General features: G+C 35.2%; 52 protein-coding genes and 1 tRNA gene (2 of these 53 cut by a window edge). 22 read left to right on the top strand and 31 right to left on the bottom strand.

Translation table 11 applies throughout. The features are described from left to right. The 8 genes from DR871_RS14945 to DR871_RS14910 form a co-directional block, all read right to left on the bottom strand. Nucleotides 1-1,012, bottom strand: the 5' portion of a protein-coding gene (locus DR871_RS14945; protein WP_113666960.1) for a UDP-N-acetylmuramate--L-alanine ligase. 344 nt of this gene lie to the left of the window's left edge; 1,012 of the gene's 1,356 nt are visible here — the first part of the coding sequence; the start codon lies at nucleotides 1,010-1,012; its stop codon lies beyond the left edge, outside the window. Between the two features lie 43 nt (nucleotides 1,013-1,055). Next, nucleotides 1,056-1,715, bottom strand: coding sequence for a tetratricopeptide repeat protein (locus DR871_RS14940; RefSeq protein WP_242497131.1), 660 nt, complete (start codon nucleotides 1,713-1,715; stop codon nucleotides 1,056-1,058). A 165-nt stretch (nucleotides 1,716-1,880) separates the two neighbouring features. After that, nucleotides 1,881-2,882, bottom strand: a complete 1,002-nt coding sequence (obgE, locus tag DR871_RS14935; RefSeq protein WP_113666958.1) for a GTPase ObgE — start codon at nucleotides 2,880-2,882, stop codon at nucleotides 1,881-1,883. A gap of 65 nt (nucleotides 2,883-2,947) precedes the next feature. Then, nucleotides 2,948-4,222, bottom strand: coding sequence for a hemolysin family protein (locus DR871_RS14930; RefSeq protein ID WP_113666957.1), 1,275 nt, complete (start codon nucleotides 4,220-4,222; stop codon nucleotides 2,948-2,950). Nucleotides 4,223-4,383: 161 nt separating this feature from the next. Further along, nucleotides 4,384-4,956, bottom strand: a complete 573-nt coding sequence (locus DR871_RS14925) for an adenylate kinase (RefSeq protein ID WP_113666956.1) — start codon at nucleotides 4,954-4,956, stop codon at nucleotides 4,384-4,386. A 12-nt stretch (nucleotides 4,957-4,968) separates the two neighbouring features. After that, nucleotides 4,969-5,499, bottom strand: a complete 531-nt coding sequence (gene hpt / locus DR871_RS14920) for a hypoxanthine phosphoribosyltransferase (RefSeq protein WP_113667043.1) — start codon at nucleotides 5,497-5,499, stop codon at nucleotides 4,969-4,971. A 404-nt stretch (nucleotides 5,500-5,903) separates the two neighbouring features. After that, nucleotides 5,904-6,734, bottom strand: a complete 831-nt coding sequence (locus DR871_RS14915) for a hypothetical protein (protein WP_113666955.1) — start codon at nucleotides 6,732-6,734, stop codon at nucleotides 5,904-5,906. 81 nt (nucleotides 6,735-6,815) lie between these two features. Beyond that, the gene (locus tag DR871_RS14910) at nucleotides 6,816-12,221 is read right to left on the bottom strand and encodes a hypothetical protein (protein WP_129752552.1); all 5,406 of its coding nucleotides are present in this window, start codon (nucleotides 12,219-12,221) and stop codon (nucleotides 6,816-6,818) included. A 397-nt stretch (nucleotides 12,222-12,618) separates the two neighbouring features. Here DR871_RS14910 and DR871_RS14905 point away from each other — a divergent pair, with 397 nt between their 5' ends. Continuing rightward, a complete protein-coding gene (locus DR871_RS14905; protein ID WP_113666953.1) occupies nucleotides 12,619-13,770 on the top strand; it encodes a 5-(carboxyamino)imidazole ribonucleotide synthase in 1,152 nt (383 codons plus the stop codon). 115 nt (nucleotides 13,771-13,885) lie between these two features. Continuing rightward, nucleotides 13,886-14,368 carry a 5-(carboxyamino)imidazole ribonucleotide mutase gene (gene purE, locus DR871_RS14900; protein WP_113666952.1) on the top strand — a complete coding sequence of 161 codons (483 nt, stop codon included), beginning with the start codon at nucleotides 13,886-13,888 and terminating at the stop codon, nucleotides 14,366-14,368. Between the two features lie 50 nt (nucleotides 14,369-14,418). Here purE and DR871_RS14895 read toward each other — a convergent pair whose 3' ends face one another. Beyond that, nucleotides 14,419-15,090, bottom strand: a complete 672-nt coding sequence (locus tag DR871_RS14895) for a hypothetical protein (protein WP_113666951.1) — start codon at nucleotides 15,088-15,090, stop codon at nucleotides 14,419-14,421. A gap of 227 nt (nucleotides 15,091-15,317) precedes the next feature. Between DR871_RS14895 and DR871_RS14890 the strand changes: the two genes are divergently transcribed. The 3 genes from DR871_RS14890 to DR871_RS14880 all read left to right on the top strand — a co-directional run bounded on the left by DR871_RS14890 (nucleotide 15,318) and on the right by DR871_RS14880 (nucleotide 18,603). Continuing rightward, the gene (locus DR871_RS14890; protein WP_113666950.1) at nucleotides 15,318-17,345 is read left to right on the top strand and encodes a M3 family metallopeptidase; all 2,028 of its coding nucleotides are present in this window, start codon (nucleotides 15,318-15,320) and stop codon (nucleotides 17,343-17,345) included. Between the two features lie 86 nt (nucleotides 17,346-17,431). Continuing rightward, complete coding sequence (locus tag DR871_RS14885) at nucleotides 17,432-18,145, top strand: YqjF family protein (protein WP_113666949.1); 714 nt, start codon at nucleotides 17,432-17,434, stop codon at nucleotides 18,143-18,145. Further along, nucleotides 18,145-18,603: an SRPBCC family protein gene (locus DR871_RS14880; RefSeq protein WP_113666948.1), complete on the top strand. Its 459-nt coding sequence runs from the start codon at nucleotides 18,145-18,147 to the stop codon at nucleotides 18,601-18,603. Before DR871_RS14885 ends, DR871_RS14880 begins: the two co-directional genes overlap by 1 nt. On the opposite strand, the gene DR871_RS14875 is transcribed toward DR871_RS14880, so the two are convergent. Then, complete coding sequence (locus DR871_RS14875) at nucleotides 18,583-19,395, bottom strand: UbiA prenyltransferase family protein (protein ID WP_113666947.1); 813 nt, start codon at nucleotides 19,393-19,395, stop codon at nucleotides 18,583-18,585. The two genes, DR871_RS14880 and DR871_RS14875, sit on opposite strands and share 21 nt — an antisense overlap. A 147-nt stretch (nucleotides 19,396-19,542) precedes the next feature. Here DR871_RS14875 and gcvP point away from each other — a divergent pair, with 147 nt between their 5' ends. The 6 genes from gcvP to DR871_RS14845 all read left to right on the top strand — a co-directional run bounded on the left by gcvP (nucleotide 19,543) and on the right by DR871_RS14845 (nucleotide 26,920). After that, on the top strand, nucleotides 19,543-22,392 hold the full coding sequence (gene gcvP, locus DR871_RS14870; RefSeq protein ID WP_113666946.1) for an aminomethyl-transferring glycine dehydrogenase: 2,850 nt from the start codon (nucleotides 19,543-19,545) through the stop codon (nucleotides 22,390-22,392). 274 nt (nucleotides 22,393-22,666) lie between these two features. Continuing rightward, the gene (locus DR871_RS14865; RefSeq protein WP_113666945.1) at nucleotides 22,667-23,725 is read left to right on the top strand and encodes a 3-oxoacyl-ACP synthase III family protein; all 1,059 of its coding nucleotides are present in this window, start codon (nucleotides 22,667-22,669) and stop codon (nucleotides 23,723-23,725) included. A 234-nt stretch (nucleotides 23,726-23,959) separates the two neighbouring features. Then, nucleotides 23,960-24,484 carry a methyltransferase gene (locus DR871_RS14860; protein ID WP_113666944.1) on the top strand — a complete coding sequence of 175 codons (525 nt, stop codon included), beginning with the start codon at nucleotides 23,960-23,962 and terminating at the stop codon, nucleotides 24,482-24,484. Next, nucleotides 24,484-25,332: a glycosyltransferase family 2 protein gene (locus tag DR871_RS14855; protein ID WP_113666943.1), complete on the top strand. Its 849-nt coding sequence runs from the start codon at nucleotides 24,484-24,486 to the stop codon at nucleotides 25,330-25,332. Before DR871_RS14860 ends, DR871_RS14855 begins: the two co-directional genes overlap by 1 nt. A gap of 80 nt (nucleotides 25,333-25,412) precedes the next feature. Beyond that, nucleotides 25,413-26,162: an MlaE family ABC transporter permease gene (locus DR871_RS14850; protein ID WP_113666942.1), complete on the top strand. Its 750-nt coding sequence runs from the start codon at nucleotides 25,413-25,415 to the stop codon at nucleotides 26,160-26,162. Continuing rightward, a complete protein-coding gene (locus tag DR871_RS14845) occupies nucleotides 26,159-26,920 on the top strand; it encodes an ABC transporter ATP-binding protein (protein WP_113666941.1) in 762 nt (253 codons plus the stop codon). Before DR871_RS14850 ends, DR871_RS14845 begins: the two co-directional genes overlap by 4 nt. Nucleotides 26,921-26,924: 4 nt before the next feature. On the opposite strand, the gene DR871_RS14840 is transcribed toward DR871_RS14845, so the two are convergent. Beyond that, nucleotides 26,925-27,527 carry a SprT-like domain-containing protein gene (locus tag DR871_RS14840; RefSeq protein WP_113666940.1) on the bottom strand — a complete coding sequence of 201 codons (603 nt, stop codon included), beginning with the start codon at nucleotides 27,525-27,527 and terminating at the stop codon, nucleotides 26,925-26,927. Between the two features lie 12 nt (nucleotides 27,528-27,539). Beyond that, on the bottom strand, nucleotides 27,540-28,217 hold the full coding sequence (locus DR871_RS14835) for an SDR family NAD(P)-dependent oxidoreductase (protein WP_113666939.1): 678 nt from the start codon (nucleotides 28,215-28,217) through the stop codon (nucleotides 27,540-27,542). Between the two features lie 131 nt (nucleotides 28,218-28,348). On the opposite strand from DR871_RS14835, the gene DR871_RS14830 reads away from it, so the two are divergent. After that, a complete protein-coding gene (locus DR871_RS14830; protein ID WP_113666938.1) occupies nucleotides 28,349-28,927 on the top strand; it encodes a GNAT family N-acetyltransferase in 579 nt (192 codons plus the stop codon). Here DR871_RS14830 and DR871_RS14825 read toward each other — a convergent pair. From DR871_RS14825 to DR871_RS14780, 10 genes are all read right to left on the bottom strand, one after another. Then, complete coding sequence (locus tag DR871_RS14825) at nucleotides 28,920-29,891, bottom strand: M20/M25/M40 family metallo-hydrolase (protein ID WP_113666937.1); 972 nt, start codon at nucleotides 29,889-29,891, stop codon at nucleotides 28,920-28,922. The genes DR871_RS14830 and DR871_RS14825 overlap by 8 nt on opposite strands. A gap of 56 nt (nucleotides 29,892-29,947) precedes the next feature. Further along, a complete protein-coding gene (locus tag DR871_RS14820; RefSeq protein ID WP_113666936.1) occupies nucleotides 29,948-30,595 on the bottom strand; it encodes a hypothetical protein in 648 nt (215 codons plus the stop codon). Nucleotides 30,596-30,599: 4 nt separating this feature from the next. Continuing rightward, nucleotides 30,600-31,649: an ATP-grasp domain-containing protein gene (locus DR871_RS14815; RefSeq protein WP_113666935.1), complete on the bottom strand. Its 1,050-nt coding sequence runs from the start codon at nucleotides 31,647-31,649 to the stop codon at nucleotides 30,600-30,602. A 22-nt stretch (nucleotides 31,650-31,671) separates the two neighbouring features. After that, entirely contained in the window at nucleotides 31,672-32,382 is a 711-nt protein-coding gene (locus DR871_RS14810; protein ID WP_113666934.1) for an NRDE family protein, read from the bottom strand. Further along, nucleotides 32,370-32,858 carry a DinB family protein gene (locus tag DR871_RS14805; protein WP_113666933.1) on the bottom strand — a complete coding sequence of 163 codons (489 nt, stop codon included), beginning with the start codon at nucleotides 32,856-32,858 and terminating at the stop codon, nucleotides 32,370-32,372. The genes DR871_RS14810 and DR871_RS14805 overlap by 13 nt, the downstream gene beginning before the upstream one ends. 9 nt (nucleotides 32,859-32,867) lie before the next feature. Continuing rightward, entirely contained in the window at nucleotides 32,868-33,248 is a 381-nt protein-coding gene (locus DR871_RS14800; protein WP_113666932.1) for a DoxX family protein, read from the bottom strand. 13 nt (nucleotides 33,249-33,261) lie between these two features. Next, a complete protein-coding gene (locus DR871_RS14795) occupies nucleotides 33,262-33,720 on the bottom strand; it encodes a YHS domain-containing (seleno)protein (protein WP_113666931.1) in 459 nt (152 codons plus the stop codon). A 2-nt stretch (nucleotides 33,721-33,722) separates the two neighbouring features. After that, nucleotides 33,723-34,322 carry a peroxiredoxin-like family protein gene (locus DR871_RS14790; RefSeq protein WP_113666930.1) on the bottom strand — a complete coding sequence of 200 codons (600 nt, stop codon included), beginning with the start codon at nucleotides 34,320-34,322 and terminating at the stop codon, nucleotides 33,723-33,725. 81 nt (nucleotides 34,323-34,403) lie between these two features. Next, nucleotides 34,404-35,081, bottom strand: a complete 678-nt coding sequence (locus tag DR871_RS14785; protein ID WP_113666929.1) for a Crp/Fnr family transcriptional regulator — start codon at nucleotides 35,079-35,081, stop codon at nucleotides 34,404-34,406. 86 nt (nucleotides 35,082-35,167) lie between these two features. Beyond that, entirely contained in the window at nucleotides 35,168-36,307 is a 1,140-nt protein-coding gene (locus DR871_RS14780) for an acyl-CoA dehydrogenase family protein (protein ID WP_113666928.1), read from the bottom strand. 505 nt (nucleotides 36,308-36,812) lie between these two features. On the opposite strand from DR871_RS14780, the gene DR871_RS14775 reads away from it, so the two are divergent. The 4 genes from DR871_RS14775 (at nucleotide 36,813) to DR871_RS16465 (ending at nucleotide 40,087) form a co-directional block, all read left to right on the top strand. Next, a complete protein-coding gene (locus DR871_RS14775) occupies nucleotides 36,813-37,451 on the top strand; it encodes a chalcone isomerase family protein (protein ID WP_317125694.1) in 639 nt (212 codons plus the stop codon). Nucleotides 37,452-37,554: 103 nt separating this feature from the next. Continuing rightward, nucleotides 37,555-38,781 (top strand): Glu/Leu/Phe/Val dehydrogenase dimerization domain-containing protein, encoded by a 1,227-nt coding sequence (locus DR871_RS14770; protein ID WP_113666926.1) that lies wholly within the window; start codon nucleotides 37,555-37,557, stop codon nucleotides 38,779-38,781. A gap of 194 nt (nucleotides 38,782-38,975) precedes the next feature. Beyond that, complete coding sequence (locus tag DR871_RS14765; protein ID WP_113666925.1) at nucleotides 38,976-39,875, top strand: energy transducer TonB; 900 nt, start codon at nucleotides 38,976-38,978, stop codon at nucleotides 39,873-39,875. A 44-nt stretch (nucleotides 39,876-39,919) separates the two neighbouring features. After that, the gene (locus tag DR871_RS16465; RefSeq protein ID WP_165355348.1) at nucleotides 39,920-40,087 is read left to right on the top strand and encodes a hypothetical protein; all 168 of its coding nucleotides are present in this window, start codon (nucleotides 39,920-39,922) and stop codon (nucleotides 40,085-40,087) included. Nucleotides 40,088-40,103: 16 nt separating this feature from the next. On the opposite strand, the gene DR871_RS14760 is transcribed toward DR871_RS16465, so the two are convergent. After that, entirely contained in the window at nucleotides 40,104-40,499 is a 396-nt protein-coding gene (locus DR871_RS14760; RefSeq protein ID WP_091173492.1) for an ExbD/TolR family protein, read from the bottom strand. A 1-nt stretch (nucleotide 40,500) separates the two neighbouring features. Continuing rightward, complete coding sequence (locus DR871_RS14755) at nucleotides 40,501-41,196, bottom strand: MotA/TolQ/ExbB proton channel family protein (protein ID WP_091173488.1); 696 nt, start codon at nucleotides 41,194-41,196, stop codon at nucleotides 40,501-40,503. A gap of 129 nt (nucleotides 41,197-41,325) precedes the next feature. Between DR871_RS14755 and DR871_RS14750 the strand changes: the two genes are divergently transcribed. After that, nucleotides 41,326-42,546 (top strand): bifunctional folylpolyglutamate synthase/dihydrofolate synthase, encoded by a 1,221-nt coding sequence (locus tag DR871_RS14750; RefSeq protein ID WP_113666924.1) that lies wholly within the window; start codon nucleotides 41,326-41,328, stop codon nucleotides 42,544-42,546. Between the two features lie 86 nt (nucleotides 42,547-42,632). Then, a tRNA-Val gene (locus DR871_RS14745) sits at nucleotides 42,633-42,707 on the top strand. Here DR871_RS14745 and DR871_RS14740 read toward each other — a convergent pair. The 4 genes from DR871_RS14740 to mobA form a co-directional block, all read right to left on the bottom strand. Next, nucleotides 42,698-44,221, bottom strand: a complete 1,524-nt coding sequence (locus DR871_RS14740; RefSeq protein WP_113666923.1) for a recombinase family protein — start codon at nucleotides 44,219-44,221, stop codon at nucleotides 42,698-42,700. The genes DR871_RS14745 and DR871_RS14740 overlap by 10 nt on opposite strands. Further along, a complete protein-coding gene (locus DR871_RS16460) occupies nucleotides 44,205-44,360 on the bottom strand; it encodes a hypothetical protein (protein ID WP_165355347.1) in 156 nt (51 codons plus the stop codon). Before DR871_RS16460 ends, DR871_RS14740 begins: the two co-directional genes overlap by 17 nt. A 279-nt stretch (nucleotides 44,361-44,639) precedes the next feature. Then, nucleotides 44,640-45,929, bottom strand: a complete 1,290-nt coding sequence (gene mobB / locus DR871_RS14735) for a conjugal transfer protein MobB (RefSeq protein ID WP_113666922.1) — start codon at nucleotides 45,927-45,929, stop codon at nucleotides 44,640-44,642. Continuing rightward, nucleotides 45,926-46,357, bottom strand: a complete 432-nt coding sequence (gene mobA, locus DR871_RS14730; RefSeq protein ID WP_113666921.1) for a conjugal transfer protein MobA — start codon at nucleotides 46,355-46,357, stop codon at nucleotides 45,926-45,928. The genes mobB and mobA overlap by 4 nt, the downstream gene beginning before the upstream one ends. A 216-nt stretch (nucleotides 46,358-46,573) precedes the next feature. On the opposite strand from mobA, the gene DR871_RS14725 reads away from it, so the two are divergent. Together DR871_RS14725 and DR871_RS14720 are read left to right on the top strand one after the other, a co-directional pair. Further along, entirely contained in the window at nucleotides 46,574-47,263 is a 690-nt protein-coding gene (locus DR871_RS14725; protein ID WP_113666920.1) for a nucleotidyl transferase AbiEii/AbiGii toxin family protein, read from the top strand. 47 nt (nucleotides 47,264-47,310) lie between these two features. Continuing rightward, on the top strand, nucleotides 47,311-47,622 hold the full coding sequence (locus DR871_RS14720; protein ID WP_099713498.1) for a DUF6922 domain-containing protein: 312 nt from the start codon (nucleotides 47,311-47,313) through the stop codon (nucleotides 47,620-47,622). A gap of 993 nt (nucleotides 47,623-48,615) precedes the next feature. Here the strand turns inward: DR871_RS14720 and DR871_RS14715 are convergent. From DR871_RS14715 to DR871_RS14705, 3 genes are all read right to left on the bottom strand, one after another. Continuing rightward, nucleotides 48,616-51,138, bottom strand: coding sequence for a S9 family peptidase (locus tag DR871_RS14715; RefSeq protein ID WP_165355346.1), 2,523 nt, complete (start codon nucleotides 51,136-51,138; stop codon nucleotides 48,616-48,618). A 64-nt stretch (nucleotides 51,139-51,202) separates the two neighbouring features. Further along, nucleotides 51,203-52,612 carry a RagB/SusD family nutrient uptake outer membrane protein gene (locus DR871_RS14710; protein ID WP_113666918.1) on the bottom strand — a complete coding sequence of 470 codons (1,410 nt, stop codon included), beginning with the start codon at nucleotides 52,610-52,612 and terminating at the stop codon, nucleotides 51,203-51,205. Nucleotides 52,613-52,631: 19 nt separating this feature from the next. Continuing rightward, complete coding sequence (locus DR871_RS14705) at nucleotides 52,632-55,625, bottom strand: SusC/RagA family TonB-linked outer membrane protein (protein WP_129752551.1); 2,994 nt, start codon at nucleotides 55,623-55,625, stop codon at nucleotides 52,632-52,634. A gap of 849 nt (nucleotides 55,626-56,474) precedes the next feature. Between DR871_RS14705 and DR871_RS14700 the strand changes: the two genes are divergently transcribed. Continuing rightward, the gene (locus tag DR871_RS14700) at nucleotides 56,475-56,702 is read left to right on the top strand and encodes a helix-turn-helix domain-containing protein (RefSeq protein ID WP_113667189.1); all 228 of its coding nucleotides are present in this window, start codon (nucleotides 56,475-56,477) and stop codon (nucleotides 56,700-56,702) included. A gap of 381 nt (nucleotides 56,703-57,083) precedes the next feature. Then, a protein-coding gene (locus DR871_RS14695) for a DUF6119 family protein (RefSeq protein ID WP_113667188.1) crosses the window boundary here: on the top strand, nucleotides 57,084-57,671 show its 5' portion. It continues 1,206 nt past the right edge of the window; 588 of the gene's 1,794 nt are visible here — the first part of the coding sequence; it begins with the start codon at nucleotides 57,084-57,086; its stop codon lies off the right edge, out of view.

Genomic DNA, 57,671 nt, shown 5'->3' with positions numbered 1-57,671 from the left:
TCACCGCTTTCGTAGTTGCAGCCACTTTGCTTGGTGAATGCGCAAAATCTTTATAGGCAACTTTTGTTTTGCTTTCTGCGATTTTTTCCAATCGTTTTGAAGCACCTTTAAAACTAGCAATGGCTTCATAAAAATCAGCTTCATCAACACCCATGTTTTGGCAAATCCATTTGGCTCCAGCCAAATTATTAAGGTTATGCGCTCCGAAAACTTCAATTGGCATGTCGCCTTCCGGAGTTTCGAGCAGTGTCACGCCATCACTTACAGAATATTTTGGGGTATGATACGCTAATTTTCGAATTGGGTTTGTTGCGGCTTCTGAAACACGTTTTACTTCAGCATTATCTTCATTGTAAACGAGAATCCCACCGTTTGTAATTTTGCCAATAAAAATTTCAAACTGTTCAACGTAATTCTCATACGTAGGAAAAACATTAATATGGTCCCAAGCAATTCCTGAAATTAGAGCAATATTTGGTTGGTACAAATGAAATTTAGGTCGGCGATCAATTGGCGAAGACAAGTATTCATCTCCTTCCAAAACGATAAAATCATTCTCCTCCGTAAGATGAACCATCGTATCAAAACCTTCCAGTTGTGCGCCAACCATGTAATCTACAGCAATGTCATGATAGTGCATTACATGTAAAATCATTGAAGTTATCGTTGTTTTTCCATGAGAACCGCCTATAACAACACGTGTTTTATTTTTGGATTGTTCGTAAAGAAATTCCGGATAAGAGTATATTTTCAGTCCTAATTCCTGAGCTTTTAATAATTCAGGATTATCCGCTTTTGCATGCATTCCAAGAATAACTGCTTCAATCTCTCGAGTTATTTTTTCAGGAAACCAACCTAATTCTGGAGGCAAAATTCCCTTTTTATCTAATCTTGATTTTGAAGGTTCAAAAATCGCATCGTCACTTCCCGTAACTTGATATCCTTTGTTATGAAGTGCTAAGGCCAGATTGTGCATAGCGCTTCCGCCGATAGCTATAAAATGTGTACGCATTCTAATTTTGGTTTATAGATTTTGGATTCAGGAGCAATTATAATCAATCCTGATTTTTTTTATTATACGTTTCTAGTATTATTTTTGCCTTTTCAGGATCACGCATTTTGTTCTTGTACAAGCTGGCTAACTTTTGGTAACTTGTTTTGGAACCTCCTACAAGAATAGCTTTTTTATATTGTTGTTCTGCAGCTGCATATCTTTTAAAATATTCGTCAATATGACCTCTTGACAAATAACCATCAACTAGTGACAGACGCAATAATTCATTGGAATATTTTATAGCTTTAGATTCGCTTCCGCCAACAATTCCGGGTAATTGAATGTATATTTCTATCAAAGCCCATCGTGATTCAATGTGTTTTGGGTTCAAACTAATCGCTTTTTCAAAAGAAGCTTTCACTTCATCTATCATTCCAAGCGCCTTGAATTTATTTGATTCTTTGGCTTTCATCCCTAAAGCTCCGCCATATTTATAATGATAATTAGCCTCTGAAGGTTTTAGTTGCTTGAGTTTCTTATAATATCCAATCGCTTTATCCCAAGATTTACCGTGACCTGCAATATCTCCCAAATACTCAATCGTTTTTAAATCCGATGGATTGGATCTTAAAACAGAATCAAAAACCAACTCGGCTTGATCCATTTTATTCGCCCTATATAGTTTTTCTGCTTTATCAAAATCAGATTGACCCCATATCATAATTGGTAGAAATACAAATAAATAAAAAATATGTTTCATTCTTCAAAAATAGCGAAATTTATAATTGTAACTCTCCAAGTATGTGAAAGGTTTAACTATTTTTTACAAAAAAACCGTCTCGCATTGTATACGAGACGGTTTAAATTATGTAAATAAAATCAAGAATTAGTCATTCAACATTTTCCATAATTTATCTTTCAACTCTGTTAAACCTTGTTGAGCTACAGAAGAAATAAACATATAAGGAACATCCTTAAAAGCTACATCTAGTTCGGTTTTCAATTCTGCTTTTAACTCATCATCAAGCATATCACATTTTGAAATCACCAACAAACGTTCTTTGTCCAGCATTTCAGGATTGTATTTCGTCAATTCGTTTACCAAAATATCGTATTCCGCTTTGATATCCGGAGTATCAACTGGAACTAAAAATAATAAAGTCGAATTACGTTCAATGTGACGCAAGAAATAATGTCCAAGACCTTTCCCTTCGGCAGCACCTTCAATAATTCCAGGAATATCAGCAATTACAAAAGATTGAAAATCTCTGTAAGCTACAATTCCAAGATTTGGTTTTAAAGTTGTAAACGGATAATCAGCAATTTTTGGTTTGGCAGATGTTAAAACCGATAATAGTGTTGATTTTCCTGCGTTAGGAAAACCTACCAAACCTACATCAGCCAATACTTTTAATTCTAGAATTACATCCTTTTCTGCTCCAGGCAATCCCGGTTGAGAATATCTTGGCGTTTGATTCGTTGAGCTTCTAAAATGCCAATTACCTAAACCACCTTTTCCACCGCGAGAAAGAATTTGTTTTTCACCATCATCGGTAATTTCAAATAATATTTCTCCTGTTTCTTTGTCTTTTACAACGGTTCCTAATGGCACTTCGATGAATTTATCATCACCATCAGCACCTGTACTTCTGTCACCACTACCATCACCGCCATTTCCTGCTTTGATATGTCTGGCGAATTTCAAGTGAAATAATGTCCAAAGACCTTTATTCCCAACTAAATATACATGTCCTCCACGACCTCCATCACCACCATCAGGTCCACCTTTTTCAATAAATTTTTCTCTGTGCAAGTGCGTAGATCCTTTTCCACCTTTACCGGATGAAACATATATTTTAACATAATCTACAAAATTCCCTTCTGTCATTTTTTTTAATTTCAGATTTCAACTTTCAGCTTGAATACTTTCAAACTTCCAACGTACATCTATTTTTATAATTTAATCGCCTTCACCATCACTTTATCAATCTTCACGCCATCCATATCGATAACTTCTAGCTCAAATTTTTGCCAGACTAATTTCTCCCCTTGTTTTGGAATATGAGAGAGTTCAGTCATTATTAATCCGCTTACTGTTGTTACTTCATAATCATTGATTAATTCATCTAATTCAAAGTAGGTCAAGAAATCATGTAATGAATAATGTCCGTCAACCAGCCATGTTCCATCTTCTCTTTCTATCAACTGAAAATCATCTTTATAAAAATCAGAAGCATCACCTACCAGAGCTTCAAGAATATCATTCAGTGTAATAACTCCCTGAAAAACACCATATTCATCCGATACAAAAGCGTAATGTATCCCTGACTTTTTAAAATTCTCTAAAGCGATATAAGCCGTAGTTTGCTCCATCATGAAAGGAGCTTCAGTCATTATTGAAGATAAATTGAAATTTTCATTTTCAAAATGAGCAAAAATATTTTTCAGGTTTACAACCCCAACGATATCATCATAATTTTCACCGTAAACCGGATAAATAGAATGTAATTCTTTGAGCATAAACTCCCTAACTTGTTCTTTATCAGAATGCAAAGGTAAAAAAACCACTGACTTCCTGTGTGTCATCAATGAATTTATTTTTCTGTCTCCAATGTGGAAAACGCGCTCTACAATATCTTGTTCTATTTCCTGAACTTCACCGCCTTCAGTTCCTTCTTTGATAATTGCCTTTATTTCCTCTTCGGTTACTTTCCCGTCAGCGGTTGGTTTTATCTGTAAAACATCCAGTAAAAAATCAGTAGAATGTGTTAACAACCAAATAAATGGCGCAGTAACTATTGAAACTATTTTCATCGGAAGAGCCACTGCTTTTGCGATTGCTTCAGGATGGTTTAGTCCAATTCTTTTTGGTAATAATTCCCCTAAAACAAGAGAGAAAAAAGTCAAAGTAACAACTACTAAACCTACAGCAACAGGATGCGCGTAAGGTACCAAAGTTTCAAATCCTTTTATAAAAGTTTCAACATCTTTTGTTATTTTGTCTCCACTATAAATACCGGTAAGAATTCCTATCAAGGTAATTCCTATTTGCACGGTTGATAAAAACTTATTGGGCGAATTTGCCAAATCCAAAGCAATTTTGGCACTTTTATTTCCTTTTTTCGCTGCGGTTTCTAGTCTATTTTTTCGTGCTGAAATCAATGCAATTTCCGACATCGAGAAAACCCCATTTAGCAGTATCAGAAAAAATATTATTACTATTTCCAATTTCTTAATTGATTCGTTTATATCTTAAAATGTGATTTCTAATTCTTTGAAATCGGTTTTTTGTATGCGTAATAGTATAGCCCAGATGGTGGTGAAAAGCCCGGAGGTAAAAAAAAATGTTGTTTTTGTCGAGGATTTGTAACGTACAGCTGGAATTGCTCCTATAAATTATCAATCACGTTACTTACTCTTTCTGTAATTTCTGCAATGGAACCAATTCCATTTACGGAATGAAACTTTCCTTGCTCCTCGTAATAATTCATCAAAGGCGCAGTTTTCTCATTGTATTCTTGGTAGCGATTTCTGATTTTTTCTTCATCTTGATCATCAATTCTACCACTTGTTTTTCCTCTTTCTAATAATCGTTGCACTAAAATCTCATCATCGGCTTCAAGCGCAATTGTTGCAGCAACATTTGAACCAATTGAAGTAAGAAATGCATCTAAAGCTTCGGCTTGCGAGATTGTTCTTGGATATCCGTCAAACAAAATTCCGTTTGTATCCGGATGTTTATTTACCTCATCAATCAGCATTTTTGTAGTCAATTCATCCGGCACTAAATCGCCGGCATCCATATATACTCTTGCTTGTTTGCCAAGGTCTGTATCGTTTTTTAGATTAAAACGAAATACATCACCTGTGGAAATATGCGTTAATTTGTATTTTTCTTTCAAAAATTCTGCTTGAGTTCCTTTACCAGCTCCTGGTTTTCCAAATAAAACAATGTTAGTCATGTTGTTGTGTAGTTATTCTTTTAGTTTATATACTTCGGGTAAATTTCTCCCTAATCCATTGTAGTCTAATCCATAACCAACGATAAATTTATTTGGAATTCTAATTCCAATATAATCTATTTTGATATCTTTTGTATACGCTTCCGGTTTGAAAAAAAGTGTTGCAATTTTAAAATGTTTTACATTTTGTTGCTTGAATAACTGTTTTAATTCCACCAAAGTATTTCCAGTATCAACAATATCTTCAATTATAACGACAGTGCGTCCCGTTAAATCCTGGTTCAATCCTATTAATTGTTTCACTTCATTTGTTGAAGAAATCCCTTCGTAAGAAGCCATTTTGATAAAAGACACTTCGCACGGTTTTTTGTAAAGCTTCATAAAATCAGAAACTACCATAAAAGCACCGTTCAAAACACCAACAAATACTGGAGTTTCATCCGCAAAATCGTCTTCGATCTGAGCTACCATTTTTGTTAAGGCAAATTCTATTTCTTTGGCAGAAATAAACGGAACAAATTGTTTATCGTGAAGTTGTATCATTATTTTCGTATTTAAAATAATGCGCAAAGATACAGAATTCGGATTTGTGAATTGACAAATGGACATTAATTTCTGTTATTAAGTGAAATCTACAAAAAACAACTCAAAAATGAATTACAACAAATCTTGTACTATAAATTCCGAAAAAATAAAATAGCATTTTCAACATTAAAGGATTTAGAGGTAATTCATAAATATTCGACCTACTGTTTTACTTTCTCTTTATTGTCGACTTGAATCATAAGAGAAACAAAAAAAGGCCGCCTTTATAAAAAAGAAAGCCTTTGATTATTTTTAAATTAAAATACTTTTGAAATCAGAGCAAAAAACCCTTCGTTCATTTGTGTTTTTTTTTACTGCTTGGTCTACTATAGCATCTAAATCTTAAACCATAACGAAATTTATTAAAAATTCAATCCTACTGTTAATCCGAATGCAACCGGTTTGATAGTCGCGTCTTTGTCGGTACTATACAAGCCGTTTGCTTTTCTGTCAGTACTTGATGTTGGATTATAGCTTAAATAAGACTCGTTTTGTTTTTGATCAAGGATTGTTCCATAACCGCTGTCAAGAAACATAGCGGCATACAAAGCGTTCTTTTCTCCAGTTTTAAAAGTAAACCCTAGCTCAAACGTACTCATCAAAATACCTTTTGTGTTGTACTCGCCTGATGCAGCGTAATTGGTTTGATTCCCAAAACCATATTCTGGCAAATTATCAATGTATAAATTAACATCCGGGTAGTAAGCAATCCCATTTACAGATGACGCTGAACACTCAATTTTGTAATTTACAGGTAAGAAGTATTTAACACCAGCCCTAAAATTGAAATCAATTCCTTTGTTAATATTCTTTTTATACTGCACAAAAAGCGGAATCTGAATAGCCTGCAAGGTTTGAGATTCTTTATAATTTCCTGTAGTCACACTATAAGAAAATGCCGAGCCAGTTTGATCAACCTCAAAATTAGTCAGCGTTGCTGAGGGTTGTTCTAAAAACACCTTTTGCTTATATTGGGCAAACTCAACTCCAGACCCGATACCTATGTGATCCGTCAATGAGTATATGTAACCTGCCTTTAATGCTCCGCCAATATCAGTGGCTGACCTCACCCCTTTTACATCACTTTGAATATTCCCTATTCCTGTTTGTACGCCTACATAAAACTGCGCTTTAATTCCTTGAGAGAATAAAATTAGTGCAAATCCTACTATATATTTAACATCAAATTTCATATTTATTTGTTTTTATTGCATTTGAGTAATCCATCCTCGTCTCTAATAAACGAGGATTTCATACTCTTAATAATTTGATTTCTAATTTTTAACCAAAAGGTTTTTTGTAAAGTATTTGCCATTTGTTAAGGTCATTCTTACCACATAAATCCCTTCCGTATTTGGCGCAATCATATCCGTTGTTATGCCATCAACTATTTTATCGTTCACTAGTACTCCCAGTATATTAAAAACTGTAATACGAGCATTTTGCAACTTAACTGAATCTACATTAGTAAGGATTTGGTAGCTTGCATTACTCTTAACCGGATTAGGTGCAATCTTTAAATATTCATCTACTATTGATGCAGAAAACGTCAAAGGACATGTTGTAACAACAGTTCCGTCTATTTTTGTAGCTTTAGCATAATAGGTGCCATTAAGAACTCCACTATCTTTAAAATATTGAGCTGTTTGACTAGATACTAAAACTCCATTTTTATACCAACTGTAAGCAACGAAGGCTTTAGAACTATTATCAAAGAAAATAACATCGTCAAAATGTTTTCTAATTAAATTAGGCTGACTATTAACAATTGTTACAATAGCTGTTCTAGTAGTAACATTTCCACTATTATCTGTTACTTTTAGAGTAACGACATTCTCACCTACATTGGCACAACTGAATAATGCTTTATTGAGTTCTAATAAACTGATTCCACAATTATCAGTTGAACCATTATTTACATCGGCAGCAGCTATCAATATATTTGAAGATGCATCAAGTTGAACAGTGATGTTTTTTGTAATTACCACTGGTGCAATTTTATCTTCAACAGTTATAACAGCTGTTTGAGTAGCAACATTTCCGTTATTATCTGTAACTTTCAATGTTACTGTGTTTGCTCCAACATTAGCACATGTGAATGCCATTTTATCCAACTCTACTAAACTGATTCCGCAATTATCTGTTGAACCATTGTTTACATCTGCAACAACTATCGAAGCTGTTCCTGCTGCATTCAATTGAATAGTCTTATTTTTAGCAACTACAACTGGAGCCATTTTATCTTCAACTGCAACTACTGCTGTTTTTGAAGTAACATTTCCATTAACATCAGTAACTTTTAATGTTACTGTATTTAGTCCAATATTAGCGCAAGTAAATGTACTTTTATCTAATTCTAATAAGCTGATTCCACAAGCATCCGTTGAACCATTATTGATATCAGCAGCTACTACCGAAGCAGTTCCTGTAGCATTCAATTGAATCGTAATGTTTTTAGTAACTACAACTGGAGCAGTCTTATCTTCAACAATTATAATAGCTGTTTGAGTAGCGATATTTCCGTTGTTATCTGTAACTTTCAATGTTACTGTGTTTGCTCCAACATTATCACATGTGAATGCCATTTTATCCAACTCTACTAAACTAATTCCGCAATTATCTGTTGAACCATTGTTCACATCTGCAACAACTATCGAAGCAGTTCCTGCAGCATTCAATTGAATCGTAGTGTTTTTAGTAACTACAACTGGAGCAATCTTATCTTCAACAGTTATAATAGCTGTTTGAGTAGCGATATTTCCGTTGTTATCTGTAACTTTCAATGTTACTGTGTTTGCCCCAACATTAGCACATGTGAATGCCATTTTATCCAACTCTACTAAACTGATTCCGCAATTATCTGTTGAACCATTGTTCACATCTGCAACAACTATCGAAGCAGTTCCTGCAGCATTCAATTGAATCGTAGTGTTTTTAGTAACTACAACTGGAGCAATCTTATCTTCAACTGTAATTACTGCTGTTTTTGAAGTAACATTTCCATTAACGTCCGTAACTTTTAATGTTACTGTATTTAGACCAATATTGGCGCAAGTAAATGAAGTTATGTCTAATTCTAATAAATCTATTCCACAAGCATCCATTGAACCATCGTTTACGTCAGCAGCAGCAATTGTAGCATTCCCTAAAGCATCTAGTTGAACTGTGATATTTTTAGTAACAACAACTGGAGCTTCATTATCAACCACGGTTACTGTTTGAATTATTGCTACCGCGTCATTTCCATTACTATCACTTACATTCCAAGTAATCGCTGTGATCCCTACCGGATAAACTGCCGAAAGTAATTCTCCGTCACTTCTTAACCCAGTTGGCGATACAACTGTACAATTATCTGTCGCTGTTGCAGAAACAACTACTGCCGCTCCACAAACATTTACATCTGTATTAACGTTTTTATCTCCATTGGAAACAATAACTGGAACTTGATTGTCCGTTACAACTATTGTTTGAATAACTTCAACTGCTGCATTGCTGTTAGCATCTGAAACATTCCATTTAATAGTTGTTGTTCCAACTGGATAAATTGCATTCAATGCCAAAGCATCACTACGAACTCCTGCTGGCGCTCCAACTGTACAATTATCTGTCGCTGTTGCAGAAACAGCTATTGCCGCTCCACAAACATTTACATCTGTATTAACATTTTTATCTCCATTGGAAACAATAACTGGAACTTGATTATCCGTTACAACTACGGTTTGAATAACTTCAACTGCTGCATTACTGTTAGCATCTGAAACATTCCATTTAATAGTTGTTGTTCCCACTGGATAAATTGCATTCAATGCCAAAGCATCGCTACGAACTCCTGCTGGCGCTCCAACTGTACAATTATCTGTCGCTGTTGCAGAAACAACTACTGCCGCTCCACAAACATTTACATCTGTATTAACATTTTTATCTCCATTGGAAACAATAACTGGAACTTGATTATCCGTTACAACTACGGTTTGAATAACCTCCACTGCTGCATTGCTGTTAGCATCTGAAACATTCCATTTAATAGTGGTTGTACCTACTGGATAAAGTGCATCTAGCGATAAACCGTCACTACGAACTCCCGTTGGTAATCCAACAGTACAATTATCTGTTGCTGTTGCCGAAACAACAACTGTAGCGCCACAAGTATCTAAATCTGTGTTTACATTTATATCCCCATTTGAAGCTATAATAGGAAGTTGATTATCTGTTACAACCACATCAAAACTTGTTGTTGACATATTGCCACTTCCATCTGTAGCTGTAAATGTATTTGTTGTTGTGCCCACAGGAAAAAGAGAACCTGATACTAAACCTGCTGTTTGAGTCAATTGTACAATTGCACCATAACTAACTGCATTACTGTACAATTTTTGAATGTTCACATCTGACAAGACTGTTGAACCATCGTAATTTCCTGCGTTTTGAAAACCAATCGCCTTTCCTCCATTTGAAAACTCCCTAACAGCAACAGCATCTCCTTGAGATGAAGTCATCAATACTATAGGTTGATTGCTAGAATACACTCTTGCAAATCCAATATTTCCATCTGCTACAGGCAAATTAAATGAAGTAGGAACGCCAGCAAGAATAGGATGTGATGCTTGAGAAGAAACCTGCGTATAAGTAGTTGAAGCTGTAAAACCACTATTTCTTTGCAAAACAATTATCTCTTTCATCGCTGCCATTGTACCAGCATCATCGGCCTCATAAGCGGACCATTCATCTGTAACATATGTTTTACCTTGATTTAAAACAAAATCAAGTATTGCGTTTTGACCTCCTATTGGCATGGCAGTTCCAAAAGTTGTCCCATTTAAATGAACAACAGCATCAAAACCTGTTAAAGCAGGATTCGTACCATTGTATGCAGTCTCTGAGGTAGCACTAAGTGTTACTGTATTTCCTGCTGCAATCAATGCGTTCTGTAAACTTGTTGTATTTGAGTTTATTTCATCCCAAATCAACAATACATTAGAATTACCCGCACAATTGTCATTAACTAAAGGCTTTGTGTAAGTAACTACAACACCACATGTGTTCAAATCAGTATTCACATTTATTTCTGGAATACTTGTAAATATCGGAGCAATCTTGTCTTCAACTGTAACTGTCGCAGATTGATTAGCAACGTTTCCATTAACATCAGTAACTTTTAAGATTACTGTATTTACACCAACATCAGTACAAGAGAAAGTTGTTTTATCTAAACTCATGCTTGCAATTCCACATGCATAAGTCGAGCCATTGTCCACGTCAGATGCAACAATTGTGGCATTTCCTGCAGCATCCAGTTGAACTATAATGTCTTTTGTAATGGCAACAGGAGTGGCACAAGTGGTGACAGTAAGCACACTAGTTATTGTTCCTTGTGTATAATTTCCAGATGCAGCCTGAGTTGCCGTTATTGTTGTTGTCCCAGCCGCAACAGGCGTTACCGTATTACCACTTATTGTTGCGGTAGAGGGATTTGAACTGGTATAGGTAAAAGCACCTGCACTGTTAGAAGTAGGATCTGTAAGTGTCAAGTTTGTACCTACTGCTCCATTTAAATCTGGAAAACCACTTAGTGTTGGTGGACCTTGCACCGTAACAACAAAACTCTGATCAACAGTCTCAGTTGCACTAGTTGCTCTTATCGTTACATTATGAGTACCAATATCTGACAGTGCAGGCGTACCCGAAATCACCGCTCCAGTTCCTAAACGAGCACATTTATTTTGATTATAAATACCAAACACCAATGACCCTGTAGGAGTCAAATTCATTCCCAATATCTGATTTATACCGTCCGTAGGCACTAAGATAATTTCCGTTGTTAGTCCTGCATTATACTTTATTATACCTCCATTCGAATAAAAAGAAACATAGACATTTCCGTTTGCATCAATTTTCACATCCGTTGGACTTGCCAAACCAGATTTCACAACGCTCAAAGTAGCACCGTCATAAGTGGAAATGGTGCCTGATCCAAAGCTTGCAATAAATAATTTACCACTAGTATCAAAACCCAATCCCCAAGGATTTGGTACGGAAACATACTCCGTTGCAGTTGCTGTGACAGGGTCAATTTTTAAAATTTGGCCTTGGTTATAAGCAGCACAATAAATATATCCCCCTCTAAAAACAAGCGATAGCAAACCAGAAGTAGTATTAAGAGCATAAACCAGCGTTTGTCCGGCACCCGGATCAGCCAAACTAATTTTCTTTATACAGGAAGTACCCGTTACATCATTATAATAATACGAAACATAAAGATACCCACCATCCACATTCATTCCATAAATGAGTCCATTATCTGCATCTGCCCAGCTTGTATTAGTAGTTCCGTCAGGCGCTATTTTATAGATAAACCTCCCAGTTCCGTCACTACTAACTACATAGGTATTGCCATCAGCATCTCCAGCAATACCCCCAGGAGCTGAAATAGTTGGACCAAAAGTTTGCATTGATGTAGAACCAGTCGCGGCAAAACTCATCCAAGCTGGCTTTGTAGAACAAGTCATTGCTGGTCCATTACTAGTTCCGTCTGAAGCAAATGAGGAATAAGTGTAAGGTGCTCCCACCGTAGCAGTAGTCACAGGTGTTGAGTCAAAACTCAATTGCCCATACGATTTTTGTGTCACACTAAAAAGACAATAAAACGCCATAATTAGGAGAAAGTAGTTTTTTTTCATAAGTTTGTGTTCATTAATTTGAGTGCGAAATAACAACTTTTTTTTAAAATATTAACAAAATATTATAATAAAAAATCTGTATAAAGTATTGTGAAATAATAATATAACAAATTCATAAAAAACTTAGTACATCACTTTGCATTATTGCTTGTACTAGTTTTTTTTAACAGATTTCAACAACATAAAGATGTTTACAATACATGATTACTATAAGATATGCTGCAAATAAACAATTTTAATTTTACGCAAAACCACGTAAAAATACCTGATTGCAAATGCCAGTAAAACATTTTATTTTTTACCTTCTAATGACTACTCAAGAGTAAATCAAGAATATAAATTGAATTTTCGGATTCAATCATTATAAAGTATCTTTGCGTAAACATACAACTACACCATGAATTATTTTTCTTCTGATTTCAAATTAGGAATTCTCGGTGGCGGACAACTGGGCAAAATGCTATTGTTTGACACCCGAAAATTCGACATACAAACTTATGTTTTGGACCCAAGTGATGAAGCGCCTTGTAAAATTGCCTGTGACCAATTCTTCAATGGGGATTTAATGGACTTTGAAACCGTTTATAACTTTGGTAAAAAAGTAGACGTTTTGACTTTCGAAATTGAGTTGGTTAATCTGGAAGCTTTGGTAAAACTCGAAGAAGAAGGATTAAAAGTATTTCCTTCGCCAAAAACATTGAAACTCATTCAAAACAAAGGAATTCAGAAAGATTTTTATATTCAACATGCCATCCCGACAGCAAATTATAAACGATTTGACAATCTAAAAAGTCTAATTGTTGACATTCTGGATTCGAAAACAAAACTTCCGTTTGTTTGGAAATGCACGGAATTTGGATATGATGGAAATGGCGTAAAAGTGATTCGACACATTTCGGATTTGGATAATTTAGCCAACGTAGAGTGCATTGCCGAAGAAATGGTTCCGTTCAAAAATGAATTGGCCGTTATCGTTTGCCGCAATCCTTCTGGTGAAATAAAAACTTATCCTGTGGTAGAAATGGAATTTCATCCCGAAGCCAACCAAGTGGAATATGTGATTTGTCCTGCTCGAATTGATGATAAAGTTGCCGAAAAAGCAAGAGCAATCGCATTGAATGTTTCCGAAAAATTCAATCATGTCGGATTATTAGCAGTTGAAATGTTTCAAACCGAAGATGATGAAATCCTTGTAAACGAAGTGGCTCCGCGCCCGCACAATTCCGGACATTATTCCATTGAAGCTAGTTATACGTCCCAATTTGAAAACCATTTGCGTGCTATTCTTGATTTGCCTCTGGGAAATACAGACAGTAAAGTAGCCGGAATTATGGTGAATTTAGTTGGTGCCGAAGGTTTTTCTGGAAATGTAGTCTACGAAAACATCGAAAAAATATTAGGCTGGAATGGTGTTACACCTCACATTTACGGAAAGAAACAAACACGCCCTTTCAGAAAAATGGGACATGTAACCATAGTAAACGAAGACATCAATGAAGCCCGAAGAATTGCTGAAGAGGTGAAGAATACGATTAGAGTAATAAGTTAATTGAAAGATTGAAAAATTTAAAGATTGAAAAATTCAGAACTTCTACTAAATTGAATTTTTCAAAAATCTTTAAATACTTAAATCTTTAAATCTTTAAATCTTTAAATAAGAAAAAATGAAAGTAGCCGTAATAATGGGAAGTATATCCGATATGCCCATCATGCAAGAAGCCATCGATATCCTAAAAGCATTCGAAATAGAAATTGAAGTCGATATAGTTTCGGCACACAGAACACCGGAAAAATTATTTGATTTTAGTCAGAACGCACACACTCGTGGCATTTCGGTAGTAATAGCTGGTGCCGGAGGCGCTGCACATTTACCAGGAATGGTCGCTTCAATGTCGCCACTTCCAGTAATTGGAGTTCCTATAAAATCCAGTAATTCAATCGATGGTTGGGATAGTGTTTTATCCATTCTGCAAATGCCCGGTGGTGTTCCCGTAGCAACCGTTGCCTTAAACGGATCAAAAAACGCAGGAATCCTTGCCGCTCAAATCATAGGAAGTCACAATAAAAGTATACTAGAGAAAGTAATTAAATACAAAACCGGATTGAAAGAAGCGGTTATCATCGCTTCCGAAAGTCTACAGAAATAGAAAAAGCTCCATAACGGAGCTTTTTTTCATTTATTTAAACCTTGAAACGGTTATTCAGCATCAACTACAATTTCAAGAACTCCTTCAAATTCTGATGCAATGATATCGTCCTTGCTCAACCAATATTCAGAAGTCATAATCGTATAATTCACATTATCCGTTATCTTAACATCCCATAAAATGTCTTCGGCTTCTGGGAAAGGCGCGTTTTCCGACATTTGGCTGTCAAATAATCTTTTGATCAAATTACTACCTGACAATCCGTTATTTAATAATTTTAAAATACTTTCTTTAGTCAATTCATTTTCATTTTCACCTTCTGCTGGCGCAAAACTACATTCGATAATCGTCGCTTTTGCATTAGGAAAAGTACCGTTATAGGCTTTAAAAAGCAGTTGATTAATATGAAACAAAGTCGAATGCAATCCTATTTCGGGATATTCCTCACATACTTTATCCAAGAACATATCATTTGAAATTTGCTGAATCTGACCTTCATTCAAAGCTTCTGATAATTTATATTCCAATACAATTGCAGCAGCATCTCTGGCTTCAAAATCAGAAATTGCCATAAATAACAATTCTCTTAAACTGGCAGGATCCGCCTCCGCAGCATCCGGATAATCAAATTTTTCAAGTAGTTTTATATAATCTTCATTTGTCCAATATTCTTCAACCTCATCAACAGTATTCGCGCTATTTATTGTAATTTGATAATTCATCTTTTCTTTAAATTTATTATATTTTTTCTGATTCGTCTTTTATAAAACGAATCATTTTTTCACAATTTAGGGCTTTATTACTGCCAAACGAAATAAATAACATTTAAATAACACTTTAGAATCCACTATTTTGGTTCAAATCAATCCCCTCGACAACACCATTTTTTTTATTAAATCCGTACCTTTGATTTCTTTAAACATCGAATTATTTTTATTACAAAATACAAATGAGCATCCTAACACACCATTTCAATACAAAATATAATACTGCACCTTTTTCGAAAATTAAAAATGAAGATTTTCTTCCTGCTTTTCAAAAAGGAATCGAATTGGCAAAAGCCGAAATCGATGCAATTGTACGAAATCCGATAAAACCAACTTTCGAAAATACGATTGAAGCATTAGCATTCAGCGGCGATGTTTTGGACAGAATTTCAAGTATCTTTTTCAATTTGAATTCCGCAGAAACTAATGATGAAATTCAGAAAATCGCTCAGGAAGTTTCACCTTTATTGTCTGAATTCGGAAACGATGTTCGTCTAAACCCGGATTTATTCGCCAGAGTAAAAGCGGTTTATGAGCAACGAGAAAAACTACATCTCAATCCGGAACAAACCACACTTTTGGACAAAAAATACAAAAGCTTTTCCAGAAACGGGGCCAATTTATCGGAAGACAAAAAGAATCAATTGCGAGAAATCGACAAAGAATTATCAAAATTAAGTTTGCAGTTTGGCGAAAATGTTTTGGCCGAAACACAAGCGTATCAATTGCATATTACAAATGAATCCGATTTAGCCGGTTTACCCGAAGGAACAATCGAAGCCGCTCATTCTTTAGCTAAAAGCCTAGAAAAAGAAGGTTGGATTTTCACGTTGGATTACCCAAGTTATGTTCCATTTGTGACGTATGCTGATAATCGAGAATTGCGCAAGAAAATGGCAATTGCTTTTGGTGCCAAAGGTTTTCAAAACAACGAATTTGATAACCAAGAAATCGTGCTAAAAATTGCAAAATTACGTTTTGACAGAGCACAGGTTTTAGGTTATGCCACTCACGCTCATTTTGTGCTTGAAGAACGCATGGCAGAAAGTCCGGAGAAAGTAAAAACATTCTCGAATGATTTACTAGAAAAAGCCAAACCGGCCGCTTTGAAAGAATTTGCACAATTGACTGCTTTCGCAAAAGAGCTTCACGGAATCGAGCAACTCGAAAAATGGGATGGCGCGTATTATTCGGAGAAATTGAAGCAGCAATTATTCAATTTGGACGATGAAATATTAAAACCGTATTTTCAATTAGAAAAAGTTCTGGACGGTGCTTTTGCAGTAGCGCAAAAATTATTCGGAATCACTTTCGAAGAAATTTTTGAAGTGGATAAATATCACGAAGAAGTAAAAACATACGCAGTAAAAGATGAAGATGACCAACTTGTTGCTGTTTTTTATGCTGATTTCTTTCCAAGAAAAGGCAAACGAAACGGTGCTTGGATGACGTCTTTTAAATCCCAATACATCAAAAAAGGAAGTAACGAAAGACCACACATTTCTATTGTGTGTAATTTCACAAAACCTACTGAGACCAAACCATCGTTGTTAACTTTCAATGAAGTAACGACTTTGTTTCATGAATTTGGTCATGCTTTACACGGCATTTTAGCCAACACCACTTATCCAAGTTTATCAGGAACTTCAGTATATTGGGATTTTGTGGAATTACCAAGTCAGATTTTAGAAAATTGGTGCTACGAACCAGAAGCATTGGCTTTATTCGCATACCATTATGAAACCGGCGAAATGATTCCGATGGAATTAGTGCATAAAATCAAAGAAAGCGCGAGTTTCCAAGAAGGAATGGCAACCATGCGCCAATTGAGTTTTGGATTATTAGATATGGGATGGCATGCGCAAGATCCTTCCAATATCAAAGACATCAAGGTTTTTGAAACCGAACAGTTCGCAGCCACACAATTGTATCCTGATGTAAAGGAGAATGCAATGAGTACTTCGTTTTCACACATATTTCAAGGCGGGTATTCATCTGGGTATTACAGCTACAAATGGGCCGAAGTGCTAGATGCTGATGCTTTTGAATATTTTCAGGAAAAAGGTATTTTCAATAAAGAAGTGGCAACTAAATTCAAGGAAAATGTACTTTCGAAAGGCGGAACAGAACATCCGATGATTTTGTACAAACGTTTTAGAGGACAAGAACCAAAGCCAGAAGCCCTATTAAGAAGAGCAGGATTGCTTTAGAAACATAATTATTGAAAACCCGAAGTCTGTTACTTCGGGTTTTTTAATAGCATTCCAACACACCCAAAAATTAAAACCAACAAAAGATGAGTTTTTTAAAAGCCGAATGGAACAATTTAGCCATGATTAATTATGAAGTCAATCCCGAAATCCTGCAAAAGTATGTTCCTGCAGGAACGGAAATAGATTTCTGGAACGGCAAATGTTATGTTAGTTTTATTGGATTCCTATTTGAAAATGTTCGTGTTTTGGGAATGAAAATACCGTTTCATTCTGATTTTGAAGAGGTAAATCTTCGGTTTTATGTGAGACGTTTTGAAAACGGTGTGTGGAAAAGAGGTGCGGTTTTTATCAGTGAAATTGTTCCAAAATATGCGATTTCATTTGTTGCCAATACCTTTTACAATGAGCATTACCGAACTTTGCCCATGAAACATATGCTGAAAGTAAATGAAAACTCCCGAGAATTTATATACCAATGGAAAGTGAATAATAATTGGAATACCATCCAGGTAGCAACACAAAAAAATCCCATTGCAATTGAACCCGATTCTGAAGCTGAGTTTATCACGGAGCATTATTTTGGCTATACCAAAATCAATGAAAATGAAACTTTTGAATACCAAGTCACCCATCCCAGATGGCAGCAATATGAAGTAACCAGAAACGAATCCGTTATTGATTTTGAAAGTGTTTATGGAAAAGAATTTGCTTTTATTAAAGATTTAAAACCCACTTCTGTATTTCTGGCCATAGGCTCGAAAATCACTATTGAAGACAAACGAAAAATAAAACTTTAATGACCAGAATAAAAATTCGGACCAAAATAAATGCACCCATACAAACTGTTTTTGACATTTCCAGAGACATTGACGTTCATCAAAAATCTGCCAGTCCCACAAAAGAAACCGCTATTGACGGCGTTACTTCTGGATTGATAAATTACAACGAAACGGTAACTTGGCGTGGGAAGCATTTTGGTTTTTACCTGACACATAAAAGTAGAATAACAGCGATGAATCTCTATGATTATTTTGTGGATGAAATGGAGGAAGGGAAATTCAAATCCTTTCGTCATGAACATATTTTTTTTGAAAAAGGCGGATTAACCGTTATGAAAGACAAAATATATTACGAAGTACCCTATGGTTTTTTTGGAGAATTATTTGATTTCTTGTTTTTGAAAAATCACATGATTAATTTCATTCTCGAAAGAAATAAAACACTGAAAGCTTTATCAGAAAATGAGAAGCAATAACCACCAAAAAATCGGCACACTCTCTACCCAAAAAGAAGTGTAATATTTTGTCCGTTTTTCATTAGCAAAAAGGATAAAACACGAAATGACAATCACTAAAATCAAGTTGATTATTAACTGATTTTTATCCAAAACACTTTTGAAAAACTCCAGAAAATAAAATGGAATCAAAAGTAAAATCCCCAATATTTTGGTTCGGTTTACTCCTATTTGCTGCGGTACGGTTTTAAGATGTGGACCATCATTAGCCAAATCAATGACTTCAAAAACAAGGACCAATACAAAAATCAATACAAAGCGTTGCATACATTTTAGATAGAAATCCAGGTTTATTGATATGCCCGCATCTAAAATTGGCAATCCCAGCGTCACACCAACCCAACACAACGCCACGATATAAATTTTGACACCAGCCCAATTCCTTGCATTTTTTTTATTTGGAAAAAAGGGAAGCGTATACAGCAATGTGACACTCAAAAAAGCAATAGCAACAATCTGGGTAACGCGTTCCAACTGAAAAAAATAAAAGCCAACCAAAATAAACGAACAAAAACTGAACAAAGTAATTGCTTTAAGTTCCTTCCGCATTTGTATTTTTTTGGCTCGAGCCAAAGCATCGTATTTCACAAAATTATAGCCGACAATCGTTCCGAAAAAAGCAAACTGAGCAACTGCATCGCCTTCCGGAATGTGGAACATGTGTTGCGTCATTCTGACCAAGGCATAACACGAAAAAGCCACGTGAATACTACTATTAATATAGAAATCAAAAATTAATTTAAAAAACCTCATTAGACAAAATTAATCAAAGTGTTAATAAGAACGGCTTTTAGTTGAAAAATTCACAGAAAATCAAGTAAAAAAAGGCAATTAATAGCATATTAATATTTAATTTTACAGCCTTTTAAAACAAGAAACACACAACCCATTTTATATACAATGAAAACAGACGCTTTTGCATTAAGACACATTGGCCCAAGAGAAAATGATTTAGAACACATGTTGAAGACGATTGGGGCAGAAACACTGGAACAATTGATTCAAGAAACGATTCCAAGTGACATTCGTTTAAAATCTGATTTAGACTTAGAACCTGCAATGACCGAATATGAGTTTGCAAATCACATTCAGAAATTAGGGAATAAGAATAAAGTTTTTCAATCGTACATAGGTTTAGGGTACAATGCAGCAATTATTCCTGCAGTAATCCAACGAAATGTATTTGAGAATCCAGGATGGTACACTGCTTACACACCGTATCAAGCTGAAATTGCTCAAGGTCGTCTGGAAGCAATTTTGAATTTCCAAACTATGGTTATCGAATTAACCGGAATGGAAATCGCTAATGCTTCTTTATTAGACGAAGGAACTGCTGCTGCAGAAGCAATGGCATTACTTTTTGACGTTCGTTCTCGTGACCAAAAGAAAAACAACATTAATAAATTCTTCGTTTCTGAAGAAATATTACCACAAACTTTATCTGTTTTACAAACACGTTCGACACCAATCGGAGTTGAATTAGTAGTTGGAAACCATGAAACATTCGATTTTTCATCGGAATATTTTGGAGCAATCCTGCAATATCCGGGGAAATTTGGACAAGTTTATGATTATGCCGCATTTATCGCTAAAGCTGCTGAAAACGAAATAAAAGTAGCTGTTGCTGCTGATATTTTAAGTTTAGTAAAACTGACTCCTCCAGGAGAAATGGGCGCTGCTGTAGTCCTTGGAACTACACAACGTTTCGGAATTCCTTTAGGTTACGGTGGTCCACACGCTGCTTACTTCGCTACAAAAGACGAATACAAAAGAAGTATGCCAGGAAGAATCATCGGTGTAACTGTTGATACCGACGGAAATCGTGCCTTGCGTATGGCGTTGCAAACACGTGAGCAACACATCAAGCGCGATAAAGCAACTTCAAACATTTGCACTGCGCAAGTTCTATTATCAGTTATGGCAGGAATGTATGCCGTTTATCATGGTCCAAAAGGATTACAATACATCGCTGACAAAGTTCACGCTTCTGCAGCGACGTTGGCAAACGCACTAGAAAAATCAGGTTATCAACAAACCAATACCGCTTTCTTTGACACTATCGTTATTAAGGCTGATGCCAAAAAAGTAAAATCGATTGCTGAAGAAAACGAAATTAACTTCTATTACGTAGACGACAATACGATTTCAATTTCCTTAAACGAAACAACAAGTATTACCGATTTAAATAAAATTATTGCTGTTTTCGCTTCTGCAAATGGAACTCCGGTAAACACTATTGAAAGTTTATCAGAAACCAATCATTTCCCAGAAAACGTAAACAGGACATCAACGTTCTTGCAGCACGATGTTTTCAATAAACACCATTCAGAAACCGCTTTGATGCGTTACATCAAAATGCTGGAAAGAAAAGATTTAGCGTTAAATCACTCGATGATTTCACTAGGTTCTTGCACCATGAAACTGAATGCTGCTTCAGAAATGTTACCTCTAAGTATGGCACAATGGAATAACATTCACCCGTTTGCACCATTAGACCAAGCACAAGGATATCAAGAAATGTTGGCTAAACTAGAACAACAATTAAATGTCATTACTGGTTTTGCCGGAACTACTTTACAACCTAATTCAGGAGCTCAAGGTGAATATGCCGGATTAATGGTTATTCGTGCGTACCACCAATCCAGAGGAGATCACCATAGAAATATTGCTTTAATTCCATCATCGGCTCACGGAACAAATCCAGCTTCAGCAGCGATGGCAGGAATGAAAGTTGTGGTTACTAAAACATTAGAAAACGGAAATATCGACGTAGAAGATTTACGTGAAAAAGCACTTTTACACAAAGACAATCTTTCTTGTTTGATGGTTACATACCCATCGACTCACGGTGTTTTTGAAAGCGCAATTAAAGAAATCACACAATTGATTCACGATAACGGCGGACAAGTATATATGGATGGTGCGAATATGAATGCACAAGTTGGATTAACAAATCCTGCAACTATTGGTGCTGATGTTTGTCACTTGAACTTACACAAAACATTCGCTATTCCTCATGGAGGTGGTGGACCTGGTGTAGGACCAATATGTGTAGCGCCACAATTAGTTCCATTTTTACCAACAAATCCTGTAATTCCAACTGGTGGAGAAAACGCTATTACGGCAATTTCTGCTGCGCCATGGGGTTCCGCTTTGGTTTGTTTAATATCATATGGTTATATCTGTATGCTTGGTGCTGAAGGTTTGAAACAATCTACTGAATATGCAATTTTAAATGCGAACTATATTAAAGAGAAATTAAACGGTCACTATGATACGTTGTATTCTGGAGAAATGGGTCGTGCGGCACACGAAATGATTTTGGAATGCCGTCCATTTAAAGAAAAAGGAATTGAAGTAACTGATATTGCAAAACGTTTGATGGATTATGGTTTTCATGCTCCAACCGTTTCGTTCCCTGTTGCCGGAACTTTAATGATTGAACCTACCGAAAGTGAAAATTTAGAGGAATTAGACCGTTTTTGTGATGCGATGATTGCTATCCGAAAAGAAATTGAAGCCGCTACTTTAGAAAACCCAAATAATGTATTAAAAAATGCACCACATACTTTGATGATGGTTACCACTGATAACTGGAGCTTCCCATACACTCGTGAAGCAGCAGCATTTCCACTGGAATACATTGCCTTAAATAAATTCTGGCCTACCGTTCGTAGAGCAGATGAAGCATACGGCGATAGAAATTTAGTTTGTTCTTGTGCACCGATTGAAGCATACATGGAAAGCTAAATAATAACTTAAAATGTCTCGAGAAATCGGGACATTTTTTTTTATAAAAATTACTTATCGAAAATTATCATTAAATTGCAACAATAACAACTGTATTTTCACTTACGAGATTAAAGAAATAAAATTCACACCAAAACTTATAATTCGTAATGAAATAATCAATATTTTTGCCAATAAATTATTATTTCACAATTATATGCACGCATAGTAAATTTTGTGAGTGTAGTAAAATTTTAATGATTAAATTAGCATCAAATTTTGGAAATTTAACGCAATGAAAATAAAAATAGCTGGAATAGGAAGCTATATTCCTGAGAAAAAAGTAAGTAATACTGACTTTGGCGAACATGTTTTTTTGAATGAAGATGGAACCGCATTTGGTTATCCTAACGAAGTCGTAATTAAAAAATTCAAGGGCATCACCGGAATCGAACATAGGCGATATGCTGAAGACCATTTAAATTCATCTGATTTAGCTTTTTTTGCTTCTCAAAAAGCAATTGAAAATGCTGGGATCGATCCGGAAACAATTGACTACATTATATTTGCACATAACTTTGGAGATGTAAAACACGGGACAATTCAATCTGATATGCTTCCAAGTTTGGCCACTCGCGTCAAAAATAAATTACAGATAAAAAATCCAAAATGTGTCGCTTACGACATTCTTTTTGGATGTCCAGGCTGGATTGAAGGTGTACTTCAAGCCAACGCATTCATCAAATCAGGAATGGCGAAACGCTGTTTGGTTATTGGTTCCGAAACGCTATCTAGAGTGGTAGATGCGCACGATAGAGATTCTATGATCTATTCTGATGGAGCTGGCGCTTCTATTATTGAGGCTTCCGATGATGAAACTGGAATGCTGTCTTATGAAAGTGCAACGTATGCTAACGACGAAGCTAATTATTTATATTTCGGAAATTCATACAATTCGGATTTAGACCCAGACACCCGTTACATCAAAATGTACGGACGTAAAATTTATGAATTTGCATTAAACAATGTTCCTACAGCAATGAAAAGTTGTTTAGACAAAAGCGGACTTGGAATTGACGATGTAAAAAAGATTCTCATTCATCAGGCCAACGAGAAGATGGATGAAGCAATAATTCAACGTTTTTACAAATTATACGATAGGCCTGTTCCTAAAGACATTATGCCTATGAGCATCCATGAACTTGGAAACAGCAGTGTGGCTACAGTTCCTACCCTTTTTGACTTGCTAGTTCGTGGTGAAATCGAAAACCAAGAAATCCATAAAGGCGATGTTATGATTTTTGCTTCTGTTGGAGCCGGAATGAACATTAATGCCTTTGTTTACCGATATTAGTCCATTCAGGAATATGTCATTCAGGAGCTAATCCGGCTGTACATTACAATTCCTCACTACAAATCTTGTTTTTATAAGGTGCAAGAAAGCTTCTTTCAGTCGCTTTTTGCACCTTGAAAAACTACATTTTGAAGCTCCGGGATTTTCTTTCCATCCGGGCTAAAAAACAATGCCAAAAAACACATTTATTACTATATTTGTGCCTTCGTGCCCTAGCGGCAAAATCAAAAAAACATGTACGAAAAAACGTTTCCCAATAAAAGATTCAAACATACTTTAGAATTTTTAAAAAAACACGTCTCCACTTCAGAGACAATATTAGATTTAGGTGTTGAGAATCCTTTTTCTAAAATCATGAAATCCGAAGGGTTTTCAGTTACAAATACAACAGGAGAAGACTTAGACAAAGACCAATCAGTATTTTCAATTGAAAAACAGGAAGTAGTAACCGCTTTCGAAATCTTTGAGCATTTACTAAATCCTTACACGATTTTAAGTGAAATAAAATCAGATAAACTTATTATTTCCATTCCATTGCGTTTGTGGTTTTCACCAGCTTACCGCAGTAAAACTGATATGTGGGACAGACATTACCATGAATTTGAAGATTGGCAACTGGACTGGCTTTTGGAAAAAACAGGTTGGAAAATAATAGATAGAGAAAAATGGACCAATCCCGTTAAGAAATTTGGAATTCGACCATTGCTAAGAAAGTTCACGCCAAGATATTACATCGTTTACGCCGAAAAAATAAAATAATGAATTACTACATTGTCATTCCGGCGCATAACGAAGAAGCTTTTATAGCTTTAACATTAGATTCTTTGATTTCACAAACCGTTTTGCCAAAAAAAATTGTCGTTGTCAATGATAATTCAACGGATAAAACTGCCGAAATAGTAACAGCGTTCGCTAATAATAATCCTTTTATTACTTTAGTAAATAAAACATCTGAAGCGATACATTTGCCAGGAAGCAAAGTTATTCAGGCTTTTCACAAAGGTTTTGAAACACTAGACGAAAATTATGAAGTGATTGTAAAACTGGATGCCGATTTAATTCTACCCAACAATTATTTTGAAACTATTTTAAACATTTTCAAAAACGATGCTACGATAGGAATGGCTGGCGGATTCGCTTACATCGAAAAAAATGGCGAATGGATTCTGGAAAATCTTACTGATAAAGACCATATTCGTGGTGCATTCAAAGCGTATAGAAAACAATGTTTCCAACAAATAGGAAATTTAAAACCTGCTATGGGTTGGGACACGGTTGATGAATTGCTATCAAAATTCTATGGTTGGAAAGTGGTTACTGATGCTTCATTAATTGTAAAACATTTAAAACCAACCGGCGCAAACTACAACAAAACAGCCCGATACAAACAAGGAGAAGCATTTTATACTTTAGGTTACGGGTTCCTTATCACTTCTATCGCTTCTGCAAAACTGGCGATGATGAAGAAGAAACCGCTGCTCTTTATAGATTATATTAAAGGGTATTGGAAAGCTAAAGCGGCCAAAACGCCTTTATTGGTAACAGAAGAACAAGCAAAATTCATTCGGAAATATCGTTTGAAAAAAATGAAAGAAAAGCTTTTTTAGCCAACAAAATCAAAAAACTGCTGAACCAAAAGGGATAACTCCTGACATTTTTTGTAATTTAGCCCATATTCGCAAAACTTATGATGCTCATTCGCTATATAACGCAAATAGGAAGATACTTCTTAATGCTGAAAGAAATTTTCAATAAACAGACAAAATGGTCTGTGATGAAAAATCTAATTTTTAAAGAAATTGATGATTTAGTTATCGGATCATTAGGTATTGTTGCCTTCATTTCCTTCTTCGTTGGAGGGGTTGTTGCTATTCAAACAGCCTTAAATCTTACAAACCCTTTAATTCCAAAATACCTTATCGGTTTCGCAACACGACAATCTGTAATATTAGAATTCGCGCCTACTTTTATCTCGGTGATTATGGCTGGAAAAATGGGTTCATTTATTACCTCTAGTATTGGAACAATGAGGGTTACAGAACAAATTGACGCACTGGAAGTGATGGGAGTAAATTCATTGAATTACCTTGTTTTCCCTAAAATAATTGCTTTACTATTGTACCCGTTTCTAATAGGAATTGCTATGTTTCTGGGTGTTCTCGGTGGATGGATGGCTGGTGTTTATGGTGGATTTATTTCAAGCGCTGAGTTTATAAATGGAACTCAAATGGATTTTATTCCGTTTCATATTGTTTACGCTTTCATTAAAACATTGATTTTTGCGATGTTATTAGCAACTATTCCTTCTTTTCACGGTTATTATATGAAAGGCGGTGCTCTAGAAGTTGGTAAAGCCAGTACCGTTTCCTTTGTTTGGACATCGGTTTCCATAATACTTTTCAATTATATATTAACGCAGTTGTTACTAGGATCATGATAGAAGTAAAAAACATAGAAAAATCATTTAACGGAAATAAAATTCTTAAAGGTATTTCGACGATTTTTGAAACCGGAAAAACAAATTTAATTATTGGACAAAGTGGATCCGGAAAAACGGTCTTACTTAAAAGTCTGTTAGGCATTCATACGCCAGAATCTGGGACTATTTCATTTGATGGCCGAATTTACTCCGAATTAAATCCGGATGAAAAACGAGAATTGCGAACTGAAATCGGAATGGTTTTTCAAGGAAGTGCCTTGTTTGACTCGATGACTGTGGCTGAAAATGTTGGTTTTCCGTTGCGAATGTTCACTAAAGACAATAATAAAAAAATTCAAGAGCGTGTAGACTTTGTATTAAAAAGAGTCGCTCTAACGGATGCGCACAAAAAATTACCATCTGAAATTTCAGGAGGAATGCAAAAAAGGGTGGCGATTGCTCGCGCGATTGTAAACAATCCAAAATACCTCTTTTGTGATGAGCCAAACTCTGGTTTAGATCCAAATACAGCAATCTTGATTGATAATCTTATCAAAGAAATTACCGAAGAATACAACATCACAACGGTTATAAATACCCATGATATGAATTCTGTGATGGAAATTGGAGAAAAAATTCTATTCCTTAAAGATGGTTTAAAAGCTTGGGAAGGAACTAAAGAAGAAATTTTTAGAACCGATAACGAAGCTGTTGTTGCCTTTGTTTATTCTTCTAATTTGTTCAAAAAAGTAAGAGAAGCATATTTGAAAGAATAGAAGGCTAACTTGATTTCAACAATTCTACCTCAGCATTAGGATTGAATAAATAAGTCTTTCCAGAACTCATTTCGAGACATTCAAAACGCTTGGTTCTTATCGCTATTTTTTTGAAAATCTTTCCGTTTTGGATTCTGAAAATACTTCCGTACGGAATTTCAAACACATAATTTTTATCATTTTGTTGGTCAAATTGTTTCAATGCCAAAGCTAATGTGGCATCAGTATCGCTGCTGGCTGTTGGATTTTTGAAATGCCTCGCTAATAAAGGCAACAAATGATTCGGAAAAATCTCTGGCCGAATATAGGGAATCATCAACCGCTGAAAAGAATATTTCCACTCGTTTCCATGAGGTTTAATGTTTCTTCCAAATTTTTCAAACGCAACCAAATGAGAAATTTCATGAATCAATGTAATCAAGAACTTGTATTTATTCAGATTTGAATTTACCGTGATTTCATGCTTTCCGTTCAACCCTTTTCGATAATCACCGTGACGCGTCTGACGCTCGTTCACAATCTTAAGATGCACCTGATTGGCAACAATAAGTTCGAAAACGGGTTTTACCGCATGCTCTGGAATGTATCTGGTTAAGGTTTCGCTCAAAGTAATTATGAATTAAGGATTCGTAGAAGAAACTTGCAATACTTTACCGTTGAAATATTTATTTCCAGTCAAAGTAAAATCATAAATATAATTGGCCATTTCGCCCGCTGATATTGGTGCTTGATAGCCTGGAAAAGCTTCAGCCAGCATTTCTGTTTGAACGGAACCCAAAGCCAAAACATTGAAAGAAATCCCACGCTCTTTGTATTCTTCTGCCAATAATTCTGATAGTGTAATAACAGCTCCTTTACTCGAACTATACGCTGCTAATCCGGCAAATTTTAAACTTCCCTGAATTCCGCCCATAGAACTTATTGTTACCACATGGCCTCCTTTTTGTAAATAAGGCAGGCAAATTCGAGTCAGATTAGCAACTCCAAAAACATTTACTCTATAGATATTTTCAAAATCTTCCTGAGTCGTTTCTGAAAAGGGCTTCAGCAATAAACTTCCCGCATTATGAATGACTGCGTCTATTTGTTTCCAAGACTTGGAAAGGAAATCGCTTACTTTCACTACTTCAGATTCTGTGGATAAATCAACTGAAAGACAGGTAATATTTTCATTACCCAATAAAGCTTGAGGAATTTTTCTGGAAATGGCTAACACTTGGTGTCCCGCATTAGCAAATTGCAATGCCAACTCAAATCCTATTCCCCTACTCGTTCCTGTGATGATGATATTTTTCATAGAGCAAAAATAAACAAAAACGATAAAAAACTAATGCTTTACGCAAAGGATTCTTGCTGCAATAAAAATTAAAGATTCCTATAATTTTACTTATTTTTGACAAAGTAAATTATCACCTGAATTTTCATAAAATGACAGAAAGCATACAATTCGAAACTGCAAAAATAATTGATATTGATGGCGTATTGGCACTACAGGAATTGTACCTTGTAGCTAATCTATCCGAAGAAGAAAAAGCTTCGGGCTTTGTTACTACACCATTTACCGTCGCGCAACTAACAGAAGTTATCCATGAAAACAACTTATTTATTGCCAAAGACAACAACAAAGTCATTGCTTACATTTTTGCCGGAAGTTGGGATTTTTTCAAACAATGGCCGATTTTCAATTACATGAGTTCGTTGTTCCCAGAACTTACTTTTTTAGATTTTGACATCACCACGACCAATAGTTTTCAATATGGACCTATATGCATTCACAAAGATTATAGAGGAAAGGGGTTGATCACACCGCTGTTTGAGTTCATGAGAAAACACGTTGTTAAAAAATACCCATTGGCTTTGACCTTTATCAACAAAGTAAATATCCCGTCTACAAAAGCGCATACCGAAAAACTAAAATGGACCATTATTGGGGATTTTCAATTCAATAATAATGAATACTTCATTTTGGCGTATGATATGAAAAAGGCAGTTTCTTCAACTATTTGAGCATTATGATTTCTTGTGTTGGCGAATTTGCCATTTGCGATACAGCCGGTAGTAACTCCTGAATAAACGAAGTTATGTGCGCAATATCCATCGCTTTGAAATCATCAGAAACATGATGGTAAAATTCAAAGTTTTCAAAATCAAACGTACTCACAGACTGACAAGGCACTTTAAAAAGTTCGTAAAAAGAATAGTTATCGGATCTGTAAAATAATTTATATTCGGCTTCTTTTGGAAGAAAACCAATCGTATTTTTCCCAGTATATCCATTGATTTTATCTGCCATATTAGATTTGTCAAAACCCGTTATATAAGCCAGATAATCTCTTTTCATTGGCACACCAATCATTTCAATATTGAACTGCGCATACAATTTAAAATCTTGTGCTTTCAATTTTTTGGCCAAATGTTTAGAGCCTAACAGCCCTTTTTCTTCTCCAGCAAAAAATACAAAAAGAATACTTCGTTTATTATTTTTAGCGGTACTGAAATATTTTGCCATTTCAGCAACTGCAGTTGTTCCTGAAGCATCATCATTGGCTCCGTTATTTATAAAATCACCGTTTACCCCATTTTTATCCAAACCAATATGATCGTAATGTGCGCTTAAAATTATAAATTCATTCTTTAGAACCGGATCATTTCCTTCAACAACACCTACAACATTGAAGGCAGTTTCCTTAAAAGTTGTCAACGTATCGCGATACGATTTGAAATAAGGCTTTACATTGTTATCCTTGAAAAACTGCTCTAAATAATCCGCCGCTTTTACCATTCCTGCTTTTCCGGTTTCTCTTCCCTCTAATTCATCTGAAGCTAAATATTTTAATGTTTTAGCGACATCATTTTCTTTTACTTTATACTCGATTGACAGCGGTTCACTTGTTGTGGTCTCAGTCACAACCGAAGAAATTGGTTTGCAGCACAAGAAAAGAAATGGAAGTAACAGAAAAACTTTTTTCATAATTAAAGCGGATTTTTGGTTAGTAAAATGATATAATTTAGCATTAACTTTTATATTCAGACTCTTTCTCGATAATATTTTTTGCACACTTTAACTATTTGAAAAAAAGCTAAAACCACAAAAAATGATGGAATTACAATTGGAATTATATATTTAAAAAAACTTGCTGTGTTTTTAGCTAAAACATTCAATATCAGAACCAAACTCAACATTCCGACAAATGTACCTATTAAAGTCCCCGCAATATAATACAGTTTGAGTGTATTTACAATGGATATATAATTACCATTGATCAGATACAGATTCCAACCGGTCCAAAATGGCACTTGAAGAAAATTGATTGCACTCAAAAAAACACCTATTAACAAGGGCGAATACATCGCATATTTTTCTAAAACACCTTGCTGATCCATTGTTTGATTAGCACTTGCATAGAAAGAATAGCCTATTATCAACAGGAAGAAAATAGCGAAAAAATCAATAATCTTCATTAATTTTTTATTGTTAACTAATTGCTTTGCGAAAATTAAAGTAAAATAAATTACAAACATCTCCACAAAAATAACTCCTAACAAAAACAAAATCAAACTATTCATACCTAGTTTTGAATAGATTTCAAAACCTATAACATTCAAATATCCTAATGGTATCGAACCGATAAAGCTCACTAAAAAACCAACAAAAATGTTCTTTAATGCTTTCATGATTTTAGAAATTTACAATTTTATTGCTTTGTTCCAAATGCATTCTATATTCCTTCATACCCTCTTTATGCAGTAAATATGGAGCCCCATTTTTATGGTTTGCGACACTTATTTCATACATATACGTAATGTGACGCGCAAGTTCTTTCCATGCAAAAAACAAAGAATGTTTTGGGTCATAAATATGGGTAGGCTCGCTTGCAGCGCCATTAAGTTCGACCACTGAAAAATTTAATCCTTGTTCCAATTCTTCAATTGTAGTATACATTACATCCAATCTGCCAAAGTAGAAACCTGGGATTTGGAGACACATTTCGTTGATAGTTTGTGTCAATTTTGGTGTTATCCAATGACTTCCATCAATGAATTTTGCACCTCGTGCATGATTCCCATAAGGTACCAAATTCAATTTTTCCCCTTTTGGAAGAATATCGAGTAGTTTTTTTCCGTATTCCTGTTTCAAAACCTTTAATTGCAATTCGTATCGCGGATTTTCTTTGATTAATTCTTCTACCGTAGAGAATCCGTTTCCAGTAATAATCAAAAATTCTTTCGAAACTATCCCTGTTATTCTGCCGGTTTTTTGATGAGGATAACGCACATAAAAAATCCCAACTTCATTCTCGTACGGAATTAAATCCTGCACTACATAATCGAAATTAGCTTTTTCAGCATATTCTTTTAAATCCTGAACGGTGTTAATTTTTTTGACCCCAGATCCTCGCAGTCCAATATCTGGTTTTGCAATTAAAGGATATTTTATTTTCACTGCTTCAATCACATTTAAAACATCTTCAAGAGCAGTTCCTTCTTTTATTAATTCCGTTTTTGGGTAATACTGTTGTGGAATCAAATTGTAGATTTCTTTTTTGGACTCCATCATAAAACCACCATTTTTTATGGTTGGATTAGAGGCATTGAAGAAAAAAATAGATTTTGCCTTGATCGAATAATAAGACCATAAAAAATAAATAGGAATGTAAACAATCTGGAAAGGCCAATATTCCCAATGCGTAATTTTATGAAAAAATAGTTTACTTCGCCTGTTCGTCATAACTCGGGTCAATGTTTGTTTTTTAAACGGTGATAAATGAGGTCGAAAAATCCTGTTGCGCAATCAAATCGTAATGCAATATAACTACTTTATTTTTTTCAATAACCGCTTGCGTAATACTTAACGTTTTCATCTCCTCATTTCTATTGATGACCAAACCATTTTCATCATTTTCTTCTTCGGTGTAGCGATGAAAATCGTGCATTTTTGATTCGGAAATTTCAGAATTTCCATCCATAAAAGTATGAAACCAGTCGGCGCGTTTTTCACGAATCGATGAGGAATACAAAGTCGATGAAGACCAAATGTGATTTTGATGAATATCCAAAGGAGTTGTTCGTTTTTCTTTTCCGTTCCAGCGCAATTGAAAAAGATCGTTGTTTTGGAATAAGACTAACGTAAAAGGTTCTATGTTGTCCAAATCAATTGCGTTCCAGAAATCCTTTGGCGATAAGCTGCTGATCATGTCTAAAACAATCAAGCCTCGGCTTTTTCGATACGGAAGCTGTACTTCATGCTTTTCATCGGCACCATTTAAAAGCACCAAAATTACTCCATCAGCATTAGCTACAAACCACGTTCCTCCTGCTTTGGGATCCTTTGGAAAAATAAGATTTTTTCCATTTACGGTATAACTTCTTGGTGGTATTGCACTCGGTCTTACTATTTTTTCATCCCGATTGGAGGTAATGATAATTTTATCATTCGTTGCTACAAAACTTACTGTGCACATTGATTTCTGTATTCTATGGTAGAGCGAGCAACGCCAAAATTAGGGTCAATTGTTACTGTTTCACATTGTAAAATAGCCACTTTTATAAGCGCCTGATGATGAATACAATGTTCTAAATTATACAATAATTCTCTGAAATAGTTACTTTCTATTCGGATTTCCTCTCCATCAATAACCTGCAACAACTCGATATTTTTATTTTGTTTATCTAAATTTTGTTGAATCAATAGGATGTTTTTAATAGCAAAAGCAGTATCCGTTTGAATTCGAATATTTCGTTCTCTTTTATCATAATTCACAACACCTAAACCATATTGATTTTCTAAACACTGAAACATTTCAATAATATGTCTTGTATGCTCCCCAATAGTCGCATTGCTTAATTCCATACAAGAATTTGAATATTCTGTTTGAGACAATTGATTCAGCAAATCAATTAGTTCGTTCAAACTATTATTTATAGAAGGTATTAACATATTAAAGTTTTAATTCAACAAATTCATCAATCTAGTCCTCTCCTTAAAAACTAAAATAACACAGCAAAGAAAGGTAATTAGTGCCAAAATAAAAAGTGTGCCACCATCATTTTTAACCTCAATGCCAAGCAGAAACAGATGAGCAAAAACTGCACCAACCATAACGCCGCAACCCATCATAGCACCAAATAACGAAGTCCTTGGTATTAAAATCAAAATAACCGCAATCAACTCGGCAATTCCAGTACCAATTCTTCCATAAGGTTCGATTCCCAAAGCAGAAAAAATATAAACCGATTCTTCACTAGAAGTAAATTTAAAGTATAGTGTTTGCAATAAAATTACTGCTACCGCAAGTCTCAGCAACCAGAAAAACAGAGATACTTTCATGATTTCTATTTTTTTATTTAACTATTTTATTCCAGTTTACATCGGCCTTCAACATCAATCCAGATTCATTCTTGTTCCAACTTTTCAATGTATTATTAAAGAAAGCATTGTAAAACAAATACAACTTCCCATTACTAATTTTGAAAGTTTCCGGATTTACAGACACTTTTTCATTAGAGTCGCCCATCGCAAAAGCGCACCAACCACCATACTGAGGTTCAAATTTCGAAGGATTCTTCAAGAAATATTCTTTATTAACTGGCATCGAAAAATAATAAACCACACCTTCATGCGATGTTGTGATTTCTTTTTTCCCTTTGACTGCTTTTCCTTGTTTGAAATAAGCCACAGGATCATATCCTTGAATAGCTACATTTTTCTCAACATTAAAATGAGTTAGACGTTTGCTTTCCTTTTGCGCGAAGCAAGGAATAGTAAACAATATGGTCAAAATAAACAGCAGATTTTTCATGATTATTTTTTTAAAGACTTTGCAACAGCAATCAGCAAATCATTTGAAATTCTATTTTTGAAATTTGGGGCGATGTGTTCAAATTCAATTTCAGCATTTACATTTAAAATAAACACCGCCGGAACAGGCAAAAAAGAATTATTCACACCATCAGAACCTTTAGCTATTGTAGCCTTATAATTTTCTGGAGCTTCAAAAGCAATACCAACTGCTTTCGACAATTCGCCTACACTATCTGACAATAATACATAATTTAATTTTTCTTTATCATCTGTAACTTTCAAGCTTTTTGGAGCATCAGGACTTATAGCGATGATTTGATATCGCAAATCTAATAATTCTTTTTCGGCTTCAGCCAAGGCTGCTAAATGAGCGTTACAATACGGGCACCAACCACCGCGGTAAAAAACTAAAACCGTCCTTTTTTTACTGATTAATTCCAGTAAATCAACATCTGTATTATCTACAGATTTTAAAGTGATTGAAGGAATTTTTTCTCCAATAAGTAATGGAGCAATTTCTATTGCCTGTTTTGGCAAGTCATTTTGAGCATGAACGGATAATCCAATTGCAAATAAAGCCAGACAAATTATTTTTTTCATAATATTACATTTTTGAAGTTGTAAAACTACTATGCTATTTCGAAAACATTTGTCGGCTATGTTACAGTTCCAGTAAAATAATTATAGTTTACGAATATCCGTAATAATAATTTCTTTCCTGCTGTAAACAATAGTTCCATTGGTCTCCATTTCATTGAGCAATTGAGTCGCCGTTTGTCTGGAAGTACATATAATTTGCGCCATATCGTTTTGGGTCAGGTAATTCTCAATAACAACTGTATTTTCAGTCCTTACACCTTCTTTTTCAGCCCAATCTTTTAGGAACTGAAACAATCTGGTTTTGGCATCTTTGGAAATCAGATTAGCATAGCTGTTCTTAATGCGTTTCATCTTTAGACCTACAAACTTGGTGTAAGACAACGCCAGACTTGGATTTCGAAGCAATAAATCTTCAAAATCCGACATTAGAAAACTACAAATAGCCACATCATCTGAAAGTACTTTTGCATATTCATTGGACTGGCCATCAGCTTCCAAAGTCAGCTCTCCAAATAAATCTCCTTTTTGAATAATATCTTTTATAGTTTCGTTTCCGTCTTCATCAATTGCAACAATCTTTATGTTTCCCTTTTTCAGTAAAAAAATTCTTGGTAAATCCGATGAAGAAAAATAGATGATTTCGCCTTTCTGCGCTTTTTTAAAACCAGTAATAATACACAATTGTTTGATTTGTCCAAAACTCAATGTTCTAAATAATTTGTGATCGCGCAAATACCAATATTTTAAATCTTCGTACATAAAAATTTATTTTCGTAAATGTATTAAAAAAACAAAACCCTTTCTAACCGAAATTAGAAAGGGCTTAAACAACTATTTTGTTCTCTTTACGAAATCAATCCTCTTGAAATTACAATTCGTTGTATTTCAGAAGTTCCTTCATAAATTTGTGTGATTTTAGAGTCTCGCATCATACGTTCCACATGATATTCAGCTACGTAACCGTTTCCACCGTGAATTTGAACGGCTTCATTAGCCACTTCTAAAGCGATTTCAGAAGCGTATAATTTTGCCATAGCACCAGAGTGCGCAATGTCTTTACCTTCATCTTTTTCACAAGCCGCCTTCATTACCAATAATTTTGCGGCAGTTACTTTCACATACATATCAGCCAGTTTGAATGCAATGGCTTGATGATTGAAAATTTCTTTTCCAAATGCTTTTCTCTCATGCGAATACTTCAAAGCAATTTCATATGCACCTGTCGCAATTCCTAACGCTTGAGATGCAATTCCAATTCTTCCGCCGTTTAAAACATTCATTGCAAAAGCAAATCCAAATCCATCTTCACCTATTCTATTTTCTTTCGGAACTTTTACATCTGAAAACATTAAAGAATGCGTATCGCTTCCACGAATTCCCATTTTTCTTTCTTTTGGTCCAATGTCAAATCCGGCCCAACCTTTCTCTACGATAAAAGCATTGATTCCTTTATGTCCTTTTTCAATATCAGTTTGAGCAATAACTAAATAAGTGGATGCAGTTGATCCGTTAGTAATCCAGTTTTTTGTACCGTTTAATAAATAATGGTCGCCTTTATCTATTGCTGTTGTTTTTTGAGAAGTAGCGTCACTTCCTGCTTCAGGCTCTGATAAGCAAAAAGCGCCAATCACATCTCCTTTTGCTAGTGGCACTAAATATTTCATTTTTTGCTCTTCATTGCAATATTTTTCAAGACCTGCACAGACCAAAGAGTTGTTTACAGACATGATCACAGCCGCAGAAGCATCAACTTTTGCAATTTCCGTCATAGCCAAAACATAGGAAATACTGTCTAAACCAGATCCACCATATTTAGGATCTACCATCATTCCCATAAAACCTAAATCGGCCATCATTTTCACTTGCTCCGTTGGAAATTTTGAATGTTCATCACGTTCAATAACACCCGGTAATAATTCTGCTATAGCAAAATCTTTAGCGGCCTGCTGAATCATTAAATGCTCTTCGGTTAGATTAAAATCCATATTTTGTTGTAAATTAAATGTTCTTAAATTTGTGGTCAAAAGTAATTATTTAATATCAGATTTCAAACGATTTCGTAAATTTAGCCTATGTTTAACGACAAAATGTAAAGTTGAATAAAAACACAACGAAAACACTCCCTACGGAACACACTTTTTATCTTAATTATTTATTGTAAAATATAAATCCAAAATCTTTCTGCAGTTTATTAAGGTGTTAAACCTAATAGCCTTACAGGTAATTAAATAACTTACGCTACAGTTTGCATTTTTTTTCAGAAAAGATGACCGTCAGTTTCAACATAACAACATTAAACAAAATAACTTATTACTTTAGTCTATTCGACCTTTTTGCAGCCCAAGGTGAAACTAACATGATAAATATTATCAAATGCATAAGAGAACTACTCCTACAAATTAATTTTTATCGTAACTATTTATAAATCAATGTAATGGCATAATAAAATCAAAAAGAGAATTAGACAATCTCTACTTAAAAAAGTATTTTTTGACTTCTAAAAAAATAAATGATAGTTTTGCTAAAATTTATATCAGTTATACTATGAAAAATCTATTATTACTTTTCTTGTTTGTACTATCTGTGCAGGTAAGTCACGTATCCGCACAAAAACAAATTGAAGTTGAAGGAGTTGTTTTACCTAGAACTATTGAGTTCAAACAAAGGCAGTTGATGCTAAACGGTGTTGGCATAAGATCTAAAATGTGGGTTGACGTTTATGTTCAAGCGCTATACCTATCTGAACTTTCACAAGATGCGGAAAGAATTATTGAAAGTAATTCAGAGATGGCAATTAGATTACAAATTACATCATCAATGGTTACTTCAGACAAACTTTCAAAATCCCTTAACAAGGGTTTGGTGAAATCAATTGGTGATGGTAACCTTGCAAACTTCAAATCTCAAATAGCAATGCTTGAATCACTTCTTAATAAGGAAAAAACGGTTAAGGACGATGCTTTTAACCTCATATATAATTCTGCGGATGAATCCCTTTGGGTATTTAAAAATGACCGATATGAAGGAAAAATTCCAGGATTTGAATTCAAAAAATTATTTTTCGGGATTTGGCTTTCTAACAAACCGGTTGATGAAAAACTTAAAAATGACTTATTAGGTAAATCTTGATAGCTTTTTTTGACTAAAACGCATCTGGTAAATAATACCTAAAAAAATCAAATTCGCATTATTCTATTTTTTATATTTGCCAAAATTAAACATATCGCAACAAATGAAAGATTTATTAAAGAAATTCGAAAATAAAGAACCTGAGATAGTTTTCCATTGGAAAGATGCTGAAACGGAAGCTGAAGGATGGACAGTCATCAATTCACTACGTGGTGGTGCTGCCGGTGGTGGAACACGTATGAGAAAAGGGTTGGATATGAATGAAGTTTTGTCTTTGGCAAAAACCATGGAAGTGAAATTTTCGGTTTCTGGACCTGCAATTGGCGGCGCTAAATCTGGAATTAATTTTGACCCAAATGATCCAAGAAAAAAAGGCGTTTTACAACGTTGGTATAAAGCCGTTTCTCCATTATTGAAAAGTTACTACGGAACTGGCGGTGATTTGAATGTAGATGAAATTCACGAAGTGATTCCAATGACGGAAGAGTGTGGTGTTTGGCATCCGCAAGAAGGCGTTTTCAACGGTCACTTCAAACCAACAGAAGCCGACAAAATCAATAGAATTGGACAATTGCGTCAAGGTGTGGTGAAAGTGATTGAAAATCCAAAATTCTCACCTGATGTTTCTAGAAAATATACTGTTGCCGATATGATTACCGGTTATGGCGTTGCCGAAGCCGTACGTAATTATTACACCATTTATGGTGGAGATGTAAAAGGGAAGAAAGCAATTGTACAAGGTTTTGGAAATGTAGGATCGGCTGCTGCATTTTACTTAGCGGAAATGGGTGCTAAAGTAATTGGTATAATCGACAGAGATGGCGGATTAATCAACGAAGAAGGATTCTCTTTTGAAGAAATAAGAGCTTTATTTCTTGCAAAAGACGGAAATAAACTGGTTTCAAAAGATATGATTCCTTTTGAAGAAATCAATCAAAAAATATGGACCATTGGTGCTGAAATATTCACTCCGTGTGCCGCTTCCCGATTGGTAACTCAATCACAAATTGACAGTTTAATTACTAATGGTCTTGAGGTAATTTCTTGTGGCGCAAATGTACCTTTTGCTGATAAGGAAATCTTTTTTGGTCCAATTATGGAAGATGTCGACCACAAAGTAAGTTTAATTCCTGACTTCATTTCTAATTGCGGTATGGCTCGTGTTTTTGCTTACTTTATGGAAAAGAAAGTACAAATGACAGATGAAGCTATTTTTCAAGACACTTCAGAAATTATCAAAAAAGCCATTGAAAAAGCACATGCTTTAAATCCAAGTAAAACAAATATTAGTGCCACTGCTTTCGAAATCGCATTGAAGCAGCTTACTTAAAACAAATAGTATTTATAACTATTTACCGGAACTGGGATTAAGCAGATTTTAAAATCTACTTAATCCCAGTTCTTATTTCTAATTCTAAGTGAAAGCAATATTATTTATATTCCGGTAGTCGCTTTTTACTCTTGACAATTTTTAGTACTTTTCAACGTTTTTTAATAATACACTTTTTAAAATTTAAAATACAAATGAGCTCCACCATTTCATCAGATCAAAAGAAATCATTAGCAATATCCATTGTTTTGTATGCGACAATGTTGTTAATTTTATTTTTCATCCGATTTTGGCCTCCTGCAAACATGGATGAACTTGCCGGTGGCGGAGGAGGCGGTGGCGTTACGGTAAATTTTGGCGATAGCGATTTCGGTTCAGGTGCGAATTATAAAAGTGAAGTTTTGGAAGTAAAAAACCAAACCAGACAAACGCCAGCAAAATCAACTCCAGAGGAAGCTATCTTATCTCAGGAAAACAGCACTGAAGAAAGCGTTGTGATTCCGACGAAAGAAAAAACTAAAAAACCAACAGTCGTTGTAAAAGAAGAAACGAGACCAGTCGTTGTAAAACCTAAAGTTTCTAACAATACAAATGATGCTTTATCCAGCATATTAAAAGGTTCTAATAAAGGTGGCGATGGCGATGACAAAGCAGCCGGAAACAAAGGAAAATCTAACGGAAGCTTAAGTTCTAACGGGTATTACGGAACAGGTGGTTCTGGTGGAGGAACGGGCGGTGGAAATGGTACTGGAACAGGAATAGGAACTGGTAGCGGTTATGGTTCTGGAAGCGGAGGAGGAACCGGAAGCGGTTCTGGCGGAGGCGTTGGATATTCTTTAGGAAACCGAAAAGCATTATCTAAACCTGCACCAAAATATACATGTAATGAACAAGGAAAAGTAGTCGTAGAAGTTTCTGTAGACAGAACCGGAAGAACTGTAAATGCAGTTGCCGGCGTAAAAGGAACTACAAATACTGCAAAATGTTTGTTAGACCAAGCTAGAATTGCTGCGATGAATACCAGATGGGATGCCAGCAGCGATGCACCAGAAAAACAAGTCGGTAAGATTGTTTACAATTTCAATTTGAATTAGAACAATTAGAAACGTCACTTTTTTATTTTCAAGAATACCTCGCAATGACTACTCAAGAATTTGATGTTTTACTAATTTGCGTGAGGGATAGGAGCAAGTACCGAAGTACTGCGGATAGCCCGACCGGAATAGAAAAAGGAGCTGATCAGCATAAAGTTGATCAGCTCCTTTTTCTATTGTGGTCACGCCCAAATAATGCAAATGCTATATAAAAACTAGTAATAACTTTTACTTGGGACTAGTAGCAATCACAAACTTTAGATTGTTCTTCACTCCTATTTGCAGTACGTCAACTAAATCCTGTACTTGTAAATTGAACGGAATACGAACAATAACAGTTTGGTCCTTTGATGAATCCATCTTAGACATCAAGGTTGTTTCCAATTCTTCAAAGGAAACTGCTTGCTTGTCTATGTAGAATTTTTTATCCTCTGTGACAGATAAACTGATGTACTGCTTGTTTGTTTTCTCGTTGGATTGTGCTTTTGGCAACGTCATCTTGATAACATTAGGATTCGCCAATGTTGATATTATCAAGAAAAACAACAACAGGAAAAACATAATATCACTTAATGAAGAAGTCGCGACCTCAGCATGAAATCTTCTTTTTCTTTTTATAGACATATTAAGATCTTTGAATAATATTTACAAATTCAAGTACTTGTTTCTGAATTTTTAAAGCAAAATTATCAATCTTGCCGTTTAATATATGATAGCCGCTGTACGCGATTATACCAACGATTAATCCAGCACCACTACTAATCATTTTCTCGTACAATCCTCCGGAAATATTACCGATACTGATATTTTCAGTAACTGAAATACTATAAAATATTTTGATAACTCCGGAAATAGTTCCAACAAATCCAAGTGTAGGTGCAATTCCTGCAATAAGTCCTAAATGTCCTAAATGCTTTTCCATTTCCCCTATTTCGATATCGGCTGCACGATCCATATTCGATTCGATTTCAACAATAGGTCTTCCAATAACCAGAATTCCTTCTTTGATAATATTCCCTGAAGCGGTACTGTTCCGTTCAGCGATTGATCGCGCCAAATCCAGATTTCCGGAATTGAGATTATCACGAACATCGCGCATCAAAAGAGTATCAATTTTTGATGCTTTACTAATGTATAAATAGCGTTCAATAATCAAGTAAAACGTGTAAAATAATAGAATCCCGATTGGGATAAGCCACACACCACCTTTTAAAAGGAATCCCAAAGTGGATATTTCGGCATTTGGAGCAATTTTTTCAATAACTACGTTTGAAGCAGCGTTGGTAATGGTGTCGGCCTGTAATTGTATAAAACTAAACATATAATATTATTGGATTTTAATCATTAATTCTAAAAATTATTTCAATTTTGCACTAAAGATACTTTTCGATGTACTATTAAACTAAAAAAAACGAAAAATATTTTAAACAACTACTATTTTATTACAAAAATGAACTATCAGGAAACCATAAATTGGATGTTTAACCAACTCCCGATGTACCAACTTCAGGGCGCTTCAGCTTATAAGAAAGATTTAACCAACACGCATTTACTTATAGCCCATCTTGATAATCCACAAGAAAAAATAAAGTGTATTCATGTTGGAGGAACTAACGGGAAAGGATCCACTTCACATATGTTGGCATCCATACTTCAAGAAGCGGGTTATAAAGTTGGATTGTACACTTCACCACATTTAAAGGATTTTCGAGAACGCATAAAAATTAACGGAAAGGATATATCTGAAGAATTTGTTACTGATTTCATCAATGAACACAAAACTTTTTTTGAATCCAATGACATGAGTTTTTTCGAAATGACCGTTGGTTTAGCCTTTGATTATTTCGCCAAAGAAAAAGTAGACATCGCAGTTATTGAAGTGGGAATGGGAGGAAGATTGGACGCCACCAATATCATCACTCCATTAGTTTCGGTGATTACCAATATAGGATTGGATCATACACAATTTTTGGGCAACACGCTTGAAGCTATTGCATTTGAAAAAGCAGGAATTATAAAGCCAAATATTCCCATAATTATTGGCGAATACACTACTGAAACAAAACCTGTCTTTTTGGTTAAAGCCAAAGAATGCAATTCGGAAATTTATTTTGCTGCTGATTTAATTTCAGAAACCTATTCTTCTGACTTAATTGGTGATTATCAAATTCATAATAAAAAAACTGTTTTACAAACTGTCAAAGTTTTAAACGAACAAAATGAATTTAAAATCACTCCGGAGAATATAAAATCAGGTTTATTAAATGTGATGAAAAATACAGGACTTCAAGGAAGATGGCAGCAATTAAGAGAATTTCCAAAAGTTATTTGCGATACTGCACACAACAAAAATGGACTGGAAATTGTATTGAAACAAATCCAGAAAGAAGATTTTGATACTTTACATGTTGTTTTGGGAGTAGTAAATGACAAAGATTTAGATGAAATTCTGCCTTTATTCCCTAAAAAAGCAATTTATTATTTCTGTAAACCAAATATTCCTCGCGGTCTTGATGTTCTAATTTTAAAACAAAAAGCTACCAGTTTCGAACTAAAAGGAGAAGTATACAATTCTGTTTCAGAAGCTTACCAAAAAGCACTAAAAAATGCAGAGATCACTGACTTTATATACATTGGAGGAAGTACATTTGTAGTCGCAGAAATTTTATAATTTTTTTATTTTTTTACTTGCAAATACCAATTCTAGTCGTATATTTGCACACGCAATAACGGAAACGAAAGTAACCAAATTGTTTAGGGCGATTAGCTCAGCTGGTTCAGAGCACCTCGTTTACACCGAGGGGGTCGGGGGTTCGAACCCCTCATCGCCCACTGTGAGGGATTACCGAAAGGTTTTCCCTCTTTTTTTTGTATATAAGACATCCCTTTTCCTCCATTTTACTGGCATTATGAGAAAATATATCTAAAATTGTAGGTGTTCGATATATACCCTCTTGGTAGTATAAGTTACCATTGAACACCATCTTTACAAACTCACGCTTTTGCAAAGTATCTGACCTCGTGTAGACATGTTTGATATCACCCAATAAATCCAGATTACGGTCTAAAATTTCGAAGGCCTTCCCTTGATTTGGGCTAAGTCTTTCTATTGCTGCTGTAATGGTCAATATATGGTCACTGTAGGTTGAATACCATCTTTCGTAGGTATCCTTGTTTATCTCGTCTCTAAACCATTTTTCTTCTACTGCATTTAATAGCTGCTGTACTCCCTCCAGCTCATGTTTTTTGTCTGCTACTTTTTTCTTGTTTGCCTTTACTTCCTGTTCAATTGAGGAGTAACTGCCATCTCTTATCTCTTTAATCTGTCTTTCGGGAACGCTCATGAGATCGCAGACGTTTAAGAATTGCTCATGTGCTTTGATTGCACTTATATTGTTATGTTTTGAATGCTTGCATTTATAATAGTAGAAGTATTTTCCAGATTTACCACGAGAAGGCGCACCAGTAAGCGGAGTTCCACAATGGCATTTTACAACGCCCCGTAGCGGTATTTCATCATCGATAACTACCTTTACTTTATCAACTTTCTTCATTTTGGACTGTACCATTGTCCATGTTGTCTTATCAACTATTGGCTCATGAATGGCTGGAAAAAGACCTCCCGGCAGATCTTTGAACGGCTCAACCCTTACAAGCCCTGCATAAACAGGATTTGCAAGCACACGATCAATAGCCATGTTGCCTTTCCTGTCAAAACCTGATTGATAAGCTATTTCTTTGATTTTATATAACGGCACATCACGCAGATACATATCATAAATTGTTTTGACAATTTTAGCTTCTATCTCATTTACTTCAAGGTGGCGCTGTTTTCCTTCTCCAACCTTGCTGTAGCCGAAAGGTTTTTCTCTAGTAAGGAAGCGACCTTCTTTTGCACGGGCTGTATAGAGTCCGCCACGCACTTTTATACTCCTGTTGATATTGTCTTCTTCAGCTAGCAACAATTGTAAGCCTGCTCGGAAAAAGCTTCCCGGTGTATCATAATCAAAAACGATCCCTTCAGTTACGCTGATAATCTGAATACTGTATTTTTTTTGAAATTGTTTGACCAAACTCATAGCTTCACCAGCATCCCTGCTAAAGCGGTCAAGCTGGTCTACAAGAAGGTAATCTACTGATTTATAATGTTTTGCAATGAATGCCTGTAATTTTATAAAATCTGGACGGTCAAAAGTCTTGGCACTTTTACCCCTGTCAATGAAGGAATCCACCAACTGTATATTATTATATTGCAGGTATTGATCGGTATACAATTCCTGTCTTTCAATCGAGCCGTTACTTTGCCCTAATTGACTAAATCTTAAATATCTAATCGCCCTCTTCATATAATTCTTTCAATGTTAATGATACAATAATTTCAATCATTAAATCTACGAATTTTTGTTCTTTTTCCCGTTCTATATCTTCATAATTTTTTAAGATATATTCTTCTACATCAGTCTGTTTGATAAATTCCTGTTTCATTTTGTACCTCCTTTGCCTTTTGTTAAAACAATATTTTTTAATGAGCCAATGAATTTAACCCATCTGACAGCTTAGGAGTAATTACAGTCTCACCTAGGAACTCTTTGGCTGCATTAGTCTCAAAGCAATATTAGAAACAGTTGTAAAAAAACAAAGACAATCCCTCCTTATCGTCGGGACAGTCTTTGTTTTTAAAAAGAGTTGGTACAGCCAATTTGATGAATCACTCCTTTGTCGTGAATCAACAAAAAGGCTGGCGATTAAAATTGATAGTATGCACTATCTTTTTTTGCGTCTGGCTTTCTTTTTCGTTTGGTTGGCAAATAATTCTTCATCATAGTCTTCTGCTTTTCCAATGGATAATAACCCTCCAAAGACTTCAATAAGGTTATTTTCTTCGTGGCTATAGGACATATTTTCCTTAACCAAAAAGTCAAACAGCTTGTGTGATTGTTTGACATCTTCATTTATAGTCGTATTGTTCTTTGAAACACCATTTCCCTGTACAGGCTGCTCTATTTTAGTGCCATTATTCCACCAGTCATTGAAAACGTTAGCCGAAAGGTTTTTGCCTAATTGCGAACCATTCCACACGGATTTTGAACTATGATCAACAAAGGTTATTCCATAAACTCTGCCTTGCGTATTTCGTCTTACAACGGTATTAATACCTCGTTCCAACAACCGTTTTTTGAATTCTTTTTCATCCGATGCCGTCTGCAAGCACATCTCAATGGTTGTCTTAAGCAAAGGTTTGGATGGCTCATTTTTCAATAATTCTCTGGAATTCCCATAGTGTTGTTGAAGATTAACATATCCTGCCTGTTTACCGAACAACGAAGCCTTAAAAGGATTGCTTGCTTTTTCTCCCTTTTCATTTAATGCAAAATATACCAGTCCTTGTTTTGGGATTCCATTAAATTCACCCTTGACTTCTTCGGCTGTAATATTGAAAAGGGAAAGCAGGGCATTGTAGGTGCCGAAACCCTCAAATTTGTAATACTTTGGCAAATTACGGATTACCGAAGCCATCTGGCTCTTTATGTCACCAGCCTTATAATCAACGGGTTTGAATATTTGATTTTGTGGATTTTGCTTTTTCTCGATAGCCGATATCAAGCAGAATTGTTTTTCCAATTCCCGACAGACATCCATCGAACGCCTTTTTTCAAATTTATCCGATATTTTCCTGCCATTTTCATCCACACAAACTGATACGATATGAATATGGGTACGCTCAAGATCAGTATGTTTGAATACCACAAAAGACTGTTCAGCGTAACCCATTTTCTGCATATACTTTTGCGCCAGCTTTTCAAATTGTTCATCACTTACTTTATCCTTCGGATCAGGATTGAGAGAGATATGTAATATTGGTTTTTCAGTCTTTCGATTGGCCAGCAGGTACGGTTCAAATGAACGCAACAGTTGACTAGTGGCGTAAATGCCATCAGGAGTTTCAATTATCTTATTGGTATACAAAACCTGCCCATTTTCCTTTTCCACTTTGAGTTGATTGTATGCCAATGCGCCATACAGATTGTTTCCTCTTCCTATCTTAGCTATCATTTTTTCAGGTGTTTTGCTTCAAAATCTTCAGTTAGTAGAATGATTTTTTGGCACAATACCGCCATTTCTGCTGTCTGTTTTTCCAATTTATAGAGATAGGCTGCGGCTTTCTTTTCGGAAAAATTGCGGTACAGTATTTTTACCACTTGGTTATAATTGGTTCCTACAGCCCTGAACTGTCCGAATAGGGTAGTCAGGCGCATATAGTAATCCATGGTTGCCTTGTCAACCGTTACGTTCGTAATTGCTTTTTGGAAAATACATGCCGTAATAAAATGTGCCATAACATCCATGCGTGAAGCTTCGTAGAGAGAAAGGAATCGTGCATTTTCCTCAGCACTAAGGCTTATAGAATAGCGGTGAACGGCGGGATCTTTCTTGGGATGCCTGCCTCCTTTATGCGGGGTGGTTTTGCCGTTGCTTTCCATTACCGTTATTACTGGTTTCGTTTAAACAATTTAAAAACCAATATACTTTATCATTAGTAATGACCTCTGGATATTGGAGAATATGGAAGCATTTGGCTTACTATTTCCGCATGTTGATTTTCGCCTTAAGGACAACTTCCGTCAAACAAAGCCACGACAGGACCCTTTCTAAGAGTGCCTCGCTTTCGGGATTAATTTCATGAGAAACGTGAAATTATGCTCTACAAAGAAACAGTTAGCAAGGAGATGTGGGAACTTCTCCAAAGGCTTATGAAAGATGAAAAATTGAAAGACTATATATTGGTCGGCGGTACGGCGTTAGCCTTACGACTGGGACATCGCTTATCAGTGGATCTAGATCTTTTTACAACAAAAACTTTTAATTCGCAGATGATGCTCAAATATCTGCATGACACTTACGATGTAAATGAAAAGGAAAGCCAGTTCTTCCCGAACACTGTTCTTACCTACATCGATGATATAAAAGTCGATATTGTTACACACAATTACCCTCTTCTGAATTCCGTGGAAACAGCTGAAGGAGTCCGCATGATTTCCAATGAAGATATTGGAGCAATGAAACTCCATGCGATTCATCAGAGCGGAGACAGGTACAAGGATTTTGTTGACATGTACTTTATGCTTGAACGAGAACCATTAAAGTTCTACCTACAAGCCTATCAGAGAAAATACGATAAGGATCCCTACTGGGCTTCCATAGGTCTGAATACATATGACAAGATTAGTACCTTTGAAGGTATAGATATGCTGAAAGAAAAAGAGCAAAACTGGAAAATTATCCAAAAACGGCTGGAACTGGCAGTAAAAAATCCTTTGTATAAATTTAAATCAGAAAGCCAGGATTTACCGATTAATCCCAACAAAAATAGAGGATTTTGCAGGTAATTAAGCAAAAAATACTTATATTTGATACTACACCAATTAAAAAAACAATGAAGCCATTAACCAAACATATACCTAATCTTCACCCTAAATTCTTCTGGGATTTTAGATTCGACAGTATAGACTGGGATGGAGGATATAAAATGGTAATTGCCCGTATTGTTGAGCGTGGAGGTCAGGATCAAATTGACGAAATCGTCCGTTTTTATGGTCGTGAAAAAGTAATTACTTCTATCCGTGACGAGATTTTCTTTCTTCCCAACTATGCCATTGAGAATGCTCTTAAATTCTTTCCCGAACTCAAAAAGGAAGAGATGTATTGCTATCTGAACCGCAAAGACAAACCCTATCACTGGATTTAGTGAATACCTAAATCCCTAAACGGGTTTTTCTTGGTTTATTTAATTCCTCATCTTTGCTTTGTTCAGTCTCTTTGGACGGGTTGGACTTTATATTTTACTCAAAGAAATATTAAAAAGAAAACCAAGGTAGGACGTGCTGGATGAGCCTGTCCAAAAGACTACGGCATAATGGTTAGCTCGTGCCTCACAAACCACCCTTCGGGACTTATTCCGTTTCCTTTTGTCCTGTCTGCATCCCGTCCTTTGAAATTGCTTTCTTTTTCTTTTTTCCGATTTTCGGTTTTCTTTGGAAAAGATATTTTTATTGGTATTGTGAGGTTCAATTATCTTTTCAAGGTTTGTCTGAAATAAAATCGCAAAGTTTCCGGAAAAACCATAAAAGCATTTTTACATTTTATGCTTTTAAAAACACTTATGCAAATAGGCAAATACCTGCAGGCTTGCACATCTGAATACCTGCATACTTGCATCCCTGCATACTTGCATGCTTACATTACTGTATACTTGAATGCCTGCATTTCCTCACGCTTGCTTACTTGCATCCCTGCATACTTGTATACTTGAATGCCTGCATTTCGTTATGCTTGCTTACTTGCATCCCTGCATACTTGAGCCTTTTCTTGAAAGAAAATATTTTAAGATACAACTCAATTATTGCATCATATATCTCTCCGCAGTCTGCTGGCTTAAACAATAACACTGCCATATGAGAAGGATCCGATTTATTTAGATATATCTTTAAAATAAATTACTTTATAACCATTACAATAAAAAAAGGGCCTCAAGCCCTTTCCATCAAAACCATATCCAATAATATTTTCGCAGGAAAATAGCAAGTTGTGTTTTGAGCTGCTTGAAATACTTTCCGCAGCTCAAAACCACTTGCCCTTGCAAGGGGCTGGAAAATGCCTCCAAAGTCGGCGTTTTATTAAAATTCTAAATGGATTTACGTTTAACGAATAAGTGCATTTTTTTCAAACTGCACTTATTTATTTATTCCTTTAAATATTGGTCAAACCAATCGGTAATTCGTTTTGTAAGATCCATTTTATTCTCCTTGATCACAATTACATGCTGATCTTTTGGATATACCAATAAAACATTCTTTTTCTTGGCTCTCCTCAATGCGTTATAAAAAAGTAAACTCTGTTCGTAGGGTAAATTAGTCTCCATTTTACCCACCCAAGAAAGTAATGGTGTAGTAACATTATCTGCATAAAGTATTGGTGAATTTTTTAGGTACAACTCTTTGTCTTCATAAATAGATTTTCCTATTCTCCATTGTTGCGATTCACTGCGCCACAATTCTGGGATATAGAGACTTTTTGAGGTACTAAAATACCAACTTACCATGTCTGAAATTGCTGCACCCGATACTGCCGCTGCAAAAATTTTCGATTTTGTAATAATGTAATTTGTTTCATAACCTCCGAAAGAATGCCCTATTAAACCAATTCGCCTGGAGTCAATCATTCCTGTTTTTACAACTTCATTGTTTGCAGCAACAACACAATCCAATGCACTATTTCCAGTTTCTCCTTCATAATATTTCACATCAGGCATTAGTACAAAATAATTCCGTTGCACAAAATGTTTTACATTAAAACCCGTATCGTTGTATAAAGTCGGAATGCAATATTCATGCAATGAGTTAGTGATTTGAGAGTACACATTGATTATCATCGGATATTTTTTGCCTACTTCATAATTTACCGGATAATATAATAAACCTTGCAGTTTGTCTCCTTTTGAATTCGAAAATGAAATTAGTTCTACCTTTCCTTGATTAAAGTTTTTATCATGGGTATTGCTTTCAAACAGAACCTTATTTACACCGTTTTTAAATGATACAATTCTGGGAGACTCATTATGTGATTGTTCTCGATAGACATAGACTTCATTATTGGCTCTACGCAATTCATCTGATTTTGTATCATTGTTTGCTACTGGAATTAAAGTGTTGGATGTAGAAACTAATTTAAATTGTTGTGACTTGGTGGCCGCATTTCTTGATGAAACGATTAAATTATTAGTCGCATTAATTTCAGTAAGAGCCCAACCATTGTAATTATCATTTCCTATTTGCTTGATGTTCGAACCATCTACAGTGAAGTGAGTACCGCTTTCTCGTCCGTTTGTAATCCGTTTTAGTTTACTTGTTTTTATATCAAATTTAAAAATATCAAACTCATCTTGTACCAAAAGATATTCTCCATTATCACTCCATCCTTTCATTCCAAAAACATGTGGTCTTGTTATGTACTTTAAATCATATGAAACCCATTCGGAACCTGCAGGTGGAACAATTGACACCGTAGATTGTGTTTTTATATTGTACAGCCACCAATTTTTATCTTTAAAATAGCATATGTACGCTCCATTTGGGGAAAAAGACAATAAGTAATTTTCGCCAGGTTGCTTTTCTAAAAATAACTTTTTGGTGCCATCAGCCAGATTGCACAAGAAATAGTCAACCTCACCATAGCGCTTAAAATGAGGAGCATATGCAGTTGGATTGTAAAGTAATGCAACTGATTTACTCCCGTTAAGCTGTACAAAAGGAAGTTCTTTACTTGTAATCGTATTCCAGCGCTTTTCTTCAATAAACCAAACCGATAATGTGGAGTACCCTTCTAAATTTTCCCTACTTGCTTTTGGATAAATCCATAAATCTTCTGTATCCCAAACCTCGACATCGTCTTTTTTTGGTGTTGCCTCTTCTTTGACTTTTGCGATTCCAAAAAATACCCTTTTACCATCACTTGAAATTTTGAAAGATTTTGTGGTAACAATTTCATGCTTTTCTGGAAAATTTAAGAATGATTTTGGTTCAAAGGTTTGAATACTTTTATCTTGGGTTTTGTAGAAGTTCAGTTTTGTGTATTTCCCGTTGATGCCCTCTTCGAGCCAAAAAATACCTTTTCCATATTCTGCTAATGTTAGACCAGATAATTTGTGTGGCGTTGTGTGATATTCTGTTTTTTGATTTGTCCTAAGATTAATTGTTCCGAAACTACTTTTCCCTTCATGGTTAGTGAGATAAAACAGGATATTATTAATCTGATCCAATTGGTATTCTGTTACATTTGGAACACGGATGATTTCTTTATTTTTTATTGTTCTCATGATTAATTCCCAATCATTGGAATAGCTCACAATAATTTTTCCACTATTTGCAAATTCAAAAGCAGCACTATTCGCTATAACAGAACTTTCACTACTTTCTAAGTTGGTTACTATTACAGTATCTCCTTGAAAGGCACCAAATGCAATTTCACCGCCAAATTTGCCCTGTGTTCCTAGTGGAAAAGTAAATCCAATATTTTTCTGCGTATGTTTTACAAAGAGTGTATCTGAACCATTGCTGTACTGCATATCAAATGATATCCAGTTTCCCTTTTGTGAAATAGCTCTGTTTTCTAATTTGCCCCATCTTTCATACTCTGCCTCAGTAATATTGTTTTTGGAATGATCCTGCCCGTAAATAGAGCAGGATATTACTATACAAAATGACAAAATTGTTTTTTTACAAGAATAACCTAAAGTTTGATTACTTCGGTTTTTTAATAGCTTCATAACTTTAATATCCTGTGTTTTGCGGTTGTAAATTTGGATTTGCGTTCAATTCTAGCTCTGGAATAGGCCACAAAATATCTGAACTGTTCCAGCCAGGTTTTGAAACAGATAGTATTCCATCGGCTGTTCCACTGCGCTTTAAATCAAAAAAGCGATGACCGTGTTCCGTAAAAAACTCAAATCTTCGTTGTTTTTGAATTTCAGATAAAATTTCAGAAGTGATAGATGATGTAGTTATTGGTAAGCCTGCGGTCGTTCTTATTTTATTTAAATCTTCTTTTGCGCCCGCTAAATCACCTTGTTTGGCTCTTGCCTCGGCTCTGATCAAATATTGTTCTGCTAAGCGCAACACAATAGAATATTCCTGCGAACTTGTTGTTGCGGTGCGTAGTTTGTATTTATTGGGATGATACCAAGTATTTAGTCCAGTGGTAACTGACTTTGTCCAATTCACTTTGCGCTGGTCACCTGTTTCAAATGCAATCATAAAATCGGTGCGAAGCGCACAAACTGGTGGCGGTCCAGATACGAAAATAAAAGTTGTACCTTCATTACTGTTTCGTACCGCTGTTGCTGATGCTAATTGCCAAATAGTAGTTTTACTATTTCTTAGAAAAATCTTGTTTAAATCCGTTTCCCAAGCATAAAGCGGACTATTGATAACAGTAGTTGCTTCATTTGCTGCTTCTGTATTTTTATTCCTGTATAAATATACTCTCGCCAACATGGCTTTGGCCACCATTTTATTGGGTTTTGCACGATCCGAAGAACTATAATTTTCAGGTAATCTAGTACTGGCACTTTCTAAATCCTTCGCGATTGCTGCATATACTTCATCCGCAGCACTGCGAGTAACTTTTCTATTAATTTCATAATTGGTTCCTGTAATATAGGGGATGCTACCATAAATTTGCAACAAATAAAAATGCACTAAAGCACGAACGAATAGTGCTTCACCCGACACTCTGTTTTTAACCGCAATAGGTAACCCAGTCGAATTTTCAATACCTTGAATAACCGAATTTGCATTATATATTTGACTATAGCTTGAAGTCCAAAGTGACGCCACAGTAGCATTGTCAGCCGTAAGCGCATTGTTGTAAATAGGTAGCGAAATTGTAGAGTTGGTATAATCTTGTAATTCATCCGCATACAATCCCATTCTAACAGATGCACCAGTAGGTAATCCAGATAGTATGCCGCCGTCACGAAGTTGTGCATAGATTTGTGCCATTGCTGCATTTGCTGTCAATTCACTTTCAAAAACTGTAGTTCCTGTAAGCTGAGAATTAGGTAATGGAACCTCCACAAATTCACTACAGGAACTTGAAGACAGTATTAGTGCCAAAACCAAAAGAATGCGATACACCTGGAATGGCTTTGTTAGTATTATTATAAATTGTAAATTTTTCATATTACTATTTTTTTGAGGATTAAAAGTTTAATGTCATTCCACCGCTGATCACTTTTAGCGGAGGGAGGAATCCTGAGAACTTAAACTCGGGATCACCTGCTTTGTAGGATGTAAATGTGAGTAGGTTTTGACCTTGAATAAAAAGTTTACATTTTACATTAGTGGTCGCTTGTAACGGAATATCATAGGAAAGTGAAATATTTTTTAGTCTGATAAAAGAGCCGTCTGTAATTACAGCATCACTTTCTATGTACCTATAATAGGTGCTTACCGCAGCACCATTTAGTCCCGTAGTGTGCAGTTGCGAACTGCTTTGATCCCCAATTTGCTGCCAAGCATCGCCAATAGTGTTGCTTTGGTTTACTGGACCACCTCCCGGAACATTTGAAATGTAATCGTAATTGTCTCTTTTTACGAACTGCAATAAAAAATCCAATTGCCAATTTTTATAGTCCAATTGGTTTTGGATGCCTCCAAAATATTTTGGAGATAAGTCCTTGATAATTTGCTTGTCGCCTGCTGTTATGCTTCCATCCCCATTTAAATCTACAAAATCGTATAATCCTGTTTGTGGATTAACACCTTTGCTTTGGTATAATTTTACAATATCAATGGATTGTCCAATCACATACCGATTTGCAAAAGTGGAACCTGAAAGATTCGGGAAAGAAAGTAGTTTATTTTTTGCAACGGCCAGATTGAAGTTTGTTGACCATTTAAAAGAGTTTGAATCAATATTTAGGGTTCTTACGGAAAATTCAAAACCTGAATTTTCAACGGTAGCATCAAGATTCGCATTCAATGACAAGAAACCTGTTGTAGCTGGCATAGGAATACCCACCAATTGATCCGACGAACGATTCCTATAAAATGCTAGCGTACTAAAAATTCGGTCTTTAAAAAAACCAGTTTCTAAGGCTAATTCTAGTTTACGATTGGTTTCCCATCCAAAATCGGCATTATAAAGTCGTGTAGGTTGTAACCCAATTATGCCCTGATAATTTGCACCAGTTGTACCGTAAGTATCATAAAACTGGTAATCTCCAATTTGATCATTACCTGTAGTTCCATAACTAAAACGGAGTTTTCCAAAACTCATTTTACTATTTTCTGGATTGAATTTTTCTTTGCTAAAAATCCATGCAGCACCAATAGCACCAAAATTAGCATATTGTTTGCCTGGTCCAAATCGGCTGGAGCCATCCCGACGACCTGTAAAGTTTAAAAAGTATTTTTCGTTGTAACTGTAATTGATGCGACCAAAAAAAGCTTGATAACGGTATAAAAAGGTATCGCTATTGGTTGTGTTTTTTGTAATTGCAGAAGCTAAGTTGTTAATCAGATTGTTGTTTGCAAAACCAATACCCGATTGGAATAGGCGTTCTGTACGTTGCTGTTGGCTTGTCATCCCCAGTAGTACATCAAATTTGTGGTTTCCAAAATTTTTGAAACCTCTTAGTTGTGGCTCAATAATCCATGATTGTCTACTGGTAAGGTTTAAGTACATTAAGGAATTATCACTCCCAACTTCGTAAACGGGATTGTAAATGGTGGATGGTATCGTTCTAACTTCCTTGGTTTTTAGATCGGTAAAACCAAAGTTTGATTTTATTTCTAACCCTGGAATTAATTCATAAGACAACACGCTGTTGGCTACTAAGTCATTGGTGTTCGCACGGTAGGTACTTTTTAGAGGTGCCAAAGGATTTTCGAAGGTATCATTTTCCCAATTCAGATTTCCATTTGAATCGTAAAGTGCGGGAGCGTTTGGTGCCAAATAACGCGCTGTTAACGTCAAATCTGTCGCTGCTTGTAGATTATCTTGTGCCGTGTAATTTCCCGAAAAAGAGATTCTGAATTTCTTATCTAAAGAAGTATGGTTTATTGAGCTAAGAATCCCTCCTTTAATGTACCTGAAATCTCCCGGAAGGACTGTTCCCTCGGTTCTGTAATTCCCACTAATCAAGAATTGCGTTGTTTCACTACCACCAGAGATACTGGTTCTAAAGTCATTGATTATTGCTGAACCGCCTAATAATTCCTTTTGCCAATTGGTATATCGAGTTTGATCCCAAGTTCCATTTACATCATAATCGGTATCCGAGATTGGATTTCCATCATTGATAAATGCTTGTTTACGCATCGAAAGATACTGCTGCGTATTCATCAGATCTACAAATTTAGTCGCTGTACCAACGGCTGTTGAGGCCGTTACTGAAATGTTTGTTTTACCTGATTTTCCTTTTTTTCTGGTAATTAATACCACACCATTTGCTCCTCTAGAGCCATAAATTGCCGTTGCATCCGCATCTTTTAATACTTCGATGCTTTCAATGTCATTGGGGTTAATACTGTTAAGTGGGCTGGCTTGGCTTGGCAATGCCGTTGATGTGTTCGTGCTCCCAATTGACTCGTTTGAATAGGGAACTCCATCAATAATGTATAATGGCTCATTTCCATCAAGACGAATGCTGTTGCGACCTCTAATTTTAATTTGGAAACCACCGCCGGGAGTTCCCCCATCTTGAATGATATTGACACCTGCCATTCTTCCTTGCATTGCGGCTAGTACATTTGTGACAGGTTGCTTGTCGATATCTTTTGCAGTCATTCTTGCAATGCTACCGGTTTGCTCTTTTTCTTTAATAGAATAATATCCGGCATTTATTACGATTTCTTTTAAAGTCGTTGCATCTTCAGTCAATTTTACATTGATAGTTGTTTGATCTGCAACTACAATTTGAATCGTTTTATAGCCTAGATAGGAAAAAACCAAAACATCATTCTCAGCGGCTATTATGGTGTAATTTCCATTTTCATCAGAAAATGCTGTTGTTGGCTTATTTTTAACCTTGATGGTTACACCAGGAACTGTGCTGGTATCATCGGTAATTTTACCTTTGATAGATCGTGTTTGCGCATTTAATCCTGTTATGAAGCACAGGAAAAGGATGCAGTACAGTTTGGACAGTTGTGTTGTTGTCCAAAACTTCAAAAATGATTTTTTTTTCATACTTTTGAATTGGTTTAGTTAGACTTCGGTTTAGTTTGCTTTGGTCCTCTATTCGTCCGCCAAGAAGAGTTAGAGGGCCTTTTTTTTCTGATTAGCCTCGAAAGAAGTAAGGCATAGATTTTTATTTTTTAAGTCATAGGCGTTATCTGTATATTATTAGGTGTTGTCACATCTAAGCAAGCTGTGTGATGTGAAGATAAATAGTTGTTTTTCTTAGTTATTGCTGTTTATATAAAAGCATCGGAACCATAAAGCCAACAAATTATCAGTGTAATTAAAGCTAGAATTAAAGTAACTTTTATAGTTTTATAGTATTTCATCTATTGGTTGTTTGTTTCCTGTCTTTCAATTTATTATTTCGATTTGCGCTATTGCTGTTACCACAGATCTTGAGAGCACTCTTTTTTTGGATGCAAAGGCTTTTGAATTTATATTGTTTATTTAGGAAAGTACACTGCCGTTGCCAGTTGCAGCCCAACGCAGGCAGTGCGTTTCCAAACTAACTAATTCAATTAATTGATTTACGATACTATAAAAAAGAAGATTTGCTAAGAATAAAAGGGAGTACCTTTTGCGCATAAAAAATGGCATGGAACTCAGCTTATTGACTTTGAGGTACTGGTATACCCAGCAACAATAAGTGAGCCCACGCCATGGGACGTGAGCATCATACTTATCTTCTCGTTGCAAAATTACCAGTTTTCAAAGTCGAGATTCTAAGCGAATGCTTCAAATATTTTATATGAAGAATCGCAAATATATGTATTCAAAAGCAAATATAATAAAAACAAATATAATATGGACTATAGTCCATTGATAAAAATAATTATTATATAGCTATTTGCAAAGATGATAAGTGAAATAGATAAATATATTATTCAGCGTGTTAGAGAGATTAGAGAGTCACAAGGGTTAACCCAAATGGACCTATCTCTTAGACTTGGCAAAGGTGTTGGTTTTATTGGCGATATTGAAGCCCCTTCCAAAAAAGCAAAATATAATGTCAAACATTTAAATGATATTGCCAAAATATTTGGTTGTTCTCCTAAAGAATTTTGGCCAAATAAACCACTTTAATAAGAAGATGCTTAATGGCATCTTTTTTTATTTACTATTTGGAAAACCGTAAAGAATTTTAGAAAGGTTATTGTATACAAATTATCCAAATGAACTTTCAGCAATTTAACCAAAAAGGATTCATATCGAAGGTCAGTTCCCGCATGTATACAAGAATTACCGGGTCATAATAATAGTAAAACAACTTAAATTTATATTTACGTAAGTACGAAAAGTATTCAGTAAATAAAAAGTCCATTTGATAATTTGTAAAAAAATATTTATACATTTGATTTGAAACGAAGTCTGACCGTAGTCAGACCTATCTCTCTAAATTTGGGGTGATAGGTCTGATTTTATCAGACCTATATACTAGTTACCTGCAATTTTAAAAAAAACCGTATGGATATAGAGAAATTCAAGATTGATCTAAAAATTTTTAAGATTGATAAAAACTTTTTTGAATTAAGAGATAAATCTTTTACCGAAATAATTGATATTATAAAAGATAATCACTTGAAAAAACTACGTCATAAATTTAAAGATTTTGACATCAAGATTGTTAACCCCGAAATTAAATCATTTGAAGACGGGGATTTTAATTTTATAGCATATTGTTTTAGACAACCAAAAGAAAAGTTTTACTTAAAAGTTTTTCTACCAGATGAACTTACAGAAAATCAAAATTTTGACATAATTGAATTTTCATTTGTACTGTTTATTAAGTATAAATCTGAAATTTATTGTGTCATAAGCGGTAGCGGGATAAACGTCATCAAAAAATATCTACATCCAACTTTTGGCATAGAAATTTACCAAAGAATTGCAAATCCAACAAATGACAATATAATCGAATTGTATATAAGAAGTATAGCAAATAATATTTCTTCCAAAAAAGAAACTTTTAATCTAAATCAAACTATTTCCGAAACTCTCGAGTATTCGGACATTCCTACGAAAATTAAATTAAAAGTTAGAAATGAATTAAAA

It is taken from the genome of Flavobacterium petrolei (assembly GCF_003314435.2).
In the GTDB taxonomy this organism is placed as follows: domain Bacteria; phylum Bacteroidota; class Bacteroidia; order Flavobacteriales; family Flavobacteriaceae; genus Flavobacterium; species Flavobacterium petrolei.
Note: the sequence above shows the minus strand (reverse complement) of the source record. Positions and strands in the feature narration are given on the sequence as shown.

What these genes read in the sequence shown, in the direction of transcription:
- DR871_RS14940 (WP_242497131.1), bottom strand. Translation starts at nt 1,715, where the DNA reads ATGATATGGGGTCAATCTGATTTTGATAAAGCAGAAAAACTATATAGG.
- obgE (WP_113666958.1), bottom strand. Translation starts at nt 2,882, where the DNA reads ATGACAGAAGGGAATTTTGTAGATTATGTTAAAATATATGTTTCATCC.
- DR871_RS14925 (WP_113666956.1), bottom strand. Translation starts at nt 4,956, where the DNA reads ATGACTAACATTGTTTTATTTGGAAAACCAGGAGCTGGTAAAGGAACT.
- hpt (WP_113667043.1), bottom strand. Translation starts at nt 5,499, where the DNA reads ATGATACAACTTCACGATAAACAATTTGTTCCGTTTATTTCTGCCAAA.
- DR871_RS14915 (WP_113666955.1), bottom strand. Translation starts at nt 6,734, where the DNA reads ATGAAATTTGATGTTAAATATATAGTAGGATTTGCACTAATTTTATTC.
- DR871_RS14910 (WP_129752552.1), bottom strand. Translation starts at nt 12,221, where the DNA reads ATGAAAAAAAACTACTTTCTCCTAATTATGGCGTTTTATTGTCTTTTT.
- DR871_RS14905 (WP_113666953.1), top strand. Translation starts at nt 12,619, where the DNA reads ATGAATTATTTTTCTTCTGATTTCAAATTAGGAATTCTCGGTGGCGGA.
- purE (WP_113666952.1), top strand. Translation starts at nt 13,886, where the DNA reads ATGAAAGTAGCCGTAATAATGGGAAGTATATCCGATATGCCCATCATG.
- DR871_RS14895 (WP_113666951.1), bottom strand. Translation starts at nt 15,090, where the DNA reads ATGAATTATCAAATTACAATAAATAGCGCGAATACTGTTGATGAGGTT.
- DR871_RS14890 (WP_113666950.1), top strand. Translation starts at nt 15,318, where the DNA reads ATGAGCATCCTAACACACCATTTCAATACAAAATATAATACTGCACCT.
- DR871_RS14885 (WP_113666949.1), top strand. Translation starts at nt 17,432, where the DNA reads ATGAGTTTTTTAAAAGCCGAATGGAACAATTTAGCCATGATTAATTAT.
- DR871_RS14880 (WP_113666948.1), top strand. Translation starts at nt 18,145, where the DNA reads ATGACCAGAATAAAAATTCGGACCAAAATAAATGCACCCATACAAACT.
- DR871_RS14875 (WP_113666947.1), bottom strand. Translation starts at nt 19,395, where the DNA reads ATGAGGTTTTTTAAATTAATTTTTGATTTCTATATTAATAGTAGTATT.
- gcvP (WP_113666946.1), top strand. Translation starts at nt 19,543, where the DNA reads ATGAAAACAGACGCTTTTGCATTAAGACACATTGGCCCAAGAGAAAAT.
- DR871_RS14865 (WP_113666945.1), top strand. Translation starts at nt 22,667, where the DNA reads ATGAAAATAAAAATAGCTGGAATAGGAAGCTATATTCCTGAGAAAAAA.
- DR871_RS14860 (WP_113666944.1), top strand. Translation starts at nt 23,960, where the DNA reads ATGTACGAAAAAACGTTTCCCAATAAAAGATTCAAACATACTTTAGAA.
- DR871_RS14855 (WP_113666943.1), top strand. Translation starts at nt 24,484, where the DNA reads ATGAATTACTACATTGTCATTCCGGCGCATAACGAAGAAGCTTTTATA.
- DR871_RS14850 (WP_113666942.1), top strand. Translation starts at nt 25,413, where the DNA reads ATGATGCTCATTCGCTATATAACGCAAATAGGAAGATACTTCTTAATG.
- DR871_RS14845 (WP_113666941.1), top strand. Translation starts at nt 26,159, where the DNA reads ATGATAGAAGTAAAAAACATAGAAAAATCATTTAACGGAAATAAAATT.
- DR871_RS14835 (WP_113666939.1), bottom strand. Translation starts at nt 28,217, where the DNA reads ATGAAAAATATCATCATCACAGGAACGAGTAGGGGAATAGGATTTGAG.
- DR871_RS14830 (WP_113666938.1), top strand. Translation starts at nt 28,349, where the DNA reads ATGACAGAAAGCATACAATTCGAAACTGCAAAAATAATTGATATTGAT.
- DR871_RS14825 (WP_113666937.1), bottom strand. Translation starts at nt 29,891, where the DNA reads ATGAAAAAAGTTTTTCTGTTACTTCCATTTCTTTTCTTGTGCTGCAAA.
- DR871_RS14820 (WP_113666936.1), bottom strand. Translation starts at nt 30,595, where the DNA reads ATGAAAGCATTAAAGAACATTTTTGTTGGTTTTTTAGTGAGCTTTATC.
- DR871_RS14815 (WP_113666935.1), bottom strand. Translation starts at nt 31,649, where the DNA reads ATGACGAACAGGCGAAGTAAACTATTTTTTCATAAAATTACGCATTGG.
- DR871_RS14810 (WP_113666934.1), bottom strand. Translation starts at nt 32,382, where the DNA reads ATGTGCACAGTAAGTTTTGTAGCAACGAATGATAAAATTATCATTACC.
- DR871_RS14805 (WP_113666933.1), bottom strand. Translation starts at nt 32,858, where the DNA reads ATGTTAATACCTTCTATAAATAATAGTTTGAACGAACTAATTGATTTG.
- DR871_RS14800 (WP_113666932.1), bottom strand. Translation starts at nt 33,248, where the DNA reads ATGAAAGTATCTCTGTTTTTCTGGTTGCTGAGACTTGCGGTAGCAGTA.
- DR871_RS14795 (WP_113666931.1), bottom strand. Translation starts at nt 33,720, where the DNA reads ATGAAAAATCTGCTGTTTATTTTGACCATATTGTTTACTATTCCTTGC.
- DR871_RS14790 (WP_113666930.1), bottom strand. Translation starts at nt 34,322, where the DNA reads ATGAAAAAAATAATTTGTCTGGCTTTATTTGCAATTGGATTATCCGTT.
- DR871_RS14785 (WP_113666929.1), bottom strand. Translation starts at nt 35,081, where the DNA reads ATGTACGAAGATTTAAAATATTGGTATTTGCGCGATCACAAATTATTT.
- DR871_RS14780 (WP_113666928.1), bottom strand. Translation starts at nt 36,307, where the DNA reads ATGGATTTTAATCTAACCGAAGAGCATTTAATGATTCAGCAGGCCGCT.
- DR871_RS14770 (WP_113666926.1), top strand. Translation starts at nt 37,555, where the DNA reads ATGAAAGATTTATTAAAGAAATTCGAAAATAAAGAACCTGAGATAGTT.
- DR871_RS14765 (WP_113666925.1), top strand. Translation starts at nt 38,976, where the DNA reads ATGAGCTCCACCATTTCATCAGATCAAAAGAAATCATTAGCAATATCC.
- DR871_RS16465 (WP_165355348.1), top strand. Translation starts at nt 39,920, where the DNA reads ATGACTACTCAAGAATTTGATGTTTTACTAATTTGCGTGAGGGATAGG.
- DR871_RS14760 (WP_091173492.1), bottom strand. Translation starts at nt 40,499, where the DNA reads ATGTCTATAAAAAGAAAAAGAAGATTTCATGCTGAGGTCGCGACTTCT.
- DR871_RS14755 (WP_091173488.1), bottom strand. Translation starts at nt 41,196, where the DNA reads ATGTTTAGTTTTATACAATTACAGGCCGACACCATTACCAACGCTGCT.
- DR871_RS14750 (WP_113666924.1), top strand. Translation starts at nt 41,326, where the DNA reads ATGAACTATCAGGAAACCATAAATTGGATGTTTAACCAACTCCCGATG.
- DR871_RS14740 (WP_113666923.1), bottom strand. Translation starts at nt 44,221, where the DNA reads ATGAAGAGGGCGATTAGATATTTAAGATTTAGTCAATTAGGGCAAAGT.
- DR871_RS16460 (WP_165355347.1), bottom strand. Translation starts at nt 44,360, where the DNA reads ATGAAACAGGAATTTATCAAACAGACTGATGTAGAAGAATATATCTTA.
- mobB (WP_113666922.1), bottom strand. Translation starts at nt 45,929, where the DNA reads ATGATAGCTAAGATAGGAAGAGGAAACAATCTGTATGGCGCATTGGCA.
- mobA (WP_113666921.1), bottom strand. Translation starts at nt 46,357, where the DNA reads ATGGAAAGCAACGGCAAAACCACCCCGCATAAAGGAGGCAGGCATCCC.
- DR871_RS14725 (WP_113666920.1), top strand. Translation starts at nt 46,574, where the DNA reads ATGCTCTACAAAGAAACAGTTAGCAAGGAGATGTGGGAACTTCTCCAA.
- DR871_RS14720 (WP_099713498.1), top strand. Translation starts at nt 47,311, where the DNA reads ATGAAGCCATTAACCAAACATATACCTAATCTTCACCCTAAATTCTTC.
- DR871_RS14710 (WP_113666918.1), bottom strand. Translation starts at nt 52,612, where the DNA reads ATGAAAAATTTACAATTTATAATAATACTAACAAAGCCATTCCAGGTG.
- DR871_RS14705 (WP_129752551.1), bottom strand. Translation starts at nt 55,625, where the DNA reads ATGAAAAAAAAATCATTTTTGAAGTTTTGGACAACAACACAACTGTCC.
- DR871_RS14700 (WP_113667189.1), top strand. Translation starts at nt 56,475, where the DNA reads ATGATAAGTGAAATAGATAAATATATTATTCAGCGTGTTAGAGAGATT.